Raw genomic sequence first — 54,476 nt, forward strand, 5'->3', positions numbered from 1 at the left:
GGCGATCTGGCCCTGGTATGGGCGCTTGGCGCTCGACCAGTCCTATCCGGATGCCGGCACGTTCCTGTCCACCCACGAGTATGCGCATGTGCTGCGCTGGGCAAAGCAGCTTGCCGAGCGTACGGCCCTGAAGCGCGGCATCATGGTCAACAAGACCTCCGGCCCGCTTTCAGAACAGCTGCATGAACGCCACGACGCCTCCGACTTCGACACGAAGACGCAGGACAAGATCGCTGCGGCGTAAGGAGACGAAGCATGGCCCGCCCACCCGAAATGACCAAGCATCGCGGCTTCCCTTCCGGGTTGCCGGGCCATGGCCATCACTTCACCATCCGTCGCGCCAATGAAAAGGGCGCGACACCCTTGAAACCCCTGCAGCGTCTCGCCCGCCCGAACACGATCGAGCAGAAGGTGGATGCGGCCTTTCTGCATGCGCTCTGGCACCATTTCGGGCCTGAACCCTTTGAACGGGGCAATCTGGATGCCGGGCGGCTGAACCTGCTCTTCGGACGCGAGGTCGTGCCGGCGGAACACCCGTTCGACCCGACCTCCTATGATGCGCTGCTGCGGATAGACGAGAAGGTCGCACGCAAGAGCTTTCCGGAATCCTTCGACGACGTATTCGAGGTCTGATGCCATGGCAAAAGAGCCTCTGATGCCAAAACACCAGGGCTTTCCGGCGGGCCTGCCGGGAACGCAGTGGCAATATACGCTGCGCCGGCCAAACCCGAAGGTGACACCGCTCACCAACTGGCCGCGGCACCGCACGATGGACCAGACGGTGGCGCTCGCCGACCTCGGTTTCGTCCAGGCGCTCTGGCAGTTTTTCGGCACCGAGCCCTTCGAGCGCGGCAATCTGGATGGCGAACGCCTGTGCCGCCTCTTCGGACGGGAAGTGATTGCTGCCGAGCGCGGCTTTGATCCGCAATCCTATTTCGCCAAGCTGAAGCTCAATGAACCCTTGGCGCGGAAAAACTTTCCCGATGCGTTCGGCGACGTGAAGAACGAGCAGAGCGTGGCCAAGGGGCTGAAGAAGCAGGCGCGAGACTAGCGAGGGGAGGCACTGCGGATGGTGGGAGGACATTCAATGACGGGTGAAGCAACACGCACCGTCTCTCTGGCCGCCAACAGAGCCGGAGCCCCCGACGACGTGCCACCACGTCATCTTACCATCAACGAAACGCCGGTTGCGGGAGGCAATCACCAGTGATCTCCAAAATACTCATTGCCAACCGTGGCGAAATCGCCTGCCGGGTCATCAAGACGGCGAAGAAGATGGGCATCAAGACGGTTGCCGTCTATTCGGATGCCGATGCCAATGCGCTGCATGTCGCCATGGCGGACGAGGCGGTGCATATCGGGCCTGCACCGTCGAACCAGTCCTATATCGTCATCGACAAGATCCTGGACGCGATCCGCAAGACCGGGGCCGACGCGGTGCATCCGGGCTATGGCTTCCTGTCCGAAAACCCGCTGTTCGCCGAGGCGCTGGAGAAAGAAGGCGTCATCTTCATCGGCCCGCCGGTCGGTGCCATTCAGGCCATGGGCGACAAGATCACCTCGAAGAAACTTGCCGCTGAAGCGGGCGTCTCCACTGTGCCCGGCCATATGGGGCTGATCGAGGATGCCGAGGAGGCGGTGAAGATTTCCTCCGCCATCGGTTATCCCGTCATGATCAAGGCCTCGGCCGGCGGTGGCGGCAAGGGCATGCGCATTGCCTGGAACGATGCGGAGGCCCGCGAAGGATTCCAATCGTCGAAGAACGAGGCGAAGAACTCGTTTGGCGACGACCGCATCTTCATCGAGAAATTCGTCACCCAGCCGCGCCATATCGAGATCCAGGTTCTGGGCGACAAGCACGGCAACTGCCTCTATCTAGGCGAGCGTGAATGCTCCATCCAGCGGCGCAACCAGAAAGTCATCGAGGAGGCGCCATCGCCTTTTCTTGACGAAAAGACCCGCCGCGCCATGGGCGAGCAGGCCGTGGCGCTGGCAAAGGCGGTGGGGTACCACTCGGCCGGCACGGTGGAATTCATCGTCGATGGCGACCGTAATTTCTATTTTCTGGAAATGAACACCCGCCTGCAGGTGGAGCATCCGGTGACGGAGCTGGTGACCGGCATCGATCTGGTCGAACAGATGATCCGGGTGGCCTCCGACGAAAAGCTGTCCTTTGGCCAGGAGGATGTGACGCTGAATGGCTGGGCGGTCGAAAGCCGGCTCTATGCCGAAGATCCGTTCCGCAATTTCTTGCCCTCGATCGGTCGCCTGACCCGCTATCGCCCGCCGTTGGAAGGAAAGACGCCGGAGGGCACCGTGGTGCGCAACGATACCGGCGTCTTCGAGGGCGGCGAGATTTCGATGTATTACGATCCGATGATCGCAAAACTCTGCACCTGGGCACCGACGCGGCTTGCCGCCATCGATGCGATGTCGGCAGCGCTTGACGATTTCGAGGTGGAAGGCATCGGCCATAACCTGCCCTTCCTGTCGGCGGTGATGAACCAGGAGCGGTTTCGTTCGGGAAAGATCACCACGGCCTATATTGCCGAGGAATTCGCAGACGGCTTCTTGGGCGTGTCGCCCGATGACGCCGCCGCCCAAACGCTTGCGGCGGTGGCGGCCGTGATCAACCGCATCCTGCAACTGCGGGCCGCCCAGATTTCCGGCACCATCGGCAATCACGCCCGCGTGGTCGGCGCCGACTGGGTCGTGTCGCTGGGGGAGAGCGAGCATGTTGTCAGCCTGTCGGGTGCCAAGGATGCATATCTGGTGGCCTTCGAAGATGGCGATACACTGTCCGTGGTTGCGGCCTGGCAGCCTGGCCAGAGCCATGCGCATTTCACCGTGGCGGGTAAAACGCTCGGCGTAAAGGTCGATCTCGTCGGTTCGGCCATCCGTCTTCGCCTGCGCGGCATGGATGTGATGGCGCGCGTGCGCTCTCCGCGCGTGGCGCAACTGGCGCGGCTGATGCCCGTCAAGCTGCCGCCGGACACGTCGAAAATGCTGCTTTGCCCTATGCCCGGTGTGATCACGTCCGTGACGGTTTCAGCCGGAGAGACGGTGGAGGCCGGCCAGACGCTGGCAACCGTCGAAGCCATGAAAATGGAAAACGTGCTGAAGGCCGAACGGCAGGGCGTCGTGAAGCGCGTCGCGGCCACTGCCGGTCAAAGCCTCGCGGTCGATGAACTCATCATGGAGTTCGAGTAGTGGGGGCTTCTCTGCGAAAGGAGCTGCGCATTCTTGGAGCCCGGTTTTCGGCGGGGGGTGTCCTGACGGTTCTGGACGCCATCTCTGTTGTAACCGGAAAGGCGCTCGATCCAATCGCCGATCATCCGCATCCAGTTGGGGGGGTGACCAAGGCTCGAATGGCAGATGGGTCATACGTCCCTTCCATGCTGGCTCAGCCGCTTCAGCATGTGGTGCCTGTGGTCTTGGCCGCCGAAGAAAACGGCAAGCACGTTGACGGTGCTGTTTTTCTCATCGATCTGAAAATAGAAGATCGCCCGGTCCTTGGTGACATGCCGCAGGTCGGGTTGAAGGTCGTTGTGCAGAGTTCCCTGATGGGGATGGTGTGCAAGATTTTCCAGATCTTCGGAGATAGCGGTCACGCGGGCAGCCGCGCGTTCATAGGCTTCTCCGACGGAATCGCCCATCCCCAGATAGGCACCGAGCAGATGGTCGAAGATGTGATCGAAGTCGCTGCCAACCCGCGCGGCAAGCTTGATTCTATAAACCAAGAGCGGCCTTCTTCCTGGAAAGCATGTCCTGAATCTGTTGTTTGCTTTCTTCCATCGTCAGGAATGGCCCCTGGCGCCGCTCATCCAGAAGAGCCCGCAGTGCCGCCAGTTCAGCCTCTTTCATCTCGGTCTGCTCACGCAGTAGTTCCAGCCCCTGCTGCACCACGGCGCTTACACTGGAATAGCGGCCTTCCTCAACCAGTCGGCGGGCGAATGCATCCTGCTGGTCGGACATGGAAACGGATGCTTTTACAGTCATGGCTAAGGGCTCCCGTGAGGAATAAGCCTAATATGCTACTGAGTAGCAATCTCGTCAAACTCAATGCCGCGCCGATCATGGCCGTAGCACCCGGAGGATCAGCCCGATGACCAGAAAGACCGTTGCAGACTGGCAGGCGCTTGCCGAAAAGGAGCTGAAGGCATCCCCCGACAGCCTCATCTGGAACACGCCGGAAGGCATTGCCGTGAAACCGCTCTATACGGCAGAGGATCTGGCCGGCATCGACCATCTGGAGACGCTGCCGGGTTTTGCTCCCTTCGTGCGCGGCCCGCGCGCCACCATGTATGCCGGCAGGCTCTGGACGATCCGGCAATATGCCGGCTTCTCGACCGCCGAGGAAAGCAACGCCTTCTATCGGAAAAATCTCGCCGCCGGCCAGAAGGGGCTTTCCGTCGCCTTCGACCTGGCAACCCATCGCGGCTACGACAGCGATCATCCACGCGTCGAGGGCGATGTCGGCAAGGCCGGTGTCGCCATCGATTCGGTCGAGGACATGAAGATCCTGTTTGACGGCATTCCGCTGAAAGACATGTCGGTGTCCATGACCATGAACGGCGCGGTCATCCCGATCCTTGCCAATTTCATCGTGGCGGGTGAGGAGCAGGGCTGTTCGCGGGCGGAACTCTCCGGCACCATTCAGAACGATATTCTGAAGGAGTTCATGGTCCGCAACACCTATATCTATCCGCCGGAACCCTCGATGCGGATCATTGCGGATATCATTGCCTATACGGCCAAGGAGATGCCGAAGTTCAACTCCATCTCGATCTCCGGCTACCACATGCAGGAAGCCGGCGCGACGCTCACCCAGGAGCTTGCCTTCACCCTGGCCGATGGGCGCGAATATGTGCGTGCGGCGCTCGCCAAGGGCTTGAATGTCGATGAGTTCGCCGGCCGCCTGTCGTTCTTTTTTGCCATCGGCATGAACTTCTTCATGGAGGCGGCAAAGCTTCGCGCGGCCCGCCTGCTCTGGTCAAAGATCATGGCCGAGTTCGAGCCGAAGAAGGCCGGCTCGCTGATGCTGCGTACCCATTGCCAGACGTCGGGCGTGTCTTTGGCCGAGCAAGACCCGTATAACAACGTCATCCGCACCGCTTATGAGGCGCTGTCGGCGGTGCTGGGCGGCACCCAGTCGCTGCACACCAATGCGCTCGATGAGGCGATGGCGCTGCCGAGCGAATTTTCCGCCCGCATTGCCCGCAACACGCAGCTGATCCTCCAGCACGAGACGGGGGTGACCAAGGTGGTCGATCCCTTGGCCGGCTCCTATTATGTCGAAAGCCTGACCAAGGAGCTTGCGGACAAGGCCTGGGCGCTGATCGAGGAGGTGGAAAGCCTGGGCGGCATGACGAAGGCTGTAGCCGACGGCCTGCCCAAACGCCTGATCGAGGAGGCCGCCACCCGCCGTCAGGCCGCCGTGGACCGGGCGGAAGAAATCATCGTCGGGGTCAACAAATACCGCCTCGAAAACGAGGAGCCGATCGATATCCTGGCCATCGACAATACGGCGGTGCGGGAAGCCCAGATCCGCCGGTTGGAGACGCTGCGCCGGCAGCGCGATCCGTCGCGTGTTGCCGCAGCCCTTGCGCTTCTGACCGAAGTTGCCGAAACCGGCGAGGGCAATCTTCTGGCCGCTGCCGTGGACGCGGCGCGTGCCCGCGCAACGGTCGGCGAGATCTCGGACGCCATGCGCCAGGTGTTTGGCGATCATTCCGCAACGCCCGATGTCGTCCATGATATCTACGGTGCCGCCTATGACGGCGATCCGGAATACCAGATGTTGGCGCAGCGCTTGTCACAGTTTGCCGAGGCAACCGCCCTCAAGCCGAAAATGCTGGTCGCCAAGCTCGGTCAGGATGGGCACGACCGCGGTGCCAAGGTGATTGCATCCGCCTTCGGCGATCTCGGTTTTGAGGTGGTGGCTGGACCGCTGTTCCAGACGCCGGAAGAGGCGGCGGATCTTGCCATTGCGGAAAAGGTGCAGGTTGTGGGCATGTCTTCGCTGGCGGCCGGCCACAAGACGCTTGGCCCGCAACTGGTGCAAGCGCTGCGGGCAAAGGGGGCGAAGGATATCATCGTGGTGATCGGCGGCGTCATTCCCCGCCAGGATTACCAGCACTTGCTGGATGCCGGCATTGCCGCCGTCTTCGGCCCCGGCACCAATGTGCTCGATGCCGCCCGCGCCATTCTTGATCTCATGGAAGGGCGGCGACGCAACGCCTGAGGAGAGGGCTGAGGAACGATTGCCGCGATCAAGCTCGCGCGGTTATCGTAACGCTCTCGGAAAAGTTCCTCGGTTTCAGTCCAGCAGGCGGCGGGCGGCGCGGCGGGCTTCTGCATCCGCCTCGAACACCTCGTCCATGGTGGTGGCCGGGGGCAGGTGAGCGAGCTCCTCCATCACTGCCTCGGTGACCTCGGCCATGGTGAGGAACCCGGTCGTGCCCGAAATGAAGGCTTCAAGCGATACTTCCTTGGCGCCGTTCAGCACGGCACCCTGCACGCCGCCGCGAACCATCGCCATCCGTGCCAGACGAAGGGCCGGGAAGCGCGTCTCGTCCGGAGCCTCGAAGTCGAGCCGTGCCAGCTTCGCAAAATCCAGTCGCTCGACCGGAAGCTGTGCGCGGCGAGGATATTGCAGGGCATAGCCGATGGCATGGCGCATGTCCGGCGCGCCGAGCTGGGCGAGTACCGATCCGTCCGCATAGCCGACCATGGAGTGGATGATCGATTGCGGATGCACGATTACCTCCACCTGATCGGGCGTCAGGTTGAACAGGTGTTTCGCCTCGATCATCTCCAGCGCCTTGTTGAACATCGAGGCGCTGTCGATGGAAATCTTCAGCCCCATCGACCAGTTGGGATGGGTGCGTGCCGTCTCCAGCGTCACATCGGCCATCTGGCTGCGCGAAAAGGTGCGGAACGGGCCGCCGGAGGCGGTCAGGATGACGCGCTCCACCGCATGGCGCTGGTTTTCCTCCAGCACCTGGAAGATCGCGTTGTGCTCGCTGTCGACGGGAAGCAACCGGCCGCCGCCCTGGCGGATGGCCCCCAAAAAAAGATCGCCGGCGGACACCAGGCATTCCTTGTTGGCGAGCGCGATGTCGGCGCCGCGGCGGGCCGCGGCCAGTGTCGGCGCAAGGCCGGCCGTGCCGACGATGGCGGCCATGACCACCTGCGCCTCTGCCTCCGCCGCTTCCAGAAGCCCGCTCTGGCCAGCCGCCACTTCAATCCCGGTGCCGGACAAGGCGTCCTTCAGCGCGATATACTGGCTCTCGTCGGCGGTCACTGCAAGCCTTGCGCCATGGCCGATCGCCTGCTCGGCCAGCAGGGCGATATTACCGGCACCGGTCAGCGCCACCATGTCAAAGGCCTCGCGTCCGCCGAGATGGCGCACAACGTCCAGCGTATTGGTGCCGATGGAGCCGGTGGAGCCCAGGATGCTGATGCTGCGCTTTTCAATGGAGGTCATGCGTGAACGATCCGATGTCAGGTGTCGGTGATGTACAGGGCAAGCCTCTCGCTCACAAGCCGATTGGCCGCATTGATTTTGCGCCCCGCAGCCGCCACTTCAAGGCTATGATGGCACGCCATGGTGCGCGCGGGAGATGCGAATGACCGACAGAACAATCACGACCGCCTGCGCGATTGCCGGAGGCGGCCCGGCCGGCATGATGCTTGGCCTGCTTCTGGCGCGCGCCGGCGTCGATGTGACGGTGGTGGAAAAGCACCCCGATTTCCTGCGCGATTTTCGCGGCGACACCATCCACCCCTCGACACTGGAAATCATCTACGAACTTGGCCTTGAAGAGGCCTTCCTGAAACTTCCCCATACGCGTGCGCCAAAACTCTCGGCAGAAATCGGCGGTCGGCCGGTCACCATCGCGGATTTTTCGCGGCTTCCCGTGCGCAACAGGTTTATCGCCTTCATGCCGCAATGGGATTTTCTGGATTTCCTGGCGGGCGAAGCACGGCGCTATCCGAATTTCCGGCTGCTTCTTCAGGCAAAGGTGGCCAACGTTCAGACGGTGGGCAAGCGGGTGACGGGGCTTCTTCTGGAAACGCCGGACGGACCTGTCCGCCTGGATTCAACCCTGGTCGTTGCTGCAGACGGGCGCCACTCGGTGGTGCGTGAAAAGGCGGGACTTGAGGTGGAAACTTTTGGCACGCCCAGCGAAGTGGTCTGGATGAAGCTTTCCAAGCAGGAGGGCGATCCGGCCGAGACGATGGGACATGCCGGGCCGCGTCAGGGCTTCGTCCTCATCGACCGCGGTGATTACTGGCAGTGCGGCTACATCATCCGGCGCGGCACCTTTGCCGAGTTGCGGGCAGGCGATCTGGAAGCCTTTCGCGACAAGGTGCGTGCGGTCTCGCCGCTGCCGGCCGATCGCATGGCGGAAATTCAGACCTGGGAGGATGTCAGCCTGCTGCAGGTGCGCATCGACCGGCTGAAGACCTGGTGGCGGCCGGGGCTGATTGCGATTGGCGATGCGGCCCACGCGATGTCGCCCATCGGTGGCGTCGGCGTCAATCTGGCCATTCAGGATGCGGTTGCGGCCGCCAATCGGTTGGCAGCGCCGTTGCGGGAGGGGCGGTTGACAGATGCGGATCTCGCTGCCGTGGAACGACGCCGTCTATTTCCCACCCGCGCCACGCAAAAGCTGCAGTTGATGATGCGTTCCAGCCGCCGCAAGGACCAGGCCGTGGAGGAGAAAAGCAAGGGACCTCCCGCCTTCATCCGCGGCCTTGCGCGTTTTCCGCTTCTGTCGCATCTCGCCGGCCGGCTGATCGGGCTTGGCTTTCGCCGCGAACATGTCCGAGATGTCCGCTAGAGCGACTGCCGCGCGCTGATTTGGGTCGCGCCCGCGCATTGATCGCCCGGCGGGATGGCGAAAGCCTCGCTCCTGCTTTCTGCCGTAGTGTTGCCATCATCCTTCCAGATGCTAGTGTCATTCAAATAAATTTGATCAGGAGATAAGGCCGTTCGGTGTTTCCCGCTTCGCATCGAACAGTGACACCCGAACCCTTTTCGGTCCTTTATTTTGCAAAAAGACAGGCTGCTTGAAATCCAACACTTCTTGGCAGGGAATGGCCATGACCTTACACCATATGGATGAGACCCTCGTCCGAAACCTCGCCGCCACCTGCGACTGGCGAGACGCCCTGTCGCTGCCCAAAGCTTTGTTTGACTATGTGGCAGGTGTCATCGATGCACGAGAGCCGAGCGTCTATCTCATCGATCTTCTGCCATCGCTGACAGCGGCGATGCAATCTTTCCTCTCCGGGGTCGGCGCCTTCAACATGTCGCCACTGCCGGAAACGGAAGTAGCCATCAGGCGAAGCCGTCTAGTTGACTGCCTGGACGCATTCATGGACGAGGCCCGTCTCAGCCGGCAGAGTGTCGTCTTCCTCGATACGCTGCGCAGCGGCGATCGAACTTAGTCCATTATGTTAGCGCTGTCTTTTGCATGGCATTCGCCAGGTCGGACCCGGCGGGGAGGCTCGATGTCTGGTGCCGATGCAAGCGCTGACGATTTTGTGGAGGCGCCGGCCTTCGCTTTTCAGCTGAACGTCCCATATGAGGGCTGCATTCGCGCGTCTTGCCGCGCTTTGCCAGATATGGGCGTAGAGCTCCCCGGCCAGCGATCACCATCCTGACGCTGGCCTGGCAACTCTCGCCATGCCAACCGATGGACGCTTTTGAATGACATCAGCCCTTGGCCGTCCGGCTTCTCCGCTGAAACGCCTGCGATCCGGTTCCGCCGATGAGTGAACCGGGCGAGGAAGGCCGTAAGCCGAGCCTTGCTGAGACAATCGAGGCGCTTCCCCTGAGGCTTGAGGCGGAGCGGACGACGCTTGGCCAATTGCTGGCAGTGCTTGGCGATCATGCGACGGCGCTGGTCTTGCTGGTCTTTTCCATCCCCGCCATCATCCCGACGCCGGGAATTCCGGCAGGCTTCGTGTTCGGCACGGCCCTTGCACTTCTGGCGGTGCAATTGGTCATCGGCGCCGATCGCTTTTTTCTTCCCGCAAGACTTGCGCGCGTCAATGTTCCCCACCGCCTGTTAGAGGCCATGGCCGTGCGGCTTGGGCCAAAACTTGGCAAACTTGAAACCTGGCTCAAACCGCGTTGGAAGATGCTGAGCGGCAAGCGGGCGCTCAGACCACTTGGCCTCTTCATCTTCGTGATGGCGGTGCTGATCGCCCTGCCAATCCCGTTCGGCAACGTTCTGCCGGGCCTTGCTATCTTCTTCATCGCGCTTGGCCTTGCCCAGCGGGACGGCCTGGCCATTGGCGGCGGCCTTTTCTTCGGTGTTGCCGCCATGGCCTTCAGCGCCTTCATCCTGCTGGGAGGCTGGTGGCTGATCAGCGACTGGCTCGGATGGAGCAGTGGCCCGTCAGCTGGGGTGTAGGCGGCAAGGGAAGACCCCGCCGAGTGCCAAGCAAAGCCCATCTAAAGAGCCTGCTTGCATCTACATGCAGCAAAGAAAATGGTGTCCACGAGAGGATTCGAACCTCCGACCCCAGGATTCATACCACTTCGGCTTTCGCCGCCGCTTGCGCGTTCGTGGTCTGGACTGTCCCTTCACCATGGACCTTTCGGCCTTTAGGTGCTGCCCATCCAGTCTCTACACCTTCACCGGACTTTCGTCCGGAGCTTGGCTCGGGATTGGCAAGCTGGAAGCCCAGCGTAGCGTTCCCCGACTTTGAGCAGATCAATTGCGGCGTTTCCGACCGCAACTCCCAATTGTATTCAGGAATCCTGTGCTCTATCCTGCTGAGCTACGTGGACAATTCGGGTGGCGGTTTCATAACCCAGCCTTTGCCGTCGGGCAAGGGCGAAGGCGGTCAATCGTGCCGATCACCCGCCCTCTTTGCGGGATGCCTCAATCTGTGAGGCGCTGTTCGGCAAGCTTCACCCAGTAGGAAATGCCATAGCCGAGCGCCTCGTCGTTGAAGTCATAAGCCGGGTTGTGCAGGGCGGCCGTCGGACCATTGCCGATCATGATATAGGCCCCGGGACGGGCCTGCAGCATGAAGGCAAAGTCCTCGCCCGCCATGCTGGGATCGACCTCGGTATTGACGTTCGGCGCCCCGACGATATCGATTGCGGCGCGCGCCGCATGCACGGTTTCCTCGGGATGATTGACGGTGACCGGGCAGGCGCGCTCGTAATCCACTTCGGCGACCGCCCCATTGGCCAGCGCAATGCCCTCGGCGATCTGGCGAATGCGCTGTTCCGCCATATCACGCACGGCCTCGTCGAGGCTGCGCACGGTGCCCGTCAGAAGCGCCTCTTCCGGAATGATGTTGTGGGTGGTGCCGGCGTGAAACTGCGTGATGGAAACGACCACCGAGCGCAGCGGATTGGCATTGCGTGCGGCAATCATCTGCAGGCCGCCGACGATCTGCGCGCCGATGACGATCGGATCGGCCGTCCGGTGCGGCTCTGCCGCATGGCCGCCACGACCCTTGATGGTGATCGAGAATTTGTCTGGTGCGGCCATGATGCCGCCCTTGCGGATGGCAAACGTGCCAAGCGGCATGCCCGGCATGTTGTGCATGCCATAGACTTCGGCAATGTTGAAACGCTCCATCATGCCATCTTCGACCATGGCCAGCGCACCGCGCCCGCCTTCCTCCGCCGGCTGGAAGATCACGGCCACAGCGCCGTTGAAGTTGCGTGTCTCGGAGAGATATTTGGCCGCCCCGAGCAGCATGGCGGTGTGGCCATCATGGCCGCAGGCATGCATCTTGCCTTCATGTCTGGAGGCCCAGGGCTTGCCGGTAATCTCTGAAAGCGGCAGGGCATCCATGTCGGCGCGAAGGCCGATCACGCGGGTGCTTTCGCCGCGTCCGCGGATGATGCCCACCACACCGGTGCGGCCGATCCCGGTCACGATCTCGTCAACGCCGAACTCCCGAAGCCGGGCTTCCACGAAGGCTGCGGTTTCCTCAACATCATACAGCAGGCCCGGATTCTCATGGATATGGCGCCGCCACGCACTGGCTTCCTCATGCATTTCGGCGGCTCTGTTCAAGATCGGCATTGCAGCTTCCTGTCGCGTCTCTGGGCTTCGGCATCGGTGCGGGCGAATACCCGTGCGGCGATATTGCGCTGCGGAATTGACGGAATCAATGATCTTTGCCATTGCTTTGCCGCAGAGGCGATATAACCGCCGCAGCTTCCCCGCGATCACCACGAGGCCGCGCCTTGCTTTCCAGCCTGAACCGTTCCCCTGCCGTTTCAAGGTCATGCGCCGCGCTTGCGGCTGCCGTGCTTGCGCTCGGTGCCTTTTCGACACCCGCTTCGGCCAACCCGAAAATGGTGGTGGATGTGCGCAGCGGCCAGGTGTTTGCCCATCAGGAAGCCTTCCGCAAATGGTATCCGGCCTCGCTGACCAAGTTGATGACGGTTTATGTGACCTTCAAGGCGCTGAAGGAAGGGCGGCTGTCGCTCGAAACGCCGGTGGTCATGAGCCGCAAGGCCGTCGACCAGCCGGCCAGCAAGATGTACCTGAAGCCTGGCGCCACGATGTCTCTCGACAGCGCGCTGAAGATCCTGATGGTCAAATCGGCCAATGACGTGGCTGTTGGCGTTGCCGAAACCGTGGGTGGCTCGACGGACCAGTTCGTTGCCATGATGAATGCGGAAGCGGCGCGGCTTGGCATGTCGTCCTCGCATTTCATCAATCCGCATGGACTGCCGGGCAAGGGGCAATTTACCACAGCCCGCGACCTTGCTGTTCTGGCCGTGCAGCTTCGCCGGCAGTTTCCGGAATATGCCAGCTATTTTGCGCTGGAAGGCATCACGACGGGCGCCAAGGATTATCCCAATTACAACATGCTGATCGGCCGTTTCGAAGGAGCGGACGGCATGAAGACCGGCTTCATCTGCGCCTCCGGCTTCAACCAGGTCTCGTCGGCCACGCGCAACGGTCGCACGCTGGTCTCTGTCGTGCTCGGTTCTGACAGCCTTGCCGGACGGTCCGACGAATCCGCCGATCTCCTGCAGGCGGCGTTTACCGGCGCGCAGACGCCCGCGGGCACACTTTCGAGCCTTGCGCCTTACGGGCCGGATCGGGACGCGGTTGTGGATGTGAGCGCCGAAATCTGCAATCCGAAGGCCGCCAAGGTGCGCAGCGAAGGTCGCGATGAGGCCGGCCGCATGGTGCTGCATTCGCCCTATATCAAGGAAATGACGCGGCCGCCGGCGTTCAGCCTTGCCGATATCATCAATCCGGCAGCGCCCGTTGAAGCTGCGGCGACAAAGGCCGGCACTGGCCAGGCCGCTGCAGGCCAGATCCTCAACGTGCCACTGCCCATTCCGCGCCCGACCTTCTGATCGGCAGGCCTTTTCGGCCCGCGTCGACCGGGGCGTTACCACCACGAATCACGAGGACGAAGAGATGCCCTCTCCAGCCGAACGCATTCCCGTCTCCATCCTGACCGGATTTTTGGGAGCGGGCAAATCGACACTGCTCAACCGGATCCTGAAGGATCCGGAAGCCCGCGATACGGCCGTCATCATCAATGAATTCGGCGAGGTCGGCATCGACAATTTCCTGGTCGAAACCTCTGGCGATACGCTGCTGGAACTCTCCAACGGCTGCCTCTGCTGCACCGTGCGCGGTGAACTGGTCGAAACGCTCGCCTCGCTGGTCGATCAGATCCAGACAGGCCGCCTGAAGCCGATCCGCCGGGTGGTGATCGAGACGACCGGCCTTGCCGACCCGGCTCCGGTCATGCAGGCAGTCATGGGCAATCCCGTCATTGCCCAGAGTTTTGCGCTGGAGGGCGTGGTGACGGTGGTGGATGCGGTCCACGGCCTTGCGACACTGACGCGCCACCCGGAAGCGCTGAAGCAGGTGGCGGTGGCAGACCGGCTTGTGCTGACGAAGCAGACGCTTGCCGCGAAGGAGGAGGTGCCGCTTCTGCTGCAACGTCTCCACGCGCTCAATCCGCGCGCGAAACGGGTGGATGGCGACAGCCCTGAAGCCGGCGCGGCGTCGCTTCTCCTCAACGGGCTCTACGACCCGGACACGAAGATCGCCGATGTCGGACGCTGGCTGAGCGAGGAGCAGGCGCTGGAGAACGACGCGCACCATCATCACGACGATCATCACCACCATGATCACGATCACCACCATGGCGACCACCACCATCACGCCCATAATCACCATCATGCCCCTCATGATGTCACCCGCCATGGCGCCGATATCCGCTCCTTCTCGCTTGTTCATGACCGGCCGATCGACCCGATGGCGCTCGACATGTTCATCGACCTCCTGCGGTCGGCGCATGGAGAAAAACTGCTGCGCATGAAGGCCATCGTGAACCTTTCCGACAATCCGGAGCGGCCACTGGTGCTGCATGGCGTGCAGAGCATCTTTCACCCGCCGGAACGGCTGGCGCGCTGGCCGGAAGGCAGTGATCGGCGCAGCCGCATGGTGTTGATCACGCAAGGTCTGGCGGAAGGCTTCGTGAAAGATCTTTTTGCCGCTTTTACCGGCGAGCCGCGCATCGACCGGCCGGATCGCGCAGCACTCGAGGACAATCCGCTCGCGGTTCCGGGATTCCGCTTCTGAGGTCTTCTTTACGCGCCGCCAGGGGCCGTCGGCGCGCTGTCGGCCGCATCCACATCCTTGCGGATGAAAAAGCGATGTCCGTCTGCGGTCTTTTCCTGGGAAAGAAGTGTATGGCCATCCTCCCGGCAGAAGTGGGGGATATCGAGCCCTGCGAGCGGATCGGTGGTGTCGACGACGAGCACTGTTCCGACGGGAAGCCGGCCGAGTTTCCGCCGGGTCTTCAAAACAGGCAGGGGGCATTTAAGCCCCCTGAGATCGTAGACCTGGTGATCATAGACCTGGTCGGGCATTTGATGCCCTACCACAATTTCCAGAATGGCTTCTTCTTCTCGTCCGTCGAAGGATCCTGGACCGTCTGGACCGAGGCATAGGCCAAGGGGTTCGGCGCCGGAACGGGAATGGCGCCGGCCGTGGCGGGCGGGATGAACGCCGTATGCTGCGCGCCGGCATTTCCGGCATTCATCGCTGTCGTCACAGACATGCTGCTGCGGCCACCCGGCATCACCGCCGCCGTCTGCGAACCGGTCGCGGCAAGGCGATCCTGCTTTGGCGCAGCGCCGGATGCCGCTGAAGTGGCATTTGCCGAGGCAAGCATGGTGCCCGCCGGCTTGGCCGCCTTGTTGAGGCGCTGCGCCATCAGCGCTTCGAATTCGTCCTGCTTCAACAGCTTGCCGGCCTGCAGCGAGGAGCCGGTCGGCGCATAGGCAATGTCGCGGCCCTTGCGCTTGTCGGCAACGATCGCCTTGCGCTCGGCCTCGGTCGGCTCATACCACACCTTGCCGTCCAGCTTGTCGATGGCCTTGGTATAGGCAAGCTTGTAGTCCTTGTCATAGGTGGCAAGAGAGGCCGCAAGCGCCGGCGGCGTCGTCATCGGCGGGCAGGCGGCGGCCGCTGAGGGCGTGCCGGAAATCTGCTGGTTGAAGACATACTTCTTCTCGCAGACATTGACCTCGGGCGGACGCTTGGTCACCTCGAAATTGTCGTAGCCGACCTTCAGCATGTTCCAGAATTCGATGTTCTCGCTGTTGCGGTGGCGCGCCATGTTTTCCGCCGTCATGCGGAACGGCAGCGCCTGCAACTGCACGGTAGACTGGCCGCCCTTGAAGGCGTCGCGCGCAAAGGCGTAGATCTCCAGGATCTGCTCGTCCGTCATCGAATAGCAGCCGGACGAAGAGCAGGCACCATGGATCATCAGGTTCGAACCGGTCCGGCCATTGGCGGCATCGTAGCGGTTGGGAAAGCCGGTATTGATGGCGAGGTAATATTTGGAGTTGGGATTGAGATGCGCCGGCGTCAGGCTGTAGAAGCCTTCCGGCGCCTGTCGATCGCCTTCCTTCACCTTCGGGCCCAGCTTGCCGGACCAGGCGCAGATGTCGTATTCCGCGATCTTGTCGAAGCGGTTGTCCGCCTTCGCCTTCCAGATCTCCATCTTGCCTTCTTCCTTGAAGACGCGAATCATGATCGGCGAATTGCGCGGCATGTCCTTCTTCTGCATTTCCGCAACAATGCGGTCGGGAAGCGGCTGCTCGACCTTGTTCTTGACCTTGGAGAGGTCAACGGCGGTGTCGAGCGTATCGTTGCAGCCCGCAAGAGCGGTGGCCATCAGAAGGATATAGGCGATGTTTTTCAAGCGCATCGGGACAATCACGTTCAACGATCAACGGACAGGCTGATCCGGTGGGTATCAGTCTAATCGTAAATAAAGCGGTAAGCTTTACATTCTCTTAAGTGCAGGCATGCCTGCACGAAATCGTGAAGACTGGCGCAGTTTGCGCCACTCCAAGTGACAGTTGATCAGAGATTGCGGCCGATTTCCAGAAATTTCTGCCGGCGGGCCTTGCGCACGTCGTCCGGCGACAGCTGTCCCAGTTCCTGCAGCGTGCTTTCAATCAGTGCGCCGGTGGCATCGATGACCGTTTCCGGTTCGCGATGCGCGCCGCCAAGCGGTTCGGGAATGATGCCGTCAATGACGCCGAGACCCTTCAGGTCTTCGGCCGTGATCTTCATGTTGGTGGCGGCTTCGCGGGCGCGGGTCGAATCGCGCCACAGGATGGACGCAGCCCCTTCCGGCGAAATGACCGAATAGATGGCATGCTCGAGCATGAACACCTTGTTGCCGGTCGCAATGGCAATCGCACCGCCGGAGCCGCCTTCACCGATGACGATCGAAATCATCGGCACCCGCAGGCCAAGGCAGGCCTCGGTGGAACGGGCAATGGCTTCCGCCTGGCCGCGCTCTTCGGCTCCCACGCCCGGATAGGCGCCGGCCGTATCAACCAGCGAGATGACCGGCAGGCCGAAACGATCGGCCATTTCCATGACGCGGATGGCCTTGCGATAGCCTTCCGGACGCGGGCTGCCGAAATTGTGCTTGATGCGCGACTTGGTGTCGTTACCCTTTTCCTGGCCGATGATGGCAACAGGCTGGCCGCGGAAACGGGCAAGCCCGGCCTGGATGGCGGCATCCTCGCCAAACGAGCGATCGCCGGCAAGCGGCGTGAAATCGGTAAACAGGCGCTTCTGATAGTCGATGAAGTGCGGGCGCTGCGGATGGCGGGCCACCTGCGTCTTCTGCCAGGCGTTGAGCTTGGAATAGATCTCCAGCATCGCCTCGCGCACGCGCACTTCCAGACGCTGGATCTCGTCGGAGGTATCGATGCTCTCATCTTCCGTCGCGAGTTTCTTCAACTCGTGGATCTTGCCCTCCAGGTCGGAGATTGGCTTTTCGAAGTCGAGATAGGTCTGCATGAGCTCCGTTTTCCGATCGTTTTGGCGGTGTCACCGCCCTCCCGCACGCGCTCTATTCGGGGTTTTTGCTGCTTTTTGCAAGGGGGTGATGCATTTCCACCACGTCCCTCAGCCTTTCCTCCAGCACATGCGTATAGATTTGTGTTGTGGAAATGTCCGAGTGACCCAGCAGTTCCTGCACCACGCGCAGATCCGCTCCGTTCTGCAGGAGGTGGCTGGCAAAGGCATGGCGCAGCACATGCGGCGAGATGGCCGAGGTCCGGATGCCGGCGCGGGCGGCAAGCTCCTTAAGGTCGCGGGCAAAGACCTGCCGCGGCAGAAATCCCTGCTTGCCGCTGGAGGGAAAAAGCCAGGGGCTGTCGGCGTGTCTTTCGTCTTCGCCGGCCCGCGTCCGGGTGTCCCGGTAGAGCGCAAGCGCTGAAATGGCCGATCGCGACAAGGGAACAAGCCGCTCCTTGTTGCCCTTGCCCCGGATCATCAGAAAGCGGCCTTCGTGATCCAGCACCTTGGCGGGCAGCGAAACCAGTTCGCTCACCCGCATGCCCGTCGCATAGAGAAGTTCAAGCAGCGCCAGCATCCGCACCCGCCCGACGGCGCCGGGATCGGGGTTTTCCGCCTCTGCGGTCGCCTGTGCCAGCAGCCGGCTGACATCCGCTTCGCTCAGCGTCTTCGGCAGGGCGCGGGATTTTTTCGGTGCGTCCAGAATGGATGTCGGGTCGTCGCCGCGCAGGTCTTCGGCATAGAGGAACTTATAGAACTGCCGCATGGCCGACAGCCGGCGTGCCTGCGAGGAGGCGGCAAAGCCCTGCTTTGTCAGATGGGCGAGATAATCGGTGAGGTCGGTCGTCGTTGCGGCAAGCAGGCTTGTCTTGCGGGTCGACAGGAAGCCGTCGAGATCGTCGAGATCACGCTGGTAGGAGGCAAGCGTATTGTCTGCCGCGCCCCGCTCGGCGCTCATCATTTCCAGAAAGGCTTCCGCATGGGCGCGGGAGAGATCGGCCATCGGGCCCTGTCCTCTTAGGGTTGCGGCGGGTTGAGGCGCTCGGAGGGAACGCGCACCGTGACGTCGCGCTCGCGCGGTTCCACCAGATAGACCAGTGCCACCAGGCTCCCGTAGATCAGGCCGCAGAGGACGGCGATGATGAACAGGAAACGAAAGAGAGTTGGCATTGGCTGCTCCGCATCAATTCGGGCCATCTTATGAGGAAAGCCGAAGGCAAGCGCAAGAACCCAGGGCCGGCCGGCATGTTTCAAGCCGCTGCGGCTTGACGCTGCGGCGCCATTTGTCGATACGGTTTGCATGCAGGGAGCGCCAGAGGACAGTGTTGACACCGCGATGCCCGATCTTGTGACACAGCAGACAGTGGCGAGCACGCTTGCCGAACGGGCGCGCGCTGCCCTGGGTGGCCGCAATCTGATTTTCGTCGGCCTGATGGGAGCCGGCAAATCGGCCGTCGGTCGCGTCGTCGCCCAGCAGCTTGCCTTGCCCTTCATTGATACGGATGCCGAGATCGAGCGTGTGTCGCGCATGACCATTCCTGAACTCTTTGCCAACTACGGCGAGCAGGAATTTCGTGCTCTTGAGACACGCGTGATGGAGCGCCTTGTGCGGGGCGGACCGCGGGTGATTTCCACTGGCGGTGGCGCCTTTATCAACGAGCGCACGCGCGCCGCCATTCGCGCTGGCGGCCTGTCTTTGTGGTTGCGCGCCGAGCTGGACATCCTCTGGGAGCGCGTCAACAAGCGTGACAACCGACCGCTTCTGAAAACCGAGAACCCGAAGCAGACGCTGGAAAACCTGATGCACCAGCGTTACCCGATCTATGCGGGAGCCGACCTCACCGTCGAATCGCGCGACGTGCGCAAGGAGGCCATGGCACAGGAAGTGCTGGCCGCCATCGCCGCACTTTCCAAGGAAGGCAGAGAGAATGACTGAGCAAGCACCCCGCCGCGACGAACGCCTGGTGCATGTGCCGCTGGGCGATCGGGCATACGACATTCTCATCGGACCCGACCTGATTGCCCATGCCGGTGGCGAAATCACCGCGCGCCTGAAGGGCCGCCGCGCCGCCATCGTCACCGATGAGCATGTCGCCCCGCTCTATCTCGAGCCGTTGATGGACAGCCTGCAGACCGATGGCATCGAGGCCGTGTCGCTCACCCTGCCCGCCGGTGAAAAGACCAAGAGCCTCGAGCCGCTGGCCGCTGTCTGCGATATGGCGCTTGCCGCCCGCATCGAGCGCAACGATTGCATCATTGCGCTCGGCGGTGGCGTGATCGGCGATCTCGCCGGCTTTGCCGCCGGCATCGTGCGCCGCGGCGTGCGCTTCGTGCAGATCCCGACGACGCTGTTGTCGCAGGTCGATTCCTCCGTCGGCGGCAAGACCGGCATCAACAGCCGCCACGGCAAGAACCTGCTCGGCGTCTTCCATCAGCCGGATCTGGTCCTTTCCGATACCTCCGCCCTCGATAGTTTGAGCGAGCGTGAATTCCGCGCCGGTTATGCCGAAGTTGCCAAATACGGGCTGATCGACAAGCCGGAGTTTTTCGACTGGCTGGAAAAGAACTGGATGGACGTCTTTGCCGGCGGCCCCGCCCGCGCCGAGGCAATTGCGCTGAGCTGCCAGGCGAAAGCCGATGTGGTGGTGGAAGACGAGCGCGAAACGGGCCGCCGGGCGCTCCTCAATCTCGGCCACACCTTTGGCCACGCGCTGGAAGCGGCCACGCAGTATGACAGCAGCCGGCTTGTTCATGGTGAGGGTGTTGCAATCGGCATGGTGCTGGCGCATCGTTTCTCCGCGCGCATGAACCTCGCGAGCCCGGACGACGCCAGGCGCGTCGAGGCGCATCTGAAGGCGGTAGGGCTTCCGACGGAAATGTCCGATATCCCGGGCGAGCTGCCGCCGAGCGACGTTCTGATGAACGCCATTGCCCAGGACAAGAAGGTGAAAAGCGGCAAGCTCACTTTCATCCTGACGCGCGGCATCGGCCAGTCCTTCGTCGCTGATGACGTGCCGGCCTCCGAGGTTCTGGCTTTCCTCGAAGAAACACGGCAGGGGTGATGCAGGAGATTTTGACCTTTCTCTCCGATTACTGGCTTACACTGGCCTCCGTGCTTTTGCTGATCTTGCTGTCGGCCTTTTTCTCCGGGTCGGAGACGGCGCTGACGGCGGCCTCGCGGGCGCGCATGCACACGCTGCATGCCAATGGCGATGAGCGGGCTGGCCTTGTCGGACGGTTGATCGAGCGACGTGACCGGTTGATCGGCGCGCTTCTGATCGGCAACAATCTCGTCAATATTCTGGCCTCGTCCTTGACCACCAGCCTGTTTCTCGGCCTGTTCGGCCAGACGGGCGTCGCCTTCGCCACGATCGTCATGACGGTCCTGCTGGTCGTCTTTTCCGAAGTGCTGCCGAAAAGCTGGGCGATTTCAGCACCTGACCGGTTCGCCATGGTGGTGGCGCCGGTGGTGCGCGTCTATGTCGGCATTGCCGGGCCGCTTTCGAGCGGCGTCAATGCCGTGGTGCGTTTCATCCTGTCGATCTTCGGCATCAACCTGTCGGAAGGCACGTCGATGCTGTCGGCGCATGAGGAGCTGCGCGGCGCGCTTGATCTCCTCCATCGCGAAGGCTCCTTCATCAAGGCCGACCGCGACCGGCTGGGCGGGCTGCTGGACCTGGAAGAACTGGAAGTCTCCGATGTGATGAAGCACCGCACGGTGATGCGGGCCATCAATGCTGACGATGCGCCGGACGTGGTGGTGCGCGCAGTGCTGGAAAGTCCCTTCACCCGCATGCCGCTGTGGCGCAACACCACCGAAAACATCATCGGCATCGTGCATGCCAAGGATCTTTTGCGGGCGCTGGCCGAACCGGATATGGAGCCGCGCGATCTGGATATCGTGAAAATCGCGCAGAAACCCTGGTTCGTGCCGGACACGACGAGCCTCAAGGACCAGCTGAACGCCTTCCTGCGGCGCAAGATGCATTTTGCTGTCGTCGTCGATGAGTATGGCGAGGTCCAGGGCATCGTGACGCTGGAGGATATTCTGGAAGAAATCGTCGGGGACATTGCCGACGAGCATGATCTGGAAATCCAGGGTGTGCGCCAGGAAGCCGATGGCTCGATCGTGGTCGATGGTGCCGTGCCCATCCGTGACCTGAACCGTGCTCTCGACTGGACGCTGCCGGATGAGGAGGCAACCACCATTGCCGGCCTCGTCATCCACGAATCAAAGCTGATCCCGCAGGAGCGCCAGGCGTTTACCTTCTATGGCAAGCGCTTCATCGTGATGAAGCGCGAAAAGAACCGCATCACCAAGCTGCGCATTCGCCCGGCAGAAGACATGCCGCTGCCGGGCTGATCACCAGCGGGTCGGCTCGCCGGGGGCTGCGGCCTCGACGGCGAGCGCATGCAGGCCCGCATCCAGTTCCGCCTTCAGAAGATCGTTCACCATCCGGTGGCGCTGCAGCCGGGTCAGACCGGAAAAACGCTCCGACACGACACGAACCCGCATGTGGCTCTCGCCGGTGCCGGTCATGTCCGGCTGGTGGCCGGCATGATGATGGCTCTCGTCGATCACATCCAGCCGTTCAGGCGTGAGATGGTGCAAGAGTGTGGCTTCGATACGGGAACGAACGGACATTTTCAGGGTTCCTGGGGCTGTCGCGGAGGGCGTCCCAGAAACCAGTAACAAACCGCTTTGTCAATTCTTGTCCTGCCCCGTCCGGCACCCCATAATGGGCTTACATGAAATTGGATTCCAAATATTTTGACCGTATCCGGACGCGCCGGAAAAGGGAGCAGGACGCCGTTCCTGAGGCCCCGACGTGCCAGTGGGACGGTTGTGACAAGCCGGGTGCCCATCGCGCCCCCGTGGGTCGCAATGCCGAGGGCCAGTTCTTCCTGTTCTGCTTTGAGCATGTGAAGGAATACAACAAGGGCTACAACTACTTCTCCGGCCTCTCCGACAGCGAGATCGCCCGCTACCAGAAGGAGGCGATCACCGGGCATCGTCCCACCTGGACAGTCGGCGTCAACAAGTCGGCCAAGGATGCGCCGTTGCAGCAGACCATGCGATCCGGCTCGGCGGCCAGCTTCAACCGGGTGAAGGATCCCTTCGGTTTCGTGCGGGAAGGGCGCGCCAGTGCCCAGGCCCAGCCGGCCGTGCGCAAACTAAAGACGCTGGAAGCCAAGGCTTTCGATACAATGGGCTTGACCGCAGGCGCCACGGCGGCTGAAATCAAGAGCCGCTACAAGGAACTGGTGAAGAAACATCACCCGGATGCCAATGGCGGCGATCGTGGCTCGGAGGAACGTTTTCGCGCCGTGATACAGGCCTACCAATTGTTAAAGCAGGCAGGTTTCTGCTAAGTCGTTGCCATTCATGGCAGCAAGAATTGCGGCCGGACCGGCAAGGTGCGGCATGGAGTGGTGATGAGCAAAATCGATCTTGATATTTCCAACCTGCCCGACACGACGGTTTCCGTTCGGGATGTCTTTGGCATTGATTCGGACCTGCGCGTTCCGGCCTACAGCAACAGCGACCCCTACGTTCCCGAACTGGACCCGGATTATCTGTTCGACCGGGACACGACGCTTGCGATCCTTGCGGGCTTTGCCCACAACCGCCGCGTGATGGTGTCCGGTTTTCACGGCACGGGCAAATCGACGCATATCGAGCAGGTCGCCGCCCGCCTCAACTGGCCCTGCGTGCGCATCAACCTCGACAGCCATGTCAGCCGTATCGACCTCGTCGGCAAGGACGCCATCGTCCTCAAGGAAGGCAAGCAGGTCACCGAATTCAAGGATGGCATCCTGCCCTGGGCCTACCAGCACAATGTCGCGCTCGTTTTTGACGAATACGATGCCGGTCGCCCGGACGTGATGTTCGTCATCCAGCGCGTGCTGGAATCCTCTGGCCGCCTGACGCTTCTCGACCAGAGCCGCGTCATCCGTCCTCACCCGGCCTTCCGCCTGTTTGCAACGGCAAACACGGTCGGTCTCGGCGATACAACCGGCCTCTATCACGGCACGCAGCAGATCAACCAGGCGCAGATGGACCGCTGGTCGATCGTCACAACGCTGAACTACCTGCCGCACCAGAAGGAAGTCGATATCGTTGCCGCCAAGGTCAAGAGCTTCGGCAAGACGGCCGAAGGTCGCGATACGGTGTCGAAGATGGTGCGCGTGGCCGACATGACGCGCTCGGCCTTCGTCAACGGCGACCTGTCGACCGTGATGAGCCCGCGTACCGTCATCACCTGGGCGGAAAATGCGGAAATCTTCGGCGATGTCGCCTTCGCCTTCCGTATCACCTTCCTCAACAAGTGCGACGAGCTGGAACGCACGCTGGTGGCCGAACACTATCAGCGCGCCTTCGGCGTCGAGCTGAAGGAAAGCGCCGTGAACATGGTTCTCGGCGCCTGAGGCAGGACGGCAGACGGACAGGATAAGCGATATGGCAGGCCGCGGCGATAATTCCACAGCAAAGGCTGGCACACCGGTGGATACCGAGCCGTTGCGCCGGGCCATTACCGGATGCGTGCGCTCGATTGCCGGCAGCGCCGAGGTGGAGGTCTCCTTCGCCAACGAGCGGCCGGGCATGGCGGGCGAACGCATCCGTCTGCCGGAAATCTCCAAGCGTCCGACCGCCTATGAGCTGGCAGTGACCCGCGGGCTCGGCGATTCCATGGCGCTTCGCTTGGCCTGCCATGACAGCAACATCCATGCAACGATGGCGCCGCAGGGCAGCGATGCCCGCGCCGTCTTCGATGCGGTGGAGCAGGCGCGGGTGGAATCGCTCGGCTCCATCCGCATGGCCGGCGTTGCCAGCAATATTGCCACCATGAACACGGAAAAATACGCCAAGGCGAACTTCTCCGGTGTCGAGCGGCAGGAAGATGCGCCGATCGGCGAAGCCATGGCGATGCTGGTACGCGAAAAGCTGACCGGCGAAAAGCCGCCGGCCAGCGCCGGCAAGGTGCTCGATCTCTGGCGCCCCTTCTTCGATGAAAAGGTGGCCGGTGATCTCGACAGCCTGAAGACCGTGATCGAAGACCAGCAGGCCTTCGGCAAGCTCGTGCGTCACATGCTCTCCTCCATGCAGATGGCGGAAGACTACGGCGATGACGAAAGCCAGCCGGAGGAGATGGAAAACGAGAACGAGGAAGAGCAGCCGCGCAGCAACGAGACCGAAAACGACGAGGTTGACGAGGAGGCCGGTTCCGACGCGGCTCCTGCCGAAGAGAGCCAGGCCGCCGAAGAGCAGCTTGATGATGGCGAGATGGACGGCGCCGAAATGTCCGACGACGAGATGTCGGACGAAGACGATGACCAGTCCGAGACGCCTGGCGAAACGCGCCGGCCCAACATGCCTTTCGACGATTTCAACGAGAAGGTGGATTACCACATCTTCACGCAGGAATTCGACGAGGAGATTCTGGCCGAGGAATTGTGCGACGAGGCCGAACTCGACCGGCTGCGCGCCTTTCTCGACAAGCAGCTGGCGCATCTGCAGGGGGCCGTCGGGCGGCTTGCAAACCGCCTGCAGCGCCGCCTGATGGCGCAGCAGAACCGCTCCTGGGATTTCGATCTGGAAGAGGGCTATCTCGATCCGGCCCGCCTTGTGCGCCTTGTCATCGATCCGATGCAGCCGCTTTCGTTCAAGCGCGAGCGCGACACGCAGTTCCGCGATACGGTCGTGTCGCTGGTCATCGATAATTCCGGTTCGATGCGCGGCCGGCCGATCACGGTTGCCGCCACCTGCGCCGATATTTTGGCCCGCACGCTTGAGCGCTGCGGCGTGAAGGTGGAAATCCTTGGCTTCACCACCAAGGCGTGGAAGGGCGGCCAGAGCCGCGAGCAGTGGCTGGCCGGTGGCAAGCCGCCGACGCCCGGCCGCCTCAACGACCTGCGCCATATCGTCTACAAGTCGGCCGATGCGCCTTGGCGCCGCTCGCGCCGCAACCTTGGTCTGATGATGCGCGAAGGCCTGCTCAAGGAAAACATCGATGGCGAGGCGCTGATGTGGGCGCATAACCGCCTGATCGCCCGCCCTGAGCAGCGCAAGATCATGATGATGATTTCCGACGGCGCGCCGGTCGACGATTCGACGCTGTCGGTCAATCCGGGCAACTACCTGGAGCGCCACCTGCGCGCCGTGATCGACCAGATCGAGAACCGCTCGCCCGTCGAGCTTCTGGCGATCGGCATCGGCCATGACGTGACGCGCTATTATCGCCGCGCAGTCACCATCGTGGATGCGGATGAACTGGCCGGTGCGATGACGGAACAGCTGGCTTCGCTGTTTGACGAGAAGGCCGCCGGCGGTCTGGGAGCCCGCGCGCGGCGCGCAAGCTAGCGCGTCCGCAAATGCTGCGTCGCGCGGTCCGTGCCCTCTGCCTTTGCACGGCGCTCGGGGTTTATCTTGCGCCGGAATCCGGGGCCGCTCCGAGCATTATCTCGGAGAGCCTGCCTGCACCGGTGGTCGCAAAAACCATTACAAGCTTCAAAGCGGGTTCGGACCAGACACGGTTCGGCGCCTTCGAGTTTGTGGGCGGCCTGCAACTCACCTCCAGCGAGCCGCTGTTCGGCGCTTGGTCCAGCTTTCGCGTGCGCGCTGATGGCGTGCATTTCGTTGGCGTTGCGGACACCGGCCACTGGCTGACAGGACGGCTCGAGCGGGATGCCGAGGGGCGCCTGTCGGGGCTTGCCGAGGTGAGGATCACCCCCATGCGCGATGCGCGCGGCGAAGAACCGCGAGTCAAAGGCGATATCGATGCCGAGGGGCTTGCCCTGCGACGGGGCCAGGCCATCGTCAGTTTCGAGCGCCGCCACCGGGTGGATATCTATCCCGATCCGGGCTTCGAGCACGCAAGGCCGGAGCGCAGCCTTGATATCCTGATCCCGAAGCGGGAATTGCGCAGCAATGGCAGCCTCGAAACCGTACTGGTCGCGCCGTCCGAAAGCGCCCTGAAAGGGGCCGTCCTCACCATTGCCGAACAGAGCGTGGATGCAGACGGCAACCTTTATGCCGCCATTCTGGAAGGGCCGCTAAAGGGCCAGTTCAAGGTGGTGCGCAACGATCCCTTCGACGTGACGGATGGCGCCTTCCTGCCCAATGGCGATCTCTTGCTGCTGGAGCGCCGCTTCAGTATCCTCGGCGGGGTCGGCATGCGCATTCGCAGGATCGCCGGCAAGAGCCTGAAGCCCGGCGCGCTGGTTGATGGGCCTGTCCTCATCGAGGCGGACATGGGCTTTGAGATCGACAATATGGAAGGCATTGACGTGGTCGCTGGCCCCGATGGTCATGCCCATGTCATCCTTGTATCGGATGACAATCACTCGATCCTCCAGCGCAACCTGATGCTGGAGTTCAGGCTGATCGAGTAACAGATAACCGGAGGGAGGGGGAGCGATGCTGCGAGTTCATGTCATGGGCGCATCCGGCTCCGGCACCACCACACTCGGACGTGTTCTCGGGGAACGGCTTGCCCTTCGCCACCTCGACACGGATGATTTCTTCTGGATGCCAACCGATCCGCCCTTTACGACGCTGCGGCCCGTTTCCGAAAGGCTCGAACTGGTGCAGGCGGAAATGTCGAAGTCCCCGCAAGGATGGGTGCTGACCGGTTCGGCACTCAAATGGGGAACGCCGCTCGAACCGCTCTATGACCTCATCGTTTTCCTGACGATTGATCCGGCCTTGCGCATGGCGCGCATCCGGAGGCGGGAAACGGAGCGCTATGGCGCGCGCATCCTGCCGGGCGGCGATATGGCAGAGACCAGCGCCAAGTTTCTCGACTGGGCGGCAAGTTACGACACGGCAGGGCCGGATCAGCGCAGTCTGGTCGCCCATGAAGCCTGGCTTCTGACCCAGGCCGCGCCCGTTCTGCGGCTGGATTCCGCCCGTCCGGTCGATGAACTTGTGGATGCGGTTCTGGCGCATCCGGTCGTTGAGGGCAGCCGTCTGGGCGGCTGACCCCCGTCCTCCGGCTTGCTCAGGCAGCCTTTGCCGGCGGCATCGGCTTCACCACGCTCATCAGCGCCCCATAGGGCAGCAGCATGACGAGGCCGACGATGAGCTTTACGACGAAATCGCCGATGGCCCAGGAAATCCAGCGCGGTGCTTCGGTTGCAAACACGCCGAGGATCGGGGCAGAGCCGATGGCAAAATCGTCATTGGCGCCCAGCAGAGCAAAGGCGGGTGCAAAAGACAGCGAGAAGAAGATGACCGTGTCGAGTGCCGAACCGAACAGCGAGCCGGCCAGCGGCGCGCGCCACCAGGTCTGCCGGCGCAGCGTGTTGAACACCGAGATATCGACGAGCTGGCCGACGAGATAGGCGGTGCCGGACGCCATCGCGATGCGCGGCATGGACGTATAGAGCGAGATGGTGACGCCAACGAGAAAGCCGACAAAGACGACGCGGCGGGCGATTTTGGGGCCGAACTGGCGATTGGTCAGGTCGGTGACCAGGAAGGCTGCCGGATAGATGAAGGCGCCCCAGGTGAGCAGGTCGCTCAGCTGTATGCCGAAAACGGAGCCGATAACCGGAAACTGAACCAGAAAGTTCGAGGCCACGACGACCAGCGTCATGAGGGCCACGTAAAGGATGGTCGTGCGCAGAATGAGCATTTTTTTACCCTGGGTGATGCCACCAGCAAGAGGAACAGGAAACAACAGAAAAGGCTTGAACGGCGAAGCGATCAAGCCTTGACTGGTATCGGATAGGATGTCGAAAACTTAAGCGGCTGCAGCAGCAGCTTCAGCGGTCTTCTTGGCAATCTGGCGGCGCAGCAGGCGGGCGCGCATCGACAGTTCGCTCTCGTCAGCCTTCAGGAGGAAAGCATCGAGGCCGCCGCGATGTTCGACGGAGCGCAGGGCGTGAGCCGAAACGCGCAGACGATAACGCTGGCCAAGCGAGTCGGAGATCAGCGTGACGTGGCACAGGTTCGGAAGGAACCGACGCTTCGTCTTGTTGTTGGCGTGGCTGACATTGTTGCCCGACTGGACGCCCTTGCCGGTCAATTCGCACATACGGGACATGTGTACACCTTTGTTCTTCTTAGCAATTGAACGGGGCACTGGGCAAAGCCCCGCCTGCCGATCCAACTGGTCATGATTGGAAAGTTGCGGTTCTATAGTCAGTGAGACCGCGCGCGTCAAGCCAAACATCGCCGCTCTCCCGAGATTCCGCCGATCCGTCTCACGATCTTGCTATTTTATTGCCACAGTGCGCAGGCTATAACCCTTGGTCTCCACTCCAATCGCAGGGGAAGTCCATGCTCCGCCGGAGCCGTTCCGCCATCCTGTTTGCGGCCCTCCTCGGGCTGTCAGCCACGCCTGCCGTCCCGGCCGGCATTCGTCACGTCAGCGAATACAATATTTCGCTTGGCGTGCTGCCGATCGCGCGTGCGTCATTTGCAAGCGAGTTCGACAGCAATGATTACAGGATCACCGGGTCGTTCCAGTCGTCGGGCATTGTGAGCCTGTTCAGCCGGATTTCCGCCGATACCAATGTGAACGGTGCCATCCGCGGCAAGAGGCTGCAGGCCAACAGCTATTCGCTCATCTACACGCAGGACAAGAAGACGCGTCGTTACGATATCAGCTATCGCAACGGCAATGTCGTTTCCACCACGATCAAGCCGGAGCCGAAGCCGCGGCCGGCAAGCTGGGTGCCGGTGAGCGACGGCGACCTGCAGTCGGTTCTCGATCCGCTCTCGGGCCTCATTTTTCCCGATGGCGCCCAGGTGTGCCCCAGCCGGCTGCCGATCTACGACGGCGAGTCGCGCATGGACCTCGTCCTGTCGAACAAGGGCACGAAACCGTTCTCGACCGATGGTTTCAAGGGCGATGTGGTGGTCTGCGAAGTCCGGTATGTGCCCAAATCCGGTTTCCGGAAGGGACGCAGCGATATCGAATTCCTGAAGTCGGCCCGCATGGAAGTGTGGTTTGCCAAGGCCGCGAACGTCAATGTATATGCACCTGTCTACGCCCGTATTCCGACGCGGGTGGGCGATGTCTATGTGACGGCGGTGAAATACGGCGGCTGAGCAGCGAATGCTGCGGCCCCGTCAGACGAGGGGGCTGATCGTGAAGGTCAAGGGTACGCTGATCGGCTTTACCGCCATCCTGATGTGGTCGTTGCTGGCGCTTCTGACCGCAGCCTCCGGCACCATGCCGCCGTTTCAGCTTTCCGCCATCACCTTTGCCATCGGCAGTCTTCCCGGTGTCCTGCTGCTGATTGCCCGCCCCAAGCGGCTTGCGCTTCTGAAGCAGCCGGCAAAAGTCTGGCTGACCGGCATCGGCGGGCTGTTCGGCTACCATTTCTTGTATTTCACGGCGCTGCGCAATGCGCCGGCGGTGGAGGCCGGGCTGATCGCCTATCTCTGGCCGCTGTTTATCGTGGTCGGCTCGGCGCTTTTGCCGGGCGAGCGGCTGCGGTGGCATCACGTGGCAGGTGCGCTGTGCGGGCTTGGCGGAACCTTTGCCATCATCTCGCGCGCCGGCATCGCCTTTGATGACGCCTATCTCATCGGCTATGGCGCGGCCTTTCTCTGCGCCTTCACCTGGTCCGGCTATTCGCTTCTGACGCGCCGCTTCGAGGCGGTCTCCACCGATGTCGTCACCGGCTTTTGCCTGGCGACTTCGCTTCTGTCGCTGCTCTGCCATCTGATGCTGGAGGTCAGCATCTGGCCGTCTGCGCCAACGGAATGGCTGGCGATTGTCGGCCTTGGCCTCCTGCCGGTCGGTGCTGCCTTCTACGCCTGGGATTTCGGCGTCAAGACCGGCGATATCCAGATCCTCGGCGCTGCAAGCTATGCGGCGCCGCTTTTGTCCACCCTGATCCTGATGCTGTTCGGCTTTGCGGAGCCCAGCCTGCGTATTGCGCTCGCCTGCCTGCTGATCACCGGCGGTGCGGTGCTGGCCGCCCGCGACATGATCTTTCGTGCAAAGACATCGAAAGCCGTCGCGGCTGAATAGCGGTCAGCCGGCCGGTTCCCAGCCCGGCGGCGCCATTTCGAACTTTGAAAATTCGAAACCCGGCGCAACCGTACAGCCCACCAGCGTAAATGCCCCAAGGCTTTCTGCCGACTGCCATTCATTGGCGACGACGACGGCCTGCGGGCGCTCGCCGTTCTTGAGATCGAGCCCGAGAATGATCTCCCGGCCTTCTTCGCCGTCCTTCGCAAGCCTTAGCTTCAGCGGACTTCCGGCGTAGAAATGCCAGACCTCGGCGGCATCCGTCACCCGGTGCCAGTGCGAACGCTCGCCGGCTTTCAGAAGGTAATAGATCGCCGTGGAATGGCCGCGCGCATCTCCATCCCCATCGCGGAAGGTCTGGATATAGCAGCCACCTTCCGGATGTGGCTCAAGCTTCAGCGTCTCGATGATCTCGTCGGCGGTCACTTGAAATTGTCCTTGCGCTTGCGGATTTCGGCAAAGACATCTTCGTTTGTGGCGCCTTCCATGACCAGGTGTTTGCGGATGGCGGGATCGGCCACGCGCAGGAAGGGATTGGTTTCCTTCTCCAGCCCCATCATGGTGGGGATGGTAAAGCGGCCTTCTGCCCGCAGCGCTTCGATCTGGGCCACGCGCCTTTGCAGCGCCTCGTTGTCGGGGTCGATGCTGATGGCAAAGCGGGCATTGGAGAGCGTATATTCGTGGCCGAAATAGATCGCCGTCTCATCCGGCAGCACGGCGAGCTTCTGCATGGAGTGCCACATGTCGCTGGCCGTGCGCTCGAACAGGCGCCCGCAGCCAAGCGCAAACAGCGTATCGGCGGCAAACAGGATCTTATCCTCGGAAAAATGGTAGCAGACGTGGCCGGCGGTATGCCCGGGCGTTTCGATGACGCGCACCGGATGGTCGCCGAAGAGGAATTCGTCACCGTCTGCCACGGTGCGATCAAGGCCCGGAATGGCGACCGCCTCGTTGATCGGGCCGATGATTTGCAGCCCGTAGCGCTCCTTCAGCGCAAGATTTGCTTCCACATGGTCCGTGTGGTGATGCGTGGTGAAGATGTGGGTCAGCGTCCAGCCGCGGCGCTCTGCGGCCTCCACGATCGGCTTTTCCTCGGGCGCGTCGATGGCGGCGGTGAGGCCGGTTTCCGGATCGTGAAGCAGCACGCCAAAATTGTCGCTGCGACACATAAAGACTTCAATTGCCAGAGTTTTCATCGCCATTGCCCATTGTGCGTCAACCGTATCGGCACAATGTAGAGAGCCGGGCTTTGAAGTCCAACCACCCTCTGATAGCTTTTCGCCATGCACGCCGATATCGTCGACCTTCGAGAGTTCTACCATTCGCCGCTCGGCCATTTCGCCGAGCACTCGATCACGATGGCGCTTGCATCGCTCTGGGCGCGGTTGCCGGAGGAGCGGCTGGTGGGGCTTGGTTATGCGGTTCCCTATCTCGACCGGTTTCGAAAGGATACGGAGAGGACCTTTGCCTTCATGCCGGCAGGCCAGGGGGCGGTGAACTGGCCGGTCGGCGAGCTGTCGTCCACGGCGCTGGTTTTTGAAGAGGAACTGCCGCTGCCCGACAGTTCCGTCGATCGCGTGCTGATGGTGCATTCGCTGGAATTTGCCGAAAATCCGCGGGAGACGCTGAAGGAGCTTTGGCGGGTACTGGCGCCGGGCGGCCGTCTCGTCATCGTCGTGCCCAACCGGCGCGGCGTCTGGGCGCGCATGGAGCATACGCCCTTCGGCTCCGGCCGCCCTTATTCGCGCAGGCAGCTGACCAACCTGTTGCGCGAAACCAATTTCACCCCGGCCGCCAGCGCCGAAGCGCTGTTTTTCCCGCCCTCCAAGATCCGCGCCGTCCTAAAGCTGCGCCATGGCCTCGAGCGGATCGGGCGGCGCCTATGGCCGGCTTTTTCCGGCGTTATCGTTCTGGAAGCGCAAAAGCGTCTCTACCAGGGCCTGCCGGTGGCCGCACGCGCATCGCGGCGGGTTTTCGTCCCCGTCCTGGCAGGGCAGGGCGTTCCCACCACCCGAACACCGCTTGAACCCCTGTTCGGCCTCGACAAAAGCGTGCAGCGGGATTAAGGGCGAAGGGTCGTTTTTACCCAAAGGTCTTGCCCCATGGATACCGCAGTGCTGAAGCCCGTTCCCCGTCCCGGAATTCTGGATATCGCAGCTTACGTGCCGGGCAAGGAACATGCGCCGGGCGTGGCGCGCGTCTTCAAGCTGTCGTCCAACGAGACGCCGCTGGGTGCCAGCCCGAAGGCCATTGATGCGTTTCGCCAGGCGGCTGGCCATCTCGAGCTTTATCCCGACGGGCAGGCCCACGAACTGCGTGCGGCGATTGCCGCCACCCATGGCCTCAATCCGGCAAACATTCTCTGCGGCAACGGCTCTGACGAGCTGCTCGGCCTTCTCTGCCACGTCTATCTTGGTGCCGGCGATGAGGCGATCATCACCGAGCACGGCTTCCTCGTCTACAAGATCCAGATCATGGGCGCCGGTGCGACACCGGTCACCGTTAAGGAGCAGGATTGCCGCGTCGATGTGGACGCGATCCTTGCGGCTGTGACGGAAAAGACCAAGCTTGTCTTTATCGCCAACCCCGGCAATCCGACCGGAACCTATGTGCCGGCCGCCGAAATCCGCCGCCTGCATGCCGGCCTGCCGAAGAACGTCATCCTTGTGCTCGATGCCGCCTATGCCGAATATGTGCGCGAGAACGATTACGAAGCCGGTATCGAGCTGATTTCGTCGAGCCAGAACGTCGTGATGTGCCGCACCTTCTCCAAGGCCTACGGTCTTGCAGCGCTGCGCATCGGCTGGATGTATGGCCCCGCCGATATTCTGGATGCGCTGAACCGCGTGCGCGGACCGTTCAACCTCAATGCGCCCGCCATTGCCGCCGGCAGCATCGCCATGCGCGACCAGGAGTTCATTGCCCGCGCCGTCGAGCACAATACGCTGTGGCGCGACAAGCTGACCCATGCCTTCACCGCGCTTGGCCTGAAAGTGACGCCCTCCGTCACCAATTTCCTCCTCATCCATTTTCCCGATGTGGACGGCAAGCGGGCGCCGGAAGCCGATGAGTTCCTGACCAGCCGCGGCTTCATCCTGCGCGCTGTCAAGGGTTATGGCTTTCCCAATGCCCTGCGCATGACGGTGGGCTCCGAAGAGGCCAATCGCGGGGTGATCGAAGCGCTCGGCGAGTTCATGAGCCGGGCATGAGCATTCTGTTTGATCGCATCACGCTGATCGGCATCGGCCTGATCGGTTCCTCCATTGCGCGCGACATCAAGGAGCTTGGCCTTGCCGGCGAACTGGTGATCTCCACCCGCAGCGAGGCGACCTTGCAGCGCGCCGAGGAACTGGGCCTCGGCGACCGTTATGTCACGTCAGCGGCAGAGGCGGTGAAGGATGCGGATCTCATCATCGTCTCGGTGCCGGTCGGCTCGTCCGGCACGGTTGCCGAGCAGATTGCACCGAACCTCAAGGCCGGTGCGATCCTTACCGATGTGGGCTCCACCAAGGCATCCGTGATTGCGCAGATGGCGCCGCACGTGCCCGAAGGCGTGCATTTCATCCCCGGCCACCCGCTGGCGGGCACCGAAAAATCCGGCCCGGACGCGGGCTTTGCCGGCCTGTTCAAGGGCCGCTGGTGCATCTTCACGCCGCTTCCCGACACCGATCCCGTGGCGCTTGGTCGCCTGCGCGGTTTCTGGGATGCGCTCGGCTCTCGCATCGATGAGATGGACCCGCAGCACCATGACAAGGTGCTCGCCATTGTCTCCCACCTGCCGCATATCATTGCCTATAACATTGTCGGCACGGCAGATGATCTGGAAACGGTGACGGAATCGGAAGTCATCAAATATTCCGCCTCCGGTTTTCGCGATTTCACCCGTCTCGCCGCCTCCGATCCCACCATGTGGCGGGATGTGTGCCTGCACAACAAGGATGCGATCCTGGAAATGCTGGCGCGGTTTTCGGAAGATCTCGCCTCCCTGCAACGGGCGATCCGCTGGGGCGAGGGGGACAAGCTGTTCGAGCTTTTCTCGCGCACCCGCACCATCCGCCGCTCCATCGTGGAAGCCGGCCAGGACGTCGACGCACCGGACTTCGGCCGCCACGCGCTCGATCCCAAGGCCTGATCAGGCGCTGGCAGCGCCTGTCTTCAGATCGGCGGAATTTCACCCAGCGGGATGAAGCCGCCGACCAGGATCTTGCCGCGGTTGAGGGTCAGATCCAGCGTTGCCCGGTCGCCACCGCCGGTCAGCGCCGAGAGCATGCTCGAGGCCGTATCGATGGTGCGGCCGAGCTGCGGAAAGCTGGTCTTCAGCCGGTCGCGCCATGCGCCGATCTTTTCCACCTCAAGACGCAGCTTGCCCGACAGGCGCCCCTGCGCATCCACCGACACCGGGCCGCTGATGCTGAGGATTTCGCCGTCACCGAGGTCGATGCCGAACTGGCGGATCTGGCCGGCGGTGCCGTAAAGCCCCGTCTCATCCCGACCTTCGAGGAGCCCTGCCTTGCCGGCAAGCGTGATATCGGCAATTGCCGTGAAGCGTGGCAGGAGCGAGGGCAGGCCCTTGGCGGTGAGATCCGTGTTGCGAAGTGTCATGGCGGCATCGAGATCCGGCCCGTTCTGGCGCAGATGCGTTTCGGTATGCTCGACCTTCAGATCGAAGGCCTGTCCGGTCTGCGATGACAGGATGGCTGACGTCAGGCCGTCGATGGTGGTGGAACTGCGCTCCACGCCGCCTGGAACCGTGATCAGGCTCGACTGCATGTTCCGCCACTGGGAAGACACCGAAAGACCGTGGCTTGTGCGCACTTCCGAAGGGCCGTCGAGTTCCCACACGATGTGGCTCGGCTGATAGACCTGTGCTGCCGAGCGCAGCGCGCCGAACATGGCGGAAATGCCGTTCGCCCGGTCATCGACGGTGACTTTCGAGCAGAACAGGCCGATGCGGAAGGGATAGCCGCGATAGGTGGCATCGGCGCATTCGGCGCTGACATTGTTCTCTTTCTGCTTTCCCAGCAGCGCAAGCGTATTGGCCTTCAGCGCGGCGGCGGCATAGAACCAGCCGCCCGTATAGACGGCAATGGCCAGCACGATCGCGGCTGCTAGGCCCCAAATTTTCGCAGAGACGCCGCTTCGGCTTGACGCTGCCATGATGATCTCCAATGGTGCTCGTTCGAGTGCGTGCGGTGTGGCGTGGGATATGGACGAATTTTGGGTCTTTGGCTACGGCTCCCTGATGTGGAATCCGGGCTTTGTCTTTGAAGAGCGCCTTGGCGCGCGGGCTTTCGGTTATCGGCGGTCGCTGTGTATCCGTTCCTTCGTGCATCGGGGAACACCGGAACGGCCAGGGCTGGTCCTCGGTCTCGATCGTGGCGGTTCCTGTCGGGGTGCGGCTTTCAAGGTGAACGCAGACGACCGCGAAGAGGTTCTCGATTATCTGCGCAAACGCGAACTGGTGACGAACGTCTACCTGGAGCGCCACCTGCGGCTGGAGCTTGAGGACGGGCGGGAGGTGCGCGCCATCGGCTATGTGGTGGATCGCAGCCACCCGCAATATGCCGGCGCGCTGGATATCGCCGAGGCCGCACGGATCGTCGGCATGTCTGAGGGGCAGTCGGGCCCGAACGAAGCCTATGTGGTCAACACGGTGGCGCATCTGAAGGAGATGGGCATTCGCGATGCCTGGCTGGAAGGTGTTGCGGCGCGTGTTGCCGCCATGACGGCTCAGGCGGTGGCCTGAGCCTTGATTTCGGCGAGCCTGCGGGCCGCTTCCGGCGGCACGGGCAGGTGGGGATTGGCGGCCAGCGTTTCGATCAGAAGCGCGTCGCTTGCCTTTTCCAGCGTCTCGGTCAGCTGCGCGAAGAACACGTCCGGATCGAGCCCCGGCTGGATGGGCGGCAGGATGCGGATCTTGAAGTGCCCGCCATAGCGCAGGGTGCTGCGGCGTGGCCAGAACAGGCCGGGATGCATGGCAATCGGCACGACCGGCACCTGCATGTCACGATAGATGCGCGCGATGCCATAGCGGTATTGCGCCTCTGCGCCGGGCGGACGGCGTGTGCCCTCGGGATAGATGATCAGCTGGCGGCCGTTCTCCATCTCCTGCTTTGTCCGGCGCATCATTTCGACGATCACTTTGCCGCGGGCGCTGCGGTCCACCGGGATCATGTTCTGCTTCATCAGGTACCAGCCGAAGAGCGGGATCCAGGTGAGTTCCCGCTTCAGGATGTAGACCGGATCCTCCACCCAGGGCAGCAGCGCATAGGTATCCCAGATCGACTGGTGCTTCGGGGCAAAGATGCAGCCCGTCGTCAGCAGGTTTTCCAGCCCTTCGATTTCGAACGTGGTGCCCACCATCTTGCGCATCAGCCAGTGGTTGGAACGGGCCCAGGATTTCGGCACCCACAGGGCCTTCTTGCGCGGCAGGATGAAATAGATCGGCGCCAGGATGATCATGCGCAGGATCAGGTTGGCATAGAAGGCGATGTTGAACAGATTCGAACGCAGAAAAAGCATGAAGTCCGGTTCCGGTGGCTGGGCAAGGCGTCCCTACACCATCCCGATCCTCGACGGAAGCATTGTCTCAGCGGGCCGGCCGCGCGCTTTCCTGCTGGATCTCTTCCTCGCTGCGCAGACCATTGCCCTGCTGGATGCCCATCAGCGAGCGCAGGCTTGCCGCTGCCATCTTGGCATATTCGGCGAGCATGATGCGCAGCACGTCCGGTTCGGTAAACCAGGCCTTGCGCTTCAGATCGGCATTGATGACGGGATAGGCGATGAAGTCCGTCTTCCGGTCGATCAGGCGCAGTTCGAGCAGGCTGCGCGGCATATGGTAGTTGTTGGTGACGACGAGAACCGAATGGTAGCCGTGATCATGGATCCAGCGGGTGATCTCGTTGGCATTGCCGATGGTGTCGATCGCCTCGTAGCCCACATCGACACAGCACTTGAAAAGGTCGGCCGAGCTTTGCGTCGTGCGTCGGATCTGGGTCGGAGAGGTGGAGGGATGGGCGCCTGAAATCAGCAGCCGGCCGCCGGCACCATCCCGCAGAAGCCCCAGCGCCTGGTCGATCCGCTGGTATCCGCCCGTCAGCACCACGATGGCATCCGCCTTCACGCCGTCTGGCGCGCGAAGGGATGTCACCGCATCGGCAAACCACAGGAAGCCTGCAAAGACGCAGGCGATGACCAGCATCGCGAGCAGTCCCAGATAGCGCAGGCAGCGCCGCACCGGCCCGCTACGGCGAAACCAGCCGCTGCCGCCGTTTTGCCGCGGCGGGCGAGCCATTCCGGTGGTGCGCGTCTGGCCAAGGGTCATGACCTCGTCCTTAGCCCGTGTTTTGCCATGAGAACAGATCTAATTCCCGCTCAGCTGCCCGGCAAGCCGTCGGAGCGCGAGGGATCGGAGCGGATAAGATCGATTTCGTCGATGGTGCGCATGACGGTAAAGCGTGCCGTCAGCGTCGTCAAAAGCGCAATCACGATCATCGTGGCGAGAATGCCGAGATATCCCATGAAGTTGATCGTGAAGGTGCCGAACAGGGCGGTCGCCTGGTCAGTCTGCGGCGTGGCGCGGGTATTGCTCTGTAAAATGCCGGCGGTGGCAAACAGAAGAGCGGCAAGAATGCCGCCGGCCGCCGAGCCCTTCAGGCTGATCTTCAAGAAATGCTTCTGGAATTCGGTGGCGACAAAGCCGCCTTCAGCGCCGACGAAATGCAGCACCTCAACGATATGCCGATTGCCGGAGAGCGCGCCGCGCGTGGCAAAGATCACGGTGAGAATCATGGCGGTAAAGACGAGGATCAGCACGCCGGTACCGATGAGGACGGTGGTATGGGCCATGGAGACGAGACGATCCACCCAGGTCCGGTGGTCATCGAGAAAGGCCTGCGGCACTTCGGTGCGCAACATGTCGCGCATGGCGGCAAAATCCGGCGGGTGCGTCTCGTCGATGGTGATGATGACAAGGCGCGGCACCGGCAGTTCCTTGAGGTCGAGCCCGGCGCCCAGCCACGGCTCCAGAAGGCGCGCGGTCGCCGCGTCGTCCATGATCGTGCCCTCCTTCGTGCCAACGAAGGTAAGCGCAAGGTCCCGTGCCTTTTTCAGCGTCGCATCCATATCCAGCCCGTCATCGGGTTTGACCTGGATGGTGATTTCCCGGGAGATCTGGCTTTCCCAGGAGGCGGCCGTCGAGCGCACCATGCTGACGGCCCCGAGCGTCAGGCAGGCGAGAAACGACATGATGGCAATGACGACCAGAAGCGCATTGCCCTGGATATTGGAGGGCGGCAGGATCGGGCCTGTCGGGCGCACCCGCATTTCCGCCCGGCGCGGCTGGGCGGGCTGAGGCGCCGGTGTGCTGTCTTTCGGACCGGCTTTCGGGCCTGATTTCTGCCCGGTCTTCCTGTCCGGCTTCTGACCGGCTTTCTGGCCGGGCAAGGGGCGGCTGATATCATTCATAGATGTCGAGCCGCCCTTCGGTGAGGATCATCCGGCGCGCATCCACCTGGTCCATCAGGCCAAGATCATGCGTTGCAATCACCACGGCGGTTCCAAGCCGGTTGAGTTCGAGGAAGAGGTTGAGAAGCCGGCGCGCCATCGGTGGATCGACATTGCCGGTCGGCTCGTCCGCCAGCAGGATTTCCGGCCGGTCCATCAGGGCCCGCGCGATTGCGGCACGCTGCTTCTCGCCGCCGGAAAGGACCGGTGGCAAGACATTGATGCGCTCGCCAAGTCCCACCCATTTTAAAAGTTCGATCACATCCGTCCGGTAGCTCGTCTCGTCCTTGCCGCGCACGCGCAAGGGCAGCGCCACATTCTCATAGGTGGTCAGGTGGTCGAGCAGGCGGAAATCCTGAAACACGATGCCGACGCGCCGGCGCAGCATCGGCAATTCATTGCGCGGGATCTGCGACAGGTCGCGATCGAACATGCGAATGAGGCCGCGCGTCGGCTGCAGCGACATGAACAGCAGGCGCAGCAGCGTGGTCTTGCCCGCGCCCGAGGGTCCGGTGAGGAACTGGAAAGAGCGCTTGGGAATGTCGAAGGTCATATCCCGCAGGATTTCGGGCCCCATCCCGTATCGCAAACCGACATTTTCGAAATGGATCAACGCGTCGTCCAGTCGCTTGGGAAGTGATGTGGCGCTCTTGGTAAAGGCCAAGGGTTGACAGTTTCTGAATCATGCGCGGGAAACAAGGCGTTTCCGGGGAGATTTTGCGAAGCATTAACCATTTGAATTTACGACTGAGCGGGTTCCGTTTCAATGCCCGAAATTTCATCTTCATGTGGACGGGCGGGAGAGAACCATGCACGCATTCCGCTCGCGCCGTCGAAAGCTTGCCGAAACCTATGACATCCTGCCGCCGCAAAGCCGGACCCCGCGCCCGCAAGCTCCGGCAAGGGGCCAGGTGGATGTGGTGGACGTGGACTTCGTCACCGTGCGCACGCCGGCGCAATCCGGACGCCCGCAGGGTTACGGCAATGACAATTCCGTTCATAGCGCAGGCCCGTCCTTCGTCGGCCAAAGACCTCAGCGTGGCCTGATCGGCGAGCCGGCCTCCCGTGTCGCGCGGCTGGTGGAGCGATGCGAGGCGATGCTGTCGCGCATGTCCGCCGATCTCTTTTCCGCCGTGGTTGCTTTTGTCTTTGTCGTCGTCTTTGCGCTTTGCGGCGGCTTTTCTCTTCTCTCCGGCGGTGCAGCCGATGCGCATCCGGCGCCGGGTCTCGACATCACCCATGTGACGCTGACGCCGCAGGCGGGCGGTAGCACTTTGACGATCAACGGCGTGGTGGAAAACCGTGGCCCTGGTTCGCTACCGGTTCCCGCCATCCATGCCGAGCTTCTGGTGGATGGCGCGGTCGTTGCCGATGCGCTGATCGATCCGCCCGTCGCCGCCATGGGCGGCCATCATAGCCACGGATTTTCCTTTTCCATGCCGCATCCGGGTGGAAAAACCCCGCGGCTTAGACTTTCCTTCGCAACGGCTGGTGCATCCGGCTCCTGATCTGTGCTATCGCGGGCGTTTGGAAACAGCCCGGAGACGCTCCATGCCCATCGTGCGCGGCAAAATCATCGAACCGCTTTACACTGCCGAGCAGATCGCCGAGCGCAATCATGACATTGCCCGCCGCATCGCCGAAGGCCCTACCAAGGATCTGCTGGTCATTGCGGTGCTGAAGGGCTCGTTCATTTTTGCCGCCGATCTCTTGCGGGCGCTGCACGACACGGGGCTCGCACCGGAAGTGGAGTTCATCACCCTGTCGAGTTACGGCGCAGGCACCGTCTCCAAGGGCGTGCGCATCGTCAAGGATATCGATTCGGACGTGAAGGATCGCGATGTCCTCCTGATCGACGACATTCTGGAATCCGGCCGCACGCTGAAATTTGCCAAGGAACTGCTTTACGAGCGCGGTGCCCGCAACGTCTCCATCGCGGTCCTCCTCGACAAGCGCGTCAAGCGCCAGGAAGCGCTGGAGGCCGATTACGTCGGTTTCGAATGCCCCGATTACTTCGTTGTCGGCTACGGCATGGACGTGGCCTATGCCTTCCGCGAGCTGCCCTTCGTCGGCGTGGTTACCGGAGATGCTGAAGGGTGAGCGCGAAGGTGAGCCCTGCTCACCGTGCGTTAACCATTTAGGATCAGCAGGTCGCGCCGTTTACTCCTCGCAAAGGAAATCCGGGTCATCTGGATCCCGATTTGATGCATGATGCATGGGAGACAATGACAGCCATGGCCAAGATCCTGATTACCGAGGACGAAGATTCGTTGCGTTCGTTCGTGGCACGGGCGCTGCGTCTGGATGGGCATGAGACGCATGAAGCGGCTGATGGCGCAGAAGGATTGCAGCTTTTGCGGGAGGGGCCGTTCGACCTGCTTCTCTCCGATATTCGCATGCCGGTGATGGACGGCATCGAGCTTGCCCACAAGGCAGCCGCTCAATTTCCCGCCCTGAAAATCTTGCTGATGACCGGCTATGCCGAACAGCGCGAGCGGGCCGACGACCTGATGAGCAAGGTCATCGATGTCGTCGACAAGCCCTTTGCACTTCCGGACATCCGCCGCGCCGTAGCCCTTGCCCTGTCTGCACCCAAGGCTGCCTGATCGTCGCCAGTCCGCATCAGTGCGTGTGCTGAAGCTCAGCACACCGTATGGCATCGGCCCTTGCACCGGATGATGCCGGGTTCCGCGATCAGCGGATATCGAGCAGGCGCTCCAGATAGCGCCGCTCCGCTTCGCCCGACAGTGTATTGCCGAGGCGTTCCCGGATGGCGTCGAGGATTTCACGCGCCCGCTGGACGTCGATCTCGTCAGGCACCTTCACCTGATCGCCGAATTCCGGGCCGGAATTGGCGCGCGGGCGACCGAGCGGGTCGCGGCCGTTCTGTCCGCCCTGCGAGGCCATGCCTTCGCGGGGGTTCTGGCCTTCGCCCTGCTGCCCCTGCTGCATGGCCTGCATCATCTGCTGCATCATGCTCTGGGCGCCCTGGCGGAGCGCATTGAGGGCATTGCCCTGGCCTTCCACGGCCTGTTCGCCCTGGCTTTGACCCAGCGCCTTGCCTGCATTGCCCATTTCCCGTTCGGCCTGGCCAAAGCCTTCACCGGGCTGCATGCCAAGGTCCTTTAACCCCTTTTGCAGGTCCTTGAGTTTCTGGCCAAGGCCATCCTGCTGCGCGCGCAGCTGTTTCAGCGCCTCGCGCAACTGCTCGGCCGTCATCTGGTCCGTCGGCTGCTGGCCTTGCTGTTGCTGGCCCTGTTGACCCTGCTGCTGCTGACCTTGCGGGTTCTGACCCTGCTCATAGGGCTGATCCGGGTCGCCGCGCTGCATGCGGTCGCGCAGGGCCTGGTCCAGCTGGAATGTCTGGTCCATCAGGCGCTGCTGCTCCTGCATGATCTCGCCGAGCTTGTCGATCTGCTGGCGCATCTGGCTGTTCTGCTGCTGCTGGCCCTGCTGCGGGCGCTGCATGCGCCCGGCCTGCAGATTGTTCATCATGCGCTGCAGGTCCGACAGCATCTGCTGGGCGGCATCGCGGTTGCCGGAGCGGGCCAGGTTTTCGATCTGGTCCATCATGTTCTGCAAATCACGCTGGCGCAGCATGTTCTGCGCCTGCATGTTCTGCTGGCCCTGCGGCATGTTCTGCATGCGCTGCGCCAGTTCCGACATGAAGTTCTTCATGGCCTCGCGCAGTTCCTGCATCAGGCGGGCGATTTCCTGGTCGGAAGCACCATTCTGCAGGGCTTCGGAGAGGGCGTCCTGCGCATCGCGCAGGCGGCGTTCGGCCTGCGACAGCTGTCCGTCCTCGATGCCAAGCGCAATCTCCCAAAGATAATCGGCCGTGTCCTTCAACTGCTCTTCGGACCGCGCCAGCTTCATGCGCTCCAGCGCCGAGCGGATCAGCAGGAAGTGGCTGAGATTGGGGATGGTTTCGTCGGGGCGTAGCGCCAGCGCCTCGTTGAGCGCGATCGCCCGCGGCAGCTGGCGTGTATCGAGCGAAAACACCTGCCGCTCTTCGGCAACGGCAGCGGCCAGCGGTTCGGAGAAGCGGCGGGCGGGCAGCACCATTTCCACCGGTGCACTGCGGCCTTCCTGGCCTGCGCCATCGGTCGCCACCAGCGTGATGCGCACGCGCTTGCCCGACAGCGGATGTTCGGTGAGGTTGCGGCTCGTCAGCCCCTTCACCTCGCGGGCATTCTGCCGCGGCAGATCGAGCTTATATTCGGGAAGCGGGTAGAGCGGCGTGGCTTCTGCCCCTTGCTGTTCCACCGGCTCGATGACCGCGATCGCCTTCTGGATCCCGTAGTCGTCCTTGCCGGTAAAGCCGATTTCCAGCGCCCCGTTGACGGCGCGGCGCGGCGGCTTGTCGAAGGCGATTTCCGGCGCACGGTCGGCAATCACGTCGAAGAGCCATTGCTGGCCGTTGACGGTGAGGTCGCCGCTTTCGGTGACCTTCATCTTGTAGGTGCGCGGCGCAAGCGGTTGGCCCGCAGCAGCGGTCTGCCGCCCCTCGGAGGGCCCCGTGCCGGCGTCCTTCGCCTCGGCCTCGTCGGGGACAAGGCTGCGCGGAGTGCCCGCCTGCTGCGGGGCAAAGCGGACGGCTTCACCGCCCTCGCCGCCGGTCACGCGAATGGTGAGGTCTGAATATTGCGGAAACCGGACCGTTTCGGTGACGGGCGCTTCGCGGCCGGTCAGGAAGATCGGCGCCCGGCCCGTATAGGCAGGGGGCGTCAGCCACGCATCGATACGCAGGTCCGGATTGATGCGGGCAGCCGGCGCAGACGGCGCCACCGCATCGCTGAGACGGCCGCTGGAATTGGAGAAGGAGTAGCCGAAGGCCGCCACCAGCAGCAGGGCTGGCACGGCGCGCAGGCCGAAACGGTCGTGGCGGGCAATGTCGGGGCGCGGCAGGCCGGCGTCCAGTGCGGCAATGCGCCTGGCCATGCGGATCTGGTGTTCCTTCCAGAGCGCGCGCGCAAAAGGCGTGTCGAAGGCCGGTTCTTCCTCCTGCACGGCCACCGGCTGGTGCGGCAGGTTGTTGCGCATTTCAAGCAGGCGGTCGCCATCGGCCGGTGCCGGCCAGCGAAGGCGACCGAGCGGCAGGATGGACATGAGGAAGGCAAAGACGAATACGCCAAGCGCCACCCAGCGCATCAGGTCCGGCATCAGGCGAAACAGGCCGAACCAGGCGCCAGCGAAGAACAGCGCGAGGATGCCAAGCGGCATCAGGAGAAGCGGTGCCAGCCGTTCGCAAAACAGCACGACGCGGGCGACCGACCGTTTCAGTGCGACGCGCCGCGCCAGATCGGGATGGCCTTCGAAGGCGCCTTTGCGGTTCAGGCTCATGCGGTCCGTCTCCTGTGGGGTGGCGGCGTCAACCGACGTCGGGCACGGCAGCACGCGAACCCGTAGCCCTTAAGGATACCAGTGTTTGTGGCGAAGACGAGGGGACAAGGCCGGATTGTCCGCGGTTTTTATTCGGTTCGCCGAATTGTGAACGGCGGGAGACGCTTCGGGGGCCTCCCGCCGCGCCTGCTCAGGCAAGCCAGTCCGGCACGGAATCAAGTCCGATCAGTTCGTTATAGGTGCCGCGCGGGCGGATGACGTGGAACCGGTCGCCCTTAACCAGCACTTCCGGCACCAGAAGCCGCGAATTGTAAGTGCCAGCCTGGACGGCGCCATAGGCGCCTGCGGAGGCGATGGCAAAAAGGTCGCCGGCCTTTGGCTGCGCCATTTCGCGCTCAAGTGCCAGGTAGTCGCCGGTCTCGCAGACGGGGCCGACGACATCGGCCTTGATGCGCGGTGCATCGTCTGCGGGAACCACCACCGGGCGAATACCGTGATAGGCCTCGTAGAGCGTCGGGCGGATCAAATCGTTCATCGCACCGTCAACGATCACGAAGATCTTGTTGCCGGCATCCTTCACGTAGATGACTTCGGTAACAAGAATGCCGGCATTGCCGACGATGAGGCGGCCGGGTTCCGTCACGATCCGGCAGTTGAGGCTCTTAAGCTGCGCCTTGACGGTGGCGGCATAGGCATCCGGCAGCGGCGGCGGACTGTTGTCCTCGCGGTAGGGAATGCCAAGTCCGCCGCCAATATCGACGTGATCGATGACATGACCATCGCCGCGCAGCGTTTCCACCAGCTCGCGCAGCAGCCGGAACGCATCCTCGAAGGGCTGCAATTCGGTAATCTGGCTGCCGATATGCATGTCGATGCCGGTCACTGCGATGCCTGGAAGCGTCGCTGCATGGGCATAGACTGCCCGCGCCCGCTCATAGGAAATGCCGAACTTATTTTCCTTCTTGCCGGTGGAGATCTTGGCATGGGTGCGCGCATCCACATCCGGATTGATGCGGAAGGAGACATGCGCCTTCAGGCCCTTCTTCACCGCGCGGCTGTTGAGAACCTCAAGTTCCGGCTCGGATTCGACGTTGAAGCAGTAAATGCCGGCGTCAAGTGCCAGATCCATCTCCACCGGCGTCTTGCCGACGCCGGAAAACATGATGCGGTTTGCCGGAATGCCGGCGGCCAGTGCCCGGTGCAACTCTCCGCCCGAGACGACATCGACGCCCGCGCCAAGCTTTGCCAGCGTCTTCAGCACGGCCTGGTTGGAATTGGCCTTCATGGCATAGCAGACCATGGCATCCACATCGGCAAAGGCTTGCGCGAATACCTTGTAGTGACGCTCCAGTGTCGCCGTCGAATAGACGTAAAAGGGCGTGCCGACCGCTTTGGCAATCTCCGGCACGGGAACGTTTTCGGCGTGCAGGACGCCGTCGATATAGTGGAAATGGTTCACGGGCGTGCTCGGATCAGAGAAGCGGGTCGAGGAGGAACGGCTTTTCGGCCACCGGATCGGGTTTCTGGTTGCCGGTCTTGCGGATGTTCTGCTGCTCGACCGGCGTGCTCGGCTTGTCGAGCTTGCCCTTGCGTCCGCAGCCGGTAACGGCAACGCCTGCGATGCAGAGCACGATCGTGATGCGGGCGAGTGTGCGCAAGGTGGACATTCCTATTCCTTTGTCAGAAAGCGGTGAGGCCTGTTCATAGCGAAGTTCCGCCCGCTTGTGCAGTCAATTCTCGTGAACGATCGGCGGGCGCCGTTTATCAGTTGCGGCCGCGCCACCAGGCAATCTGCTTGCGCACTTCGCTCGGCGCCGTGCCGCCAAAGCTGGTGCGGCTCGCTACCGAGGCATCGACCGACAGCACGTCGAAGACGTTTTGCGTGATGGACGCATGGATCGACTGAAGCTCTTCGAGCGAAAGGCCGGAGAGGTCGCATCCCTTTTCTTCCGCCAGCGCTACCGCGCGGCCCGTCACATGATGGGCATCCCGGAAGGGAAGGCCTGCTTCGCGCACCAGCCAGTCGGCAAGGTCGGTTGCCGTCGAATAGCCGGAGCCTGCAGCGGCGCGCATGCGATCGGTGCGGATTGTCATGTCGCGCACCATGCCGGCCATGGCGGCAATCGCCAGTTCAAGGTTTTCGGCCGCGTCGAAGACCTGTTCCTTGTCTTCCTGCATGTCCTTGGAATAGGCGAGCGGCAGGCCCTTCATGATGGTCAGAAGCGCCACCAGCGAGCCGTTGATGCGGCCGGTCTTGGCGCGCACCAGTTCGGCGGCGTCCGGGTTCTTCTTCTGCGGCATGATGGAAGAGCCGGTCGAAAACGCATCCGACAGCCGGATGAAGCCGAACTGCGGCGTCGACCAGATGACAATTTCTTCGGCAAAGCGCGACAGGTGGACGGCGCAGATGGCCGCGACCGACAGGAATTCGAGCGCGAAATCGCGGTCCGACACGGTATCGATGGAATTGCGGGTGGGCTCGCGGAAGCCAAGCGCTTCAGCGGTCATGTGGCGGTCGATTGCAAAGCCGGTGCCGGCAAGTGCGGCCGCACCGATCGGGCTTTCGTCCAGGTGGTCGATGGCGTGGCGCACGCGGGCGCGGTCCCGGCCGAACATTTCCACATAGGCCATGCAGTGATGGCCAAAGGTCACCGGCTGGGCGGTCTGCAGATGCGTGAAGCCGGGCATGACGGTGTCGGCATGCTCGTCTGCCTTGTCGAGGAGGGCTGCGATGAGGTCGCTCAGCATGGCTTCCGTCTTTGCCAGCTCTTCCTTGACCCAGAGGCGGAAATCGAGCGCCACCTGGTCATTGCGCGAGCGGGCCGTGTGCAGGCGCCCAGCCGCCGGGCCGATCAGGGTTGCCAGCCGTGCCTCGATGTTCATGTGAATGTCTTCAAGCTTGCGCGAGAATTCGAAGCGGCCTTCCTCGATGTCTGACAGGATCGTGTTCAGCCCGTGTACGATCTTGTCTTTATCCTCGCCGGAAATAATGCCCTGTTTCGCCAGCATGGTGGCGTGAGCGATCGATCCGCGGATGTCCTGGGCGTAAAGTTTCTTGTCGAAGCCGATGGAGGCATTTATCTCCTCCATGATGGCATCGGGACCGGAAGCAAAACGTCCGCCCCACATCTGGTTGGAGGAAGCCTGATCCTTCGTGCCGTCGCCCATGAGTATCCGCCCTGGAGTATGAAATGTCGAACAAGAGACCGCTGGGTCTGCCGTCCGTGCGCCTGATCATGATTGCCGCCGTCGCGGGTATTCTCGCCGGCGCCGTGGCGGTATACGTGAAGGGGGGGCTGTCTGGCAATGGCCCGGATGGCGCTGCCGCCGTTGCGGATGCCCGCTGCGCAGGGGCCGTCGCGCATGCCAGAACCGTCTCCGAACTGGCCAAGGGGCAGATCGCGGCGCTGGTCGCAACGCCTGAGCCGCGTTCTCTGCAGCCGCTCTCCTTCAAGGGGCCGGATGGCGCTGCGCTTTCGCTCACGAGTTTTGAAGGAAAAACGGTTCTTCTGAACCTCTGGGCCACCTGGTGCGTGCCCTGCCGCGAAGAAATGCCGGCACTGAACGCCCTGCAGGCGACCATGGGCGGCGATCGCTTCCAGGTGGTCGCGATCAACATCGATACCGGCGGCGATGAGAAGCCGAAAGCCTTTCTCGATGAGACCGGCGTTCACAAGCTTGCCTATTACCGCGACAGTTCCATGGGCGTGTTCAATGCGCTCAAAAAGGAAGGCCTTGCCTTCGGTCTGCCGGTCACGCTTGTGCTCGACAAAAAGGGCTGCCTCATCGGCTCGATGAACGGCCCCGCCGCCTGGGATAGCGACGAGGCAAAGGCCCTGGTCGAGAAGGTGTCCGCGCTCTGAGGGAGCGCCGCCGTCAGCGTGTCGGAACCGGCACGTCGCCGCGGTAATCGTAAAAGCCTCGGCCGGATTTGCGGCCGAGCCAGCCGGCCTCGACATATTTGACCAGCAGCGGGCAGGGGCGATATTTGCTGTCGGCGAGCCCATCATGCAGCACCTGCATGATCGACAGACATGTGTCGAGCCCGATGAAATCGGCAAGCTGCAGCGGCCCCATCGGGTGGTTGGCCCCAAGCTTCATGGCCGTGTCGATGGCATCGACAGAGCCGACGCCTTCATAGAGCGTGTAGATCGCCTCGTTGATCATCGGCAGAAGGATGCGGTTGACGATGAAGGCGGGGAAATCTTCCGCAACGGTGACGGTCTTGTCGAGCGAGGCGACGAAATCCTTGGCGGTCTTGAAGGTCTTTTCACCGGTGGCGATGCCGCGCACCAATTCCACCAGCTTCATCACCGGCACCGGGTTCATAAAGTGGATGCCCATGAACTGCTCGGGCCGGTCGGTGGAGGCGGCAAGGCGGGTGATCGACAGCGACGAGGTGTTGGTGGCCAGAAGCGCCTCCGGCTTCAGCACCGGGCAGATCTGGCCAAAGATCTTGCGCTTGACGCTTTCATCTTCGGTTGCCGCCTCGATGACGAGATCGGTCGGGGCCAGATCGTTGACATCGATGCTGCCGGAAATGCGCGACAGCGTGTCGCGCCGCTCCTGGTCGCTCAGCTTGCCATTGGCAACCTGGCGGGCAAGATTGCCGTTGATGGTGGCAAGGCCTGCCTCGATGCGTTCGCTGGAAAGGTCGTAGAGCGTCACCTTGTAGCCAGCCTGCGCCGACACATGCGCGATGCCGCAGCCCATCTGTCCTGCACCGACAATTCCAACATTCGTGATCATAACGCCCTGCTTCCTATCGAGAGGTGATCCGGCTCGGCCGGAACGTGCGGCCTTCAGCCGTCTATCGCAACCGCAAACGAGAAGCCTGCGCCTACCCGAGATTGATAATGCCCGGCACTGTAATTTTCCAGTCCTTAATCGAAGATGACCGCCGGTCCCATGATCCGTGACACTGTAATTTTAGCCTATTCTTAAGCGTGCCACGGCACCATGGCGCCCAGAGGGACGGCAGGACGGATCGAACCATTCGTCCGCTGCCGCCTGATCTCATGGAGACGGTCGCTGATGCGCATTGCCCGTAAGTTGCCCCTGTTCGTCACGGTCGTGACAATTCTGTCCATTGGTGCGGCAAGCTTTGCCGGATTTGTGAAAAGCGGCGAGGTTCTGCGCGAACAGGTCATGGAAAAGCTTGAGGCGACGGCGGACGGCCGGCGCAACGAGGCACAGCTTTACTTCGAGACCATGGTGACGAACCTTCGCGCCCTCTCCGGCACCGCCACCACCGGCGAGGCGCTCAACAAGTTCCGCCGCGACTGGCGCTATCTGGGCGACAAGCCGAAGGAGACGCTCACTGAGCGCTACATCACCAACAATCCCAATCCTGCCGGAAAGCGGCTCGACCTCGATACGGCCCGCATCGACACCTATGACAGCAACCACAATCTTTATCATCCGGCGCTCCGGGCCTCGCTGAAGCGCTACGGCTATTCGGATATCTTTCTCGTCGATGGCAAGGGCACGGTTCTTTATTCCGTGCAGAAGAACGGCGAATACGGCGCCAATCTCGGTGATGCGGACTTGAAGGATACGGCGCTGGCCGACGTCTTCCGCAAGGTGGCCGACAGCGAGGACCGCGAACTGTATGCGCTGTCCGATTTCACCCTTTATGGGGCCGCAAAACAGGCGACCGCTTTCCTCGCCGCGCCGCTTTTCATGGGGGATATCAAGGTTGGCGTCATCGTCGTTGCAGTGCCGGCCACCCGCCTCAATACCATGTTTGCCAACCGGACCGGCCTTGGCGAGACCGGCGAGACGCTGCTGGTGAATGCCGGCGACCTGCTGGTCACGGATTCGCCGCTTGCTGCGGAAAAGAACCCGCTGTCGCAACGCCTCGCGTCGCCGCTGGTGAAACGTGCCGTAGAGGGCACGGATGCGACGGGCCTTATCGAGGGCTATCGTGATGCCAGCCATTACGCCGCAGCCTCACCGCTGGCCTTTGCCGGCCATCGCTGGGCCGTGGTGGCCCTGATGTCGGAAAACGAGGCGCTGGAAAGCCTGGTCGGTCTTCGCAACACCATTCTGGGCCTTGCCGCGGGTATCCTGCTTCTCGCCGTCATCGCCGCCATTGTGGTGTCGCGCGGCATCACCCGTCCCATTCATGATCTGGTCGAGGCAATGAGCCGGCTTGCCGGTGGCGACACGACGATTGCGCTGAAGGGCGAGGCGCGCAGCGACGAGATCGGCGACATGGTGCGCTCGGTTGCCGTCTTCCGTGATGCCGCGCTCGAAAAGATCCGTATGCAGTCGCAAGCCGACCGCGACCGGCAGATGTCGGATGTCGAGCGTCGCGACCGCGAGGCTGCCCGCGCTGCCGAAACAAAGCGCCTGCAGCAGACGGTGGACGTGCTGGGCGCCGGCCTGCGCCGCCTTGCCTCCGGCGATCTCACCACCACGATCGATACACCCTTCATGGAGGGTCTCGACCGGTTGCGGGTGGACTTCAACGATTCCATCCGCAATCTCGCCGCCACGATGCAGCAGGTATCCGGCAACACCGCCTCCATCAACGCTACCGCCGCCGGCATGATGGCGGCAACCGATGACCTGTCGCGCCGCTCCGAACAGCAGGCGGCCGCCATCGAGGAAACCTCCGCCGTCATCACCCAGATCATGGAGGCAATCCGCACCTCGACGGAACGGGCCGCAAGTGCCCGCGAGATGGTGTCCGCAACGAAGCTGTCGACGGATCGCTCCGGCGCCATCGTCAATTCCGCCGTGGAGGCGATGAGCCACATCGAGCAGGCTTCGCACGAGATTTCGCAGATCATCAACGTGATCGACGAGATCGCCTTCCAGACCAATCTTCTGGCGCTCAACGCCGGGGTCGAAGCCGCCCGCGCCGGGGAGGCCGGCAAGGGCTTTGCCGTGGTGGCCCAGGAAGTGCGCGAGCTTGCGCAGCGCTCGGCCAATGCCGCCCGCGAGATCAAGCAGTTGATCGGCAAGTCCGGCGAAGCGGTGAAAACCGGGGTCGGTCTCGTGCAGAACACCGGCTCGGCGCTGGGCGAGATTGCCGGTCAGGTGGCCAAGATCAACGACCAGATCGCATCGATCGCCGAAGCCGCCGGCGAGCAGTCGGAAAGCGTCCGGGAAATTTCCACCGCCATCCGCCAGATGGAAAACACCACCCAGCAGAACTCGCAGATGGCCGAGCGCACCAACAACGACATGGCGCGGCTGACCGGCGATGCGCAGGGATTGTCCGAGCTCGTGTCGCGCTTTCACCTGTCGGAGGGGCAGATGACGGCATCCGCCTCCATGACCTCGCGGCCAAGCGCGCCGCCAGTGCCGGACCGGCCGCTGCCCGTTTCAGTGCCCGCACGACCGGCAAAGGCCGCACCGGGCCGCTTTGCGCCGGTCAAGCCGGCCGGCGAGGGCAGCCGTCACGTCGCGTCTCCGGCGCGGGCGCTGATTGGCAAGCTGACGGCGGGCCTGTCGCAGCCGTCAGCGCCTGCTGCTCCGTCCGGCAGTGAGAACTGGGAAGAGTTCTGAACGGATTTTTTGGCAGCCGGATCGTTGCGGCGATCCACCGCAACAAAAAAGGGCCACGCTTCTCAAAGCGCAGCCCTTTTTCAATAAGGATGGACGAGGCTCAAAGAGCCTTTTCAAGCTCCGGCAGGATCTCGAAGAGATCGCCGACCAGGCCGTAATCGGCCACCTGGAAGATCGGCGCCTCCTCGTCCTTGTTGATCGCGACGATCACCTTGCTGTCCTTCATGCCGGCAAGATGCTGGATGGCACCGGAAATGCCGCAGGCAATGTAGAGATCCGGCGCGACCACCTTGCCGGTCTGGCCGACCTGCCAGTCGTTCGGCGCGTAACCGGCATCCACCGCAGCGCGCGAGGCACCGACGGCGGCACCCAGCTTGTCGGCGAGCGGCAGGATGACCTCCTTGAACTTATCCGAGGAGCCAAGCGCGCGGCCACCCGATACGATGATCTTGGCCGAGGTGAGTTCCGGCCGGTCCGAGGAGGAGAGCGCATCGCCGACGAAGCTCGAAAGGCCGGGATCGGCGGCGCCCGCCACGGCTTCCACGGAAGCGGAACCGGTTGCCTCGACGGCGGCAAAGGCTGCCGTGCGCACGGTGATCACCTTCTTGGCATCCGTCGACTGAACCGTCTGGATGGCGTTGCCGGCATAGATCGGCCGCTTGAACGTATCGGCCGAGATGACCTCGGTGATTTCCGAGACCTGCATCACGTCCAGAAGCGCTGCCACGCGCGGCATGACGTTCTTGGCAGAAGCGGTTGCGGCGGCAAGGATGACGTCGTAGGCGCCAGACAGCTTGACGATCAGATCGGCGAGCGGTTCTGCAAGCCCATTGGCAAGGCCTGCGTCGTCGGCAACCAGCACCTTGGCAACGCCTGACAGCTTGGCAGCAGCGTCTGCCGCCGCCTGAACGCCCGCGCCTGCAACCAGCACATGGATATCGCCGCCGATCTGGGCGGCAGCCGTCACGGCCTTGGCGGTCTGATCGGACACGGCTGCGCCGTCATGTTCCGCGAGAAGAAGAATAGCCATTATCGTTATCTCCCTGTCGTCCGGTTACAGTACGCCGGCTTCGGTTTTCAGCTTTTCGACCAGCTCGGCCACAGACTTGACCTTGATGCCGGCCTTGCGGCCACCCGGCTCCTCGGTCTTGATGACCTTGAGGCGCGGGGCAATATCGACGCCGAAATCGGCCGGGGTCTTCTTGTCGAGCGGCTTCTTCTTGGCCTTCATGATGTTGGGCAGCGAGGCATAGCGCGGTTCGTTGAGGCGCAGGTCCGTTGTCACGATGGCCGGAAGCTTGACTTCGACGGTCTGCAGGCCGCCATCCACTTCGCGGGTGACCTTTGCCGCGCTGTCGCTGATTTCGACCTTGGAGGCAAACGTCGCCTGGCCCCAGCCGAGCAGCGCTGCCAGCATCTGGCCCGTCTGGTTCGAATCGTCATCGATCGCCTGCTTGCCGACGATAACCAGCCCCGGAGCTTCCGCTTCGACAACGCCCTTCAGGAGCTTTGCCACGGCAAGCGGCTCGACCGTCTCGTCCGTCTCGATGAGGATGCCGCGGTCGGCACCCATGGCAAGGGCGGTGCGGATGGTTTCTTCGGCCTTGGTCGGCCCGATGGAGACGATGACAATTTCATCCGCCTTGCCGGCTTCCTTCAGCCGCAGCGCCTCTTCCACGGAAATCTCGTCGAAGGGGTTCATCGACATCTTCACGTTGGCGAGTTCCACGCCCGAGCCATCCGCCTTGACGCGGATCTTCACGTTGTAATCAACCACCCGCTTAACAGGCACCAGGATTTTCATGACGTTCTTCCTCAGATCGAACCAATTGGGAACATGCGGCTTCTGCGGCGCCGCTGATTGTCAATGGGCGACATGGATACGCATTTTTAGGCCGAATACAAAACCTTTTCCGATGTCGCATCGTGCGATTTGGTCATGTCCCCATTCCGGTCCGACACAGCGCCGCAGCCCCCTTAGCGGTTCTTGCCGGGGACCCAAAGAATATCGGCCTTGCCGCATTCATTGGCGTGGCGGGCGGCAACGAAGAGAAAGTCCGAGAGGCGGTTCACATATTTGAGCGCCGGCGCGCCGACCACTTCGTCCTCCATCTTCGACAGGTCGACCATCAGCCGCTCGGCGCGGCGTGAGACGGTGCGCGCGACATGCAGATGCGCGGCTGCTGGCGAGCCACCCGGCAGAACGAACGAGGTGAGGGGGTCGAGCCCCGCGTTCAGCGTGTCGATTTCGCTTTCGAGCCGGTCGACCTGCGACTGCACGATGCGCAGCGGCTCCCATTCCACCTTTTCCCCGGTATCGGGGGTCGCAAGGTCGGCCCCGAGATCGAAGAGGTCGTTCTGAATGCGAAACAGCATTTGGTCGAGGACGCTCATCCCTTGCGTATGGAGGCGGGCAACGCCGATGACCGAATTGGTTTCGTCGATCGTGCCGTAGCACTCGACGCGCAGGTCGTGCTTCAGGCGCCGTGGCCCGGTGACAAGCGCCGTGGTGCCGTCATCGCCGGTGCGGGTATAGATCTTGTTGAGCTTGACCATGATCAGCGCCCTCCGCCGGTGAGCCAGAGCGTCAGCATGATAAGCGCAATGGCTATGGCCTGCAGCAGCACGCGCAGCTGCATCAGCTTGTTGGATTTGTTGCCGTCCGTGCCCTTCAGCATGTTGAAGAGGCCGCGGATCAGAACCAGAACCACAAGCCCCATGACGACAAGGGCCAGTATGGTGGTGAAACTGGACATGGAGTGAATGC

At 62.4% G+C, this 54,476-nt stretch carries 57 protein-coding genes (1 of these 57 running past the window's edge); 29 read left to right on the plus strand and 28 right to left on the minus strand.

Features of this window, described 5'->3' with window-relative positions:
- The 4 genes from yghU to ACEXP3_RS11700 form a co-directional block, all read left to right on the plus strand.
- Nucleotides 1-244, plus strand: the 3' end of a protein-coding gene (gene yghU, locus ACEXP3_RS11685) for a glutathione-dependent disulfide-bond oxidoreductase (RefSeq protein WP_210105800.1). 668 nt of this gene lie to the left of the window's left edge; the window shows 244 of its 912 coding nt (coding positions 669-912); its start codon lies off the left edge, out of view; its stop codon occupies nt 242-244.
- Between the two features lie 11 nt (nt 245-255).
- Nucleotides 256-633, plus strand: a complete 378-nt coding sequence (locus ACEXP3_RS11690) for a hypothetical protein (protein ID WP_210105799.1) — start codon at nt 256-258, stop codon at nt 631-633.
- A 4-nt stretch (nt 634-637) separates the two neighbouring features.
- A complete protein-coding gene (locus ACEXP3_RS11695; RefSeq protein WP_210105798.1) occupies nt 638-1,051 on the plus strand; it encodes a hypothetical protein in 414 nt (137 codons plus the stop codon).
- A gap of 155 nt (nt 1,052-1,206) precedes the next feature.
- The gene (locus ACEXP3_RS11700) at nt 1,207-3,210 is read left to right on the plus strand and encodes an acetyl-CoA carboxylase biotin carboxylase subunit (RefSeq protein WP_377297410.1); all 2,004 of its coding nucleotides are present in this window, start codon (nt 1,207-1,209) and stop codon (nt 3,208-3,210) included.
- 170 nt (nt 3,211-3,380) lie between these two features.
- On the opposite strand, the gene ACEXP3_RS11705 is transcribed toward ACEXP3_RS11700, so the two are convergent.
- Both ACEXP3_RS11705 and ACEXP3_RS11710 read right to left on the minus strand, forming a co-directional pair.
- Nucleotides 3,381-3,740 carry a type II toxin-antitoxin system RelE/ParE family toxin gene (locus ACEXP3_RS11705; protein ID WP_377297411.1) on the minus strand — a complete coding sequence of 120 codons (360 nt, stop codon included), beginning with the start codon at nt 3,738-3,740 and terminating at the stop codon, nt 3,381-3,383.
- On the minus strand, nt 3,730-3,999 hold the full coding sequence (locus ACEXP3_RS11710; RefSeq protein ID WP_377297412.1) for a type II toxin-antitoxin system ParD family antitoxin: 270 nt from the start codon (nt 3,997-3,999) through the stop codon (nt 3,730-3,732). The genes ACEXP3_RS11705 and ACEXP3_RS11710 overlap by 11 nt, the downstream gene beginning before the upstream one ends.
- 106 nt (nt 4,000-4,105) lie before the next feature.
- Between ACEXP3_RS11710 and scpA the strand changes: the two genes are divergently transcribed.
- Nucleotides 4,106-6,244 (plus strand): methylmalonyl-CoA mutase, encoded by a 2,139-nt coding sequence (gene scpA, locus ACEXP3_RS11715; RefSeq protein WP_377297413.1) that lies wholly within the window; start codon nt 4,106-4,108, stop codon nt 6,242-6,244.
- Between the two features lie 75 nt (nt 6,245-6,319).
- Here the strand turns inward: scpA and dxr are convergent, their stop codons facing one another.
- The gene (dxr, locus tag ACEXP3_RS11720; RefSeq protein ID WP_377297414.1) at nt 6,320-7,489 is read right to left on the minus strand and encodes a 1-deoxy-D-xylulose-5-phosphate reductoisomerase; all 1,170 of its coding nucleotides are present in this window, start codon (nt 7,487-7,489) and stop codon (nt 6,320-6,322) included.
- Between the two features lie 142 nt (nt 7,490-7,631).
- Between dxr and ACEXP3_RS11725 the strand changes: the two genes are divergently transcribed.
- The 3 genes from ACEXP3_RS11725 to ACEXP3_RS11735 all read left to right on the plus strand — a co-directional run bounded on the left by ACEXP3_RS11725 (nt 7,632) and on the right by ACEXP3_RS11735 (nt 10,430).
- Nucleotides 7,632-8,849 (plus strand): FAD-dependent oxidoreductase, encoded by a 1,218-nt coding sequence (locus ACEXP3_RS11725; protein ID WP_377297415.1) that lies wholly within the window; start codon nt 7,632-7,634, stop codon nt 8,847-8,849.
- 262 nt (nt 8,850-9,111) lie between these two features.
- On the plus strand, nt 9,112-9,459 hold the full coding sequence (locus tag ACEXP3_RS11730; protein WP_377297416.1) for a hypothetical protein: 348 nt from the start codon (nt 9,112-9,114) through the stop codon (nt 9,457-9,459).
- A gap of 323 nt (nt 9,460-9,782) precedes the next feature.
- Complete coding sequence (locus tag ACEXP3_RS11735; protein ID WP_377297417.1) at nt 9,783-10,430, plus strand: exopolysaccharide biosynthesis protein; 648 nt, start codon at nt 9,783-9,785, stop codon at nt 10,428-10,430.
- Nucleotides 10,431-10,904: 474 nt separating this feature from the next.
- On the opposite strand, the gene ACEXP3_RS11740 is transcribed toward ACEXP3_RS11735, so the two are convergent.
- The gene (locus ACEXP3_RS11740; RefSeq protein WP_377297418.1) at nt 10,905-12,068 is read right to left on the minus strand and encodes a M20 aminoacylase family protein; all 1,164 of its coding nucleotides are present in this window, start codon (nt 12,066-12,068) and stop codon (nt 10,905-10,907) included.
- Between the two features lie 164 nt (nt 12,069-12,232).
- On the opposite strand from ACEXP3_RS11740, the gene ACEXP3_RS11745 reads away from it, so the two are divergent.
- Both ACEXP3_RS11745 and ACEXP3_RS11750 read left to right on the plus strand, forming a co-directional pair.
- Complete coding sequence (locus ACEXP3_RS11745) at nt 12,233-13,363, plus strand: D-alanyl-D-alanine carboxypeptidase family protein (RefSeq protein ID WP_377297419.1); 1,131 nt, start codon at nt 12,233-12,235, stop codon at nt 13,361-13,363.
- 64 nt (nt 13,364-13,427) lie between these two features.
- The gene (locus ACEXP3_RS11750; RefSeq protein WP_377297420.1) at nt 13,428-14,606 is read left to right on the plus strand and encodes a CobW family GTP-binding protein; all 1,179 of its coding nucleotides are present in this window, start codon (nt 13,428-13,430) and stop codon (nt 14,604-14,606) included.
- Between the two features lie 8 nt (nt 14,607-14,614).
- Here the strand turns inward: ACEXP3_RS11750 and ACEXP3_RS11755 are convergent, their stop codons facing one another.
- The 5 genes from ACEXP3_RS11755 to ACEXP3_RS11775 form a co-directional block, all read right to left on the minus strand.
- A complete protein-coding gene (locus tag ACEXP3_RS11755) occupies nt 14,615-14,896 on the minus strand; it encodes a sulfurtransferase TusA family protein (RefSeq protein WP_377297421.1) in 282 nt (93 codons plus the stop codon).
- A gap of 8 nt (nt 14,897-14,904) precedes the next feature.
- Nucleotides 14,905-16,242 carry a L,D-transpeptidase family protein gene (locus tag ACEXP3_RS11760; RefSeq protein ID WP_377297423.1) on the minus strand — a complete coding sequence of 446 codons (1,338 nt, stop codon included), beginning with the start codon at nt 16,240-16,242 and terminating at the stop codon, nt 14,905-14,907.
- A gap of 158 nt (nt 16,243-16,400) precedes the next feature.
- A complete protein-coding gene (locus tag ACEXP3_RS11765) occupies nt 16,401-17,354 on the minus strand; it encodes an acetyl-CoA carboxylase carboxyltransferase subunit alpha (protein WP_210105785.1) in 954 nt (317 codons plus the stop codon).
- Nucleotides 17,355-17,406: 52 nt separating this feature from the next.
- Complete coding sequence (xerD, locus tag ACEXP3_RS11770; protein WP_377297424.1) at nt 17,407-18,357, minus strand: site-specific tyrosine recombinase XerD; 951 nt, start codon at nt 18,355-18,357, stop codon at nt 17,407-17,409.
- Nucleotides 18,358-18,371: 14 nt separating this feature from the next.
- A complete protein-coding gene (locus ACEXP3_RS11775; protein WP_210105783.1) occupies nt 18,372-18,524 on the minus strand; it encodes a hypothetical protein in 153 nt (50 codons plus the stop codon).
- A 166-nt stretch (nt 18,525-18,690) separates the two neighbouring features.
- Between ACEXP3_RS11775 and ACEXP3_RS11780 the strand changes: the two genes are divergently transcribed.
- The 3 genes from ACEXP3_RS11780 to ACEXP3_RS11790 are packed head-to-tail and all read left to right on the plus strand — an operon-like array spanning nt 18,691 to nt 21,717.
- Complete coding sequence (locus ACEXP3_RS11780) at nt 18,691-19,290, plus strand: shikimate kinase (RefSeq protein WP_377297425.1); 600 nt, start codon at nt 18,691-18,693, stop codon at nt 19,288-19,290.
- A complete protein-coding gene (gene aroB / locus ACEXP3_RS11785) occupies nt 19,283-20,416 on the plus strand; it encodes a 3-dehydroquinate synthase (RefSeq protein ID WP_377297426.1) in 1,134 nt (377 codons plus the stop codon). The genes ACEXP3_RS11780 and aroB overlap by 8 nt, the downstream gene beginning before the upstream one ends.
- Nucleotides 20,416-21,717 carry an HlyC/CorC family transporter gene (locus tag ACEXP3_RS11790; RefSeq protein WP_377297427.1) on the plus strand — a complete coding sequence of 434 codons (1,302 nt, stop codon included), beginning with the start codon at nt 20,416-20,418 and terminating at the stop codon, nt 21,715-21,717. The genes aroB and ACEXP3_RS11790 overlap by 1 nt, the downstream gene beginning before the upstream one ends.
- Here the strand turns inward: ACEXP3_RS11790 and ACEXP3_RS11795 are convergent, their stop codons facing one another.
- Nucleotides 21,718-21,999 (minus strand): BolA family protein, encoded by a 282-nt coding sequence (locus ACEXP3_RS11795; RefSeq protein ID WP_377297428.1) that lies wholly within the window; start codon nt 21,997-21,999, stop codon nt 21,718-21,720.
- A 104-nt stretch (nt 22,000-22,103) separates the two neighbouring features.
- Between ACEXP3_RS11795 and ACEXP3_RS11800 the strand changes: the two genes are divergently transcribed.
- From ACEXP3_RS11800 to ACEXP3_RS11820, 5 genes are all read left to right on the plus strand, one after another.
- Nucleotides 22,104-22,727, plus strand: coding sequence for a J domain-containing protein (locus ACEXP3_RS11800; RefSeq protein ID WP_210105778.1), 624 nt, complete (start codon nt 22,104-22,106; stop codon nt 22,725-22,727).
- A gap of 63 nt (nt 22,728-22,790) precedes the next feature.
- Complete coding sequence (cobS, locus tag ACEXP3_RS11805; protein ID WP_210105777.1) at nt 22,791-23,783, plus strand: cobaltochelatase subunit CobS; 993 nt, start codon at nt 22,791-22,793, stop codon at nt 23,781-23,783.
- 31 nt (nt 23,784-23,814) lie between these two features.
- On the plus strand, nt 23,815-25,716 hold the full coding sequence (cobT, locus tag ACEXP3_RS11810; protein ID WP_377297429.1) for a cobaltochelatase subunit CobT: 1,902 nt from the start codon (nt 23,815-23,817) through the stop codon (nt 25,714-25,716).
- A gap of 11 nt (nt 25,717-25,727) precedes the next feature.
- Entirely contained in the window at nt 25,728-26,747 is a 1,020-nt protein-coding gene (locus tag ACEXP3_RS11815) for an esterase-like activity of phytase family protein (RefSeq protein WP_377297430.1), read from the plus strand.
- A gap of 25 nt (nt 26,748-26,772) precedes the next feature.
- Nucleotides 26,773-27,336, plus strand: coding sequence for an ATP-binding protein (locus tag ACEXP3_RS11820; protein ID WP_377297431.1), 564 nt, complete (start codon nt 26,773-26,775; stop codon nt 27,334-27,336).
- A gap of 19 nt (nt 27,337-27,355) precedes the next feature.
- Here the strand turns inward: ACEXP3_RS11820 and ACEXP3_RS11825 are convergent, their stop codons facing one another.
- Both ACEXP3_RS11825 and rpmB read right to left on the minus strand, forming a co-directional pair.
- Nucleotides 27,356-27,991 carry a queuosine precursor transporter gene (locus ACEXP3_RS11825; protein WP_210105773.1) on the minus strand — a complete coding sequence of 212 codons (636 nt, stop codon included), beginning with the start codon at nt 27,989-27,991 and terminating at the stop codon, nt 27,356-27,358.
- Nucleotides 27,992-28,099: 108 nt separating this feature from the next.
- The gene (rpmB, locus tag ACEXP3_RS11830; protein WP_210105772.1) at nt 28,100-28,402 is read right to left on the minus strand and encodes a 50S ribosomal protein L28; all 303 of its coding nucleotides are present in this window, start codon (nt 28,400-28,402) and stop codon (nt 28,100-28,102) included.
- A gap of 236 nt (nt 28,403-28,638) precedes the next feature.
- Between rpmB and ACEXP3_RS11835 the strand changes: the two genes are divergently transcribed.
- Nucleotides 28,639-29,412: a DUF3108 domain-containing protein gene (locus ACEXP3_RS11835; protein WP_377297432.1), complete on the plus strand. Its 774-nt coding sequence runs from the start codon at nt 28,639-28,641 to the stop codon at nt 29,410-29,412.
- A 40-nt stretch (nt 29,413-29,452) separates the two neighbouring features.
- Nucleotides 29,453-30,343: an aromatic amino acid exporter YddG gene (gene yddG / locus ACEXP3_RS11840; protein ID WP_377297489.1), complete on the plus strand. Its 891-nt coding sequence runs from the start codon at nt 29,453-29,455 to the stop codon at nt 30,341-30,343.
- A 3-nt stretch (nt 30,344-30,346) separates the two neighbouring features.
- On the opposite strand, the gene ACEXP3_RS11845 is transcribed toward yddG, so the two are convergent.
- Both ACEXP3_RS11845 and gloB read right to left on the minus strand, forming a co-directional pair.
- Nucleotides 30,347-30,769, minus strand: coding sequence for a cupin domain-containing protein (locus tag ACEXP3_RS11845; protein ID WP_210105770.1), 423 nt, complete (start codon nt 30,767-30,769; stop codon nt 30,347-30,349).
- Nucleotides 30,766-31,539, minus strand: coding sequence for a hydroxyacylglutathione hydrolase (gene gloB / locus ACEXP3_RS11850; protein ID WP_210105769.1), 774 nt, complete (start codon nt 31,537-31,539; stop codon nt 30,766-30,768). The genes ACEXP3_RS11845 and gloB overlap by 4 nt, the downstream gene beginning before the upstream one ends.
- A gap of 87 nt (nt 31,540-31,626) precedes the next feature.
- On the opposite strand from gloB, the gene ACEXP3_RS11855 reads away from it, so the two are divergent.
- From ACEXP3_RS11855 to ACEXP3_RS11865, 3 genes are read left to right on the plus strand one after another with little or no spacing between them, the layout of a single operon-like run.
- Nucleotides 31,627-32,409 (plus strand): class I SAM-dependent methyltransferase, encoded by a 783-nt coding sequence (locus tag ACEXP3_RS11855; RefSeq protein ID WP_210105768.1) that lies wholly within the window; start codon nt 31,627-31,629, stop codon nt 32,407-32,409.
- 36 nt (nt 32,410-32,445) lie between these two features.
- Complete coding sequence (hisC, locus tag ACEXP3_RS11860) at nt 32,446-33,552, plus strand: histidinol-phosphate transaminase (RefSeq protein WP_377297433.1); 1,107 nt, start codon at nt 32,446-32,448, stop codon at nt 33,550-33,552.
- Nucleotides 33,549-34,475, plus strand: a complete 927-nt coding sequence (locus tag ACEXP3_RS11865; RefSeq protein ID WP_377297434.1) for a prephenate/arogenate dehydrogenase family protein — start codon at nt 33,549-33,551, stop codon at nt 34,473-34,475. Before hisC ends, ACEXP3_RS11865 begins: the two co-directional genes overlap by 4 nt.
- Before the next feature lie 23 nt (nt 34,476-34,498).
- Here the strand turns inward: ACEXP3_RS11865 and ACEXP3_RS11870 are convergent, their stop codons facing one another.
- Complete coding sequence (locus ACEXP3_RS11870) at nt 34,499-35,500, minus strand: DUF2125 domain-containing protein (protein ID WP_377297436.1); 1,002 nt, start codon at nt 35,498-35,500, stop codon at nt 34,499-34,501.
- Between the two features lie 49 nt (nt 35,501-35,549).
- Here ACEXP3_RS11870 and ACEXP3_RS11875 point away from each other — a divergent pair, with 49 nt between their 5' ends.
- Entirely contained in the window at nt 35,550-36,089 is a 540-nt protein-coding gene (locus ACEXP3_RS11875; protein ID WP_210105764.1) for a gamma-glutamylcyclotransferase, read from the plus strand.
- Here the strand turns inward: ACEXP3_RS11875 and ACEXP3_RS11880 are convergent.
- The 4 genes from ACEXP3_RS11880 to ftsE form a co-directional block, all read right to left on the minus strand.
- On the minus strand, nt 36,074-36,865 hold the full coding sequence (locus ACEXP3_RS11880) for a lysophospholipid acyltransferase family protein (RefSeq protein ID WP_377297437.1): 792 nt from the start codon (nt 36,863-36,865) through the stop codon (nt 36,074-36,076). The two genes, ACEXP3_RS11875 and ACEXP3_RS11880, sit on opposite strands and share 16 nt — an antisense overlap.
- A 67-nt stretch (nt 36,866-36,932) precedes the next feature.
- Nucleotides 36,933-37,667 carry a YdcF family protein gene (locus tag ACEXP3_RS11885; RefSeq protein ID WP_377297438.1) on the minus strand — a complete coding sequence of 245 codons (735 nt, stop codon included), beginning with the start codon at nt 37,665-37,667 and terminating at the stop codon, nt 36,933-36,935.
- A gap of 50 nt (nt 37,668-37,717) precedes the next feature.
- Nucleotides 37,718-38,668, minus strand: coding sequence for a cell division protein FtsX (locus ACEXP3_RS11890; RefSeq protein WP_377297490.1), 951 nt, complete (start codon nt 38,666-38,668; stop codon nt 37,718-37,720).
- 133 nt (nt 38,669-38,801) lie between these two features.
- Nucleotides 38,802-39,461 (minus strand): cell division ATP-binding protein FtsE, encoded by a 660-nt coding sequence (ftsE, locus tag ACEXP3_RS11895; RefSeq protein ID WP_210105761.1) that lies wholly within the window; start codon nt 39,459-39,461, stop codon nt 38,802-38,804.
- Nucleotides 39,462-39,657: 196 nt separating this feature from the next.
- Between ftsE and ACEXP3_RS11900 the strand changes: the two genes are divergently transcribed.
- From ACEXP3_RS11900 to ACEXP3_RS11910, 3 genes are all read left to right on the plus strand, one after another.
- Complete coding sequence (locus ACEXP3_RS11900) at nt 39,658-40,356, plus strand: hypothetical protein (protein ID WP_377297439.1); 699 nt, start codon at nt 39,658-39,660, stop codon at nt 40,354-40,356.
- Nucleotides 40,357-40,399: 43 nt separating this feature from the next.
- On the plus strand, nt 40,400-40,948 hold the full coding sequence (gene hpt / locus ACEXP3_RS11905) for a hypoxanthine phosphoribosyltransferase (protein WP_210105759.1): 549 nt from the start codon (nt 40,400-40,402) through the stop codon (nt 40,946-40,948).
- A gap of 134 nt (nt 40,949-41,082) precedes the next feature.
- Entirely contained in the window at nt 41,083-41,454 is a 372-nt protein-coding gene (locus ACEXP3_RS11910) for a response regulator (protein ID WP_377297440.1), read from the plus strand.
- 88 nt (nt 41,455-41,542) lie between these two features.
- On the opposite strand, the gene ACEXP3_RS11915 is transcribed toward ACEXP3_RS11910, so the two are convergent.
- The 4 genes from ACEXP3_RS11915 to argH all read right to left on the minus strand — a co-directional run bounded on the left by ACEXP3_RS11915 (nt 41,543) and on the right by argH (nt 47,359).
- Entirely contained in the window at nt 41,543-44,191 is a 2,649-nt protein-coding gene (locus ACEXP3_RS11915) for a TIGR02302 family protein (RefSeq protein ID WP_377297441.1), read from the minus strand.
- Between the two features lie 190 nt (nt 44,192-44,381).
- Complete coding sequence (gene lysA, locus ACEXP3_RS11920; RefSeq protein WP_377297442.1) at nt 44,382-45,650, minus strand: diaminopimelate decarboxylase; 1,269 nt, start codon at nt 45,648-45,650, stop codon at nt 44,382-44,384.
- 13 nt (nt 45,651-45,663) lie between these two features.
- Nucleotides 45,664-45,858, minus strand: a complete 195-nt coding sequence (gene lptM / locus ACEXP3_RS11925; protein ID WP_210105755.1) for an LPS translocon maturation chaperone LptM — start codon at nt 45,856-45,858, stop codon at nt 45,664-45,666.
- Nucleotides 45,859-45,955: 97 nt separating this feature from the next.
- The gene (gene argH / locus ACEXP3_RS11930) at nt 45,956-47,359 is read right to left on the minus strand and encodes an argininosuccinate lyase (RefSeq protein WP_377297443.1); all 1,404 of its coding nucleotides are present in this window, start codon (nt 47,357-47,359) and stop codon (nt 45,956-45,958) included.
- Nucleotides 47,360-47,382: 23 nt separating this feature from the next.
- On the opposite strand from argH, the gene tlpA reads away from it, so the two are divergent.
- On the plus strand, nt 47,383-48,054 hold the full coding sequence (tlpA, locus tag ACEXP3_RS11935; RefSeq protein WP_377297444.1) for a thiol:disulfide interchange protein TlpA: 672 nt from the start codon (nt 47,383-47,385) through the stop codon (nt 48,052-48,054).
- Nucleotides 48,055-48,067: 13 nt separating this feature from the next.
- Here the strand turns inward: tlpA and ACEXP3_RS11940 are convergent, their stop codons facing one another.
- Nucleotides 48,068-48,940 (minus strand): 3-hydroxybutyryl-CoA dehydrogenase, encoded by an 873-nt coding sequence (locus ACEXP3_RS11940; protein WP_210105752.1) that lies wholly within the window; start codon nt 48,938-48,940, stop codon nt 48,068-48,070.
- Nucleotides 48,941-49,225: 285 nt separating this feature from the next.
- Between ACEXP3_RS11940 and ACEXP3_RS11945 the strand changes: the two genes are divergently transcribed.
- Nucleotides 49,226-51,709 (plus strand): methyl-accepting chemotaxis protein, encoded by a 2,484-nt coding sequence (locus tag ACEXP3_RS11945; protein WP_377297445.1) that lies wholly within the window; start codon nt 49,226-49,228, stop codon nt 51,707-51,709.
- Nucleotides 51,710-51,809: 100 nt separating this feature from the next.
- On the opposite strand, the gene ACEXP3_RS11950 is transcribed toward ACEXP3_RS11945, so the two are convergent.
- The 4 genes from ACEXP3_RS11950 to ACEXP3_RS11965 all read right to left on the minus strand — a co-directional run bounded on the left by ACEXP3_RS11950 (nt 51,810) and on the right by ACEXP3_RS11965 (nt 54,465).
- On the minus strand, nt 51,810-52,739 hold the full coding sequence (locus ACEXP3_RS11950) for an electron transfer flavoprotein subunit alpha/FixB family protein (protein ID WP_377297446.1): 930 nt from the start codon (nt 52,737-52,739) through the stop codon (nt 51,810-51,812).
- Nucleotides 52,740-52,763: 24 nt separating this feature from the next.
- Nucleotides 52,764-53,513: an electron transfer flavoprotein subunit beta/FixA family protein gene (locus ACEXP3_RS11955; protein ID WP_377297447.1), complete on the minus strand. Its 750-nt coding sequence runs from the start codon at nt 53,511-53,513 to the stop codon at nt 52,764-52,766.
- Between the two features lie 173 nt (nt 53,514-53,686).
- Nucleotides 53,687-54,265, minus strand: a complete 579-nt coding sequence (locus ACEXP3_RS11960) for a cob(I)yrinic acid a,c-diamide adenosyltransferase (protein WP_377297448.1) — start codon at nt 54,263-54,265, stop codon at nt 53,687-53,689.
- A gap of 2 nt (nt 54,266-54,267) precedes the next feature.
- Nucleotides 54,268-54,465 carry a twin transmembrane helix small protein gene (locus tag ACEXP3_RS11965; RefSeq protein WP_210105747.1) on the minus strand — a complete coding sequence of 66 codons (198 nt, stop codon included), beginning with the start codon at nt 54,463-54,465 and terminating at the stop codon, nt 54,268-54,270.
- Nucleotides 54,466-54,476: the final 11 nt, after the last annotated feature.

It is taken from the genome of Neorhizobium fuzhouense (genome assembly GCF_042611105.1).
GTDB classification, from domain to species: Bacteria; Pseudomonadota; Alphaproteobacteria; order Rhizobiales; family Rhizobiaceae; genus Neorhizobium; species Neorhizobium galegae_A.

Excerpts from the sequence above, each read along its gene's own strand:
- ACEXP3_RS11690 (WP_210105799.1), top strand. The coding sequence starts at position 256 with ATGGCCCGCCCACCCGAAATGACCAAGCATCGCGGCTTCCCTTCCGGG.
- ACEXP3_RS11695 (WP_210105798.1), top strand. The coding sequence starts at position 638 with ATGGCAAAAGAGCCTCTGATGCCAAAACACCAGGGCTTTCCGGCGGGC.
- ACEXP3_RS11710 (WP_377297412.1), bottom strand. The coding sequence starts at position 3,999 with ATGACTGTAAAAGCATCCGTTTCCATGTCCGACCAGCAGGATGCATTC.
- scpA (WP_377297413.1), top strand. The coding sequence starts at position 4,106 with ATGACCAGAAAGACCGTTGCAGACTGGCAGGCGCTTGCCGAAAAGGAG.
- dxr (WP_377297414.1), bottom strand. The coding sequence starts at position 7,489 with ATGACCTCCATTGAAAAGCGCAGCATCAGCATCCTGGGCTCCACCGGC.
- ACEXP3_RS11725 (WP_377297415.1), top strand. The coding sequence starts at position 7,632 with ATGACCGACAGAACAATCACGACCGCCTGCGCGATTGCCGGAGGCGGC.
- ACEXP3_RS11730 (WP_377297416.1), top strand. The coding sequence starts at position 9,112 with ATGACCTTACACCATATGGATGAGACCCTCGTCCGAAACCTCGCCGCC.
- ACEXP3_RS11735 (WP_377297417.1), top strand. The coding sequence starts at position 9,783 with ATGAGTGAACCGGGCGAGGAAGGCCGTAAGCCGAGCCTTGCTGAGACA.
- ACEXP3_RS11740 (WP_377297418.1), bottom strand. The coding sequence starts at position 12,068 with ATGCCGATCTTGAACAGAGCCGCCGAAATGCATGAGGAAGCCAGTGCG.
- ACEXP3_RS11750 (WP_377297420.1), top strand. The coding sequence starts at position 13,428 with ATGCCCTCTCCAGCCGAACGCATTCCCGTCTCCATCCTGACCGGATTT.
- ACEXP3_RS11755 (WP_377297421.1), bottom strand. The coding sequence starts at position 14,896 with ATGCCCGACCAGGTCTATGATCACCAGGTCTACGATCTCAGGGGGCTT.
- ACEXP3_RS11760 (WP_377297423.1), bottom strand. The coding sequence starts at position 16,242 with ATGCGCTTGAAAAACATCGCCTATATCCTTCTGATGGCCACCGCTCTT.
- ACEXP3_RS11765 (WP_210105785.1), bottom strand. The coding sequence starts at position 17,354 with ATGCAGACCTATCTCGACTTCGAAAAGCCAATCTCCGACCTGGAGGGC.
- xerD (WP_377297424.1), bottom strand. The coding sequence starts at position 18,357 with ATGGCCGATCTCTCCCGCGCCCATGCGGAAGCCTTTCTGGAAATGATG.
- ACEXP3_RS11775 (WP_210105783.1), bottom strand. The coding sequence starts at position 18,524 with ATGCCAACTCTCTTTCGTTTCCTGTTCATCATCGCCGTCCTCTGCGGC.
- ACEXP3_RS11780 (WP_377297425.1), top strand. The coding sequence starts at position 18,691 with ATGCCCGATCTTGTGACACAGCAGACAGTGGCGAGCACGCTTGCCGAA.
- aroB (WP_377297426.1), top strand. The coding sequence starts at position 19,283 with ATGACTGAGCAAGCACCCCGCCGCGACGAACGCCTGGTGCATGTGCCG.
- ACEXP3_RS11790 (WP_377297427.1), top strand. The coding sequence starts at position 20,416 with ATGCAGGAGATTTTGACCTTTCTCTCCGATTACTGGCTTACACTGGCC.
- ACEXP3_RS11795 (WP_377297428.1), bottom strand. The coding sequence starts at position 21,999 with ATGTCCGTTCGTTCCCGTATCGAAGCCACACTCTTGCACCATCTCACG.
- ACEXP3_RS11800 (WP_210105778.1), top strand. The coding sequence starts at position 22,104 with ATGAAATTGGATTCCAAATATTTTGACCGTATCCGGACGCGCCGGAAA.
- cobS (WP_210105777.1), top strand. The coding sequence starts at position 22,791 with ATGAGCAAAATCGATCTTGATATTTCCAACCTGCCCGACACGACGGTT.
- cobT (WP_377297429.1), top strand. The coding sequence starts at position 23,815 with ATGGCAGGCCGCGGCGATAATTCCACAGCAAAGGCTGGCACACCGGTG.
- ACEXP3_RS11815 (WP_377297430.1), top strand. The coding sequence starts at position 25,728 with ATGCTGCGTCGCGCGGTCCGTGCCCTCTGCCTTTGCACGGCGCTCGGG.
- ACEXP3_RS11820 (WP_377297431.1), top strand. The coding sequence starts at position 26,773 with ATGCTGCGAGTTCATGTCATGGGCGCATCCGGCTCCGGCACCACCACA.
- ACEXP3_RS11825 (WP_210105773.1), bottom strand. The coding sequence starts at position 27,991 with ATGCTCATTCTGCGCACGACCATCCTTTACGTGGCCCTCATGACGCTG.
- rpmB (WP_210105772.1), bottom strand. The coding sequence starts at position 28,402 with ATGTCCCGTATGTGCGAATTGACCGGCAAGGGCGTCCAGTCGGGCAAC.
- ACEXP3_RS11835 (WP_377297432.1), top strand. The coding sequence starts at position 28,639 with ATGCTCCGCCGGAGCCGTTCCGCCATCCTGTTTGCGGCCCTCCTCGGG.
- gloB (WP_210105769.1), bottom strand. The coding sequence starts at position 31,539 with ATGAAAACTCTGGCAATTGAAGTCTTTATGTGTCGCAGCGACAATTTT.
- ACEXP3_RS11855 (WP_210105768.1), top strand. The coding sequence starts at position 31,627 with ATGCACGCCGATATCGTCGACCTTCGAGAGTTCTACCATTCGCCGCTC.
- hisC (WP_377297433.1), top strand. The coding sequence starts at position 32,446 with ATGGATACCGCAGTGCTGAAGCCCGTTCCCCGTCCCGGAATTCTGGAT.
- ACEXP3_RS11865 (WP_377297434.1), top strand. The coding sequence starts at position 33,549 with ATGAGCATTCTGTTTGATCGCATCACGCTGATCGGCATCGGCCTGATC.
- ACEXP3_RS11870 (WP_377297436.1), bottom strand. The coding sequence starts at position 35,500 with ATGGCAGCGTCAAGCCGAAGCGGCGTCTCTGCGAAAATTTGGGGCCTA.
- ACEXP3_RS11875 (WP_210105764.1), top strand. The coding sequence starts at position 35,550 with ATGGACGAATTTTGGGTCTTTGGCTACGGCTCCCTGATGTGGAATCCG.
- ACEXP3_RS11880 (WP_377297437.1), bottom strand. The coding sequence starts at position 36,865 with ATGCTTTTTCTGCGTTCGAATCTGTTCAACATCGCCTTCTATGCCAAC.
- ACEXP3_RS11885 (WP_377297438.1), bottom strand. The coding sequence starts at position 37,667 with ATGACCCTTGGCCAGACGCGCACCACCGGAATGGCTCGCCCGCCGCGG.
- ACEXP3_RS11890 (WP_377297490.1), bottom strand. The coding sequence starts at position 38,668 with ATGCGGGTGCGCCCGACAGGCCCGATCCTGCCGCCCTCCAATATCCAG.
- ACEXP3_RS11900 (WP_377297439.1), top strand. The coding sequence starts at position 39,658 with ATGCACGCATTCCGCTCGCGCCGTCGAAAGCTTGCCGAAACCTATGAC.
- hpt (WP_210105759.1), top strand. The coding sequence starts at position 40,400 with ATGCCCATCGTGCGCGGCAAAATCATCGAACCGCTTTACACTGCCGAG.
- ACEXP3_RS11910 (WP_377297440.1), top strand. The coding sequence starts at position 41,083 with ATGGCCAAGATCCTGATTACCGAGGACGAAGATTCGTTGCGTTCGTTC.
- ACEXP3_RS11915 (WP_377297441.1), bottom strand. The coding sequence starts at position 44,191 with ATGAGCCTGAACCGCAAAGGCGCCTTCGAAGGCCATCCCGATCTGGCG.
- lptM (WP_210105755.1), bottom strand. The coding sequence starts at position 45,858 with ATGTCCACCTTGCGCACACTCGCCCGCATCACGATCGTGCTCTGCATC.
- argH (WP_377297443.1), bottom strand. The coding sequence starts at position 47,359 with ATGGGCGACGGCACGAAGGATCAGGCTTCCTCCAACCAGATGTGGGGC.
- tlpA (WP_377297444.1), top strand. The coding sequence starts at position 47,383 with ATGTCGAACAAGAGACCGCTGGGTCTGCCGTCCGTGCGCCTGATCATG.
- ACEXP3_RS11940 (WP_210105752.1), bottom strand. The coding sequence starts at position 48,940 with ATGATCACGAATGTTGGAATTGTCGGTGCAGGACAGATGGGCTGCGGC.
- ACEXP3_RS11945 (WP_377297445.1), top strand. The coding sequence starts at position 49,226 with ATGCGCATTGCCCGTAAGTTGCCCCTGTTCGTCACGGTCGTGACAATT.
- ACEXP3_RS11950 (WP_377297446.1), bottom strand. The coding sequence starts at position 52,739 with ATGGCTATTCTTCTTCTCGCGGAACATGACGGCGCAGCCGTGTCCGAT.
- ACEXP3_RS11955 (WP_377297447.1), bottom strand. The coding sequence starts at position 53,513 with ATGAAAATCCTGGTGCCTGTTAAGCGGGTGGTTGATTACAACGTGAAG.
- ACEXP3_RS11960 (WP_377297448.1), bottom strand. The coding sequence starts at position 54,265 with ATGGTCAAGCTCAACAAGATCTATACCCGCACCGGCGATGACGGCACC.
- ACEXP3_RS11965 (WP_210105747.1), bottom strand. The coding sequence starts at position 54,465 with ATGTCCAGTTTCACCACCATACTGGCCCTTGTCGTCATGGGGCTTGTG.